The sequence below is a fragment of the Brasilonema sennae CENA114 genome, from assembly GCF_006968745.1.
Lineage (GTDB): Bacteria > Cyanobacteriota > Cyanobacteriia > Cyanobacteriales > Nostocaceae > Brasilonema > Brasilonema sennae.
In genome coordinates this window covers 3480345-3538015 of the sequence record NZ_CP030118.1, presented here as the reverse complement: position 1 = coordinate 3538015, position 57671 = coordinate 3480345, and the positions used below count along the sequence as shown (strand labels likewise).

44 protein-coding genes and 3 pseudogenes (1 of these 47 only partly in view) are annotated in these 57671 nt (G+C 41.9%); 24 read left to right on the top strand and 23 right to left on the bottom strand.

Going from position 1 to position 57671, the window contains the following annotated elements; all coding sequences use genetic code 11:
• Positions 1-132: 132 nt before the first annotated feature.
• Both DP114_RS15060 and DP114_RS15055 read right to left on the bottom strand, forming a co-directional pair.
• Positions 133-1980, bottom strand: a complete 1848-nt coding sequence (locus tag DP114_RS15060) for an FG-GAP-like repeat-containing protein (RefSeq protein ID WP_169262888.1) — start codon at positions 1978-1980, stop codon at positions 133-135.
• Between the two features lie 610 nt (positions 1981-2590).
• Positions 2591-4492 carry an N-acetylmuramoyl-L-alanine amidase gene (locus tag DP114_RS15055; protein ID WP_171976466.1) on the bottom strand — a complete coding sequence of 634 codons (1902 nt, stop codon included), beginning with the start codon at positions 4490-4492 and terminating at the stop codon, positions 2591-2593.
• A gap of 201 nt (positions 4493-4693) precedes the next feature.
• Between DP114_RS15055 and DP114_RS15050 the strand changes: the two genes are divergently transcribed.
• On the top strand, positions 4694-6331 hold the full coding sequence (locus tag DP114_RS15050) for a CTP synthase (protein WP_169262890.1): 1638 nt from the start codon (positions 4694-4696) through the stop codon (positions 6329-6331).
• Between the two features lie 288 nt (positions 6332-6619).
• On the opposite strand, the gene DP114_RS15045 is transcribed toward DP114_RS15050, so the two are convergent.
• Positions 6620-6937 carry a hypothetical protein gene (locus DP114_RS15045; RefSeq protein WP_171976465.1) on the bottom strand — a complete coding sequence of 106 codons (318 nt, stop codon included), beginning with the start codon at positions 6935-6937 and terminating at the stop codon, positions 6620-6622.
• Positions 6938-7060: 123 nt separating this feature from the next.
• Positions 7061-7270 carry a hypothetical protein gene (locus DP114_RS15040; protein ID WP_169262892.1) on the bottom strand — a complete coding sequence of 70 codons (210 nt, stop codon included), beginning with the start codon at positions 7268-7270 and terminating at the stop codon, positions 7061-7063.
• Between the two features lie 467 nt (positions 7271-7737).
• Here DP114_RS15040 and DP114_RS15035 point away from each other — a divergent pair, with 467 nt between their 5' ends.
• From DP114_RS15035 to DP114_RS15025, 3 genes are all read left to right on the top strand, one after another.
• Entirely contained in the window at positions 7738-9045 is a 1308-nt protein-coding gene (locus DP114_RS15035; RefSeq protein ID WP_169262893.1) for an ABC exporter membrane fusion protein, read from the top strand.
• A complete protein-coding gene (gene devC / locus DP114_RS15030; RefSeq protein WP_171976464.1) occupies positions 9042-10217 on the top strand; it encodes an ABC transporter permease DevC in 1176 nt (391 codons plus the stop codon). Before DP114_RS15035 ends, devC begins: the two co-directional genes overlap by 4 nt.
• 256 nt (positions 10218-10473) lie before the next feature.
• On the top strand, positions 10474-10815 hold the full coding sequence (locus tag DP114_RS15025; RefSeq protein WP_171976463.1) for a XisI protein: 342 nt from the start codon (positions 10474-10476) through the stop codon (positions 10813-10815).
• Between the two features lie 235 nt (positions 10816-11050).
• On the opposite strand, the gene DP114_RS15020 is transcribed toward DP114_RS15025, so the two are convergent.
• The 6 genes from DP114_RS15020 to DP114_RS14995 all read right to left on the bottom strand — a co-directional run bounded on the left by DP114_RS15020 (position 11051) and on the right by DP114_RS14995 (position 19900).
• Positions 11051-11545, bottom strand: a complete 495-nt coding sequence (locus DP114_RS15020) for a pentapeptide repeat-containing protein (RefSeq protein WP_171976462.1) — start codon at positions 11543-11545, stop codon at positions 11051-11053.
• An 806-nt stretch (positions 11546-12351) separates the two neighbouring features.
• Positions 12352-15069 (bottom strand): two-partner secretion domain-containing protein, encoded by a 2718-nt coding sequence (locus DP114_RS15015; protein ID WP_171976461.1) that lies wholly within the window; start codon positions 15067-15069, stop codon positions 12352-12354.
• A gap of 430 nt (positions 15070-15499) precedes the next feature.
• On the bottom strand, positions 15500-16291 hold the full coding sequence (locus DP114_RS15010) for a hypothetical protein (RefSeq protein ID WP_169262898.1): 792 nt from the start codon (positions 16289-16291) through the stop codon (positions 15500-15502).
• Between the two features lie 126 nt (positions 16292-16417).
• Entirely contained in the window at positions 16418-17119 is a 702-nt protein-coding gene (locus DP114_RS15005; RefSeq protein ID WP_216670001.1) for a hypothetical protein, read from the bottom strand.
• A 668-nt stretch (positions 17120-17787) separates the two neighbouring features.
• Complete coding sequence (locus DP114_RS15000; RefSeq protein WP_172195217.1) at positions 17788-18564, bottom strand: hypothetical protein; 777 nt, start codon at positions 18562-18564, stop codon at positions 17788-17790.
• Between the two features lie 601 nt (positions 18565-19165).
• Positions 19166-19900 carry a hypothetical protein gene (locus tag DP114_RS14995; RefSeq protein ID WP_172195216.1) on the bottom strand — a complete coding sequence of 245 codons (735 nt, stop codon included), beginning with the start codon at positions 19898-19900 and terminating at the stop codon, positions 19166-19168.
• Positions 19901-20501: 601 nt separating this feature from the next.
• Here DP114_RS14995 and DP114_RS14990 point away from each other — a divergent pair.
• The 4 genes from DP114_RS14990 (at position 20502) to gcvP (ending at position 26516) form a co-directional block, all read left to right on the top strand.
• Entirely contained in the window at positions 20502-21365 is an 864-nt protein-coding gene (locus tag DP114_RS14990; protein ID WP_169262899.1) for an Rpn family recombination-promoting nuclease/putative transposase, read from the top strand.
• A 66-nt stretch (positions 21366-21431) separates the two neighbouring features.
• Positions 21432-22574: a glycine cleavage system aminomethyltransferase GcvT gene (gene gcvT, locus DP114_RS14985; RefSeq protein WP_171976457.1), complete on the top strand. Its 1143-nt coding sequence runs from the start codon at positions 21432-21434 to the stop codon at positions 22572-22574.
• Between the two features lie 416 nt (positions 22575-22990).
• A complete protein-coding gene (gene gcvH / locus DP114_RS14980; protein WP_169262901.1) occupies positions 22991-23377 on the top strand; it encodes a glycine cleavage system protein GcvH in 387 nt (128 codons plus the stop codon).
• 244 nt (positions 23378-23621) lie between these two features.
• Positions 23622-26516, top strand: coding sequence for an aminomethyl-transferring glycine dehydrogenase (gene gcvP / locus DP114_RS14975; RefSeq protein ID WP_171976456.1), 2895 nt, complete (start codon positions 23622-23624; stop codon positions 26514-26516).
• A 90-nt stretch (positions 26517-26606) separates the two neighbouring features.
• Here gcvP and DP114_RS14970 read toward each other — a convergent pair whose 3' ends face one another.
• Positions 26607-26837, bottom strand: coding sequence for a DUF4926 domain-containing protein (locus DP114_RS14970; RefSeq protein ID WP_246163193.1), 231 nt, complete (start codon positions 26835-26837; stop codon positions 26607-26609).
• A 120-nt stretch (positions 26838-26957) separates the two neighbouring features.
• Between DP114_RS14970 and DP114_RS14965 the strand changes: the two are divergent.
• Positions 26958-27125 (top strand): annotated as a pseudogene (locus DP114_RS14965) (IS701 family transposase); the annotation flags it as partial.
• Here the strand turns inward: DP114_RS14965 and DP114_RS34990 are convergent.
• The 5 genes from DP114_RS34990 to DP114_RS14940 form a co-directional block, all read right to left on the bottom strand.
• Positions 27063-27374 carry a DUF433 domain-containing protein gene (locus DP114_RS34990; protein ID WP_246163191.1) on the bottom strand — a complete coding sequence of 104 codons (312 nt, stop codon included), beginning with the start codon at positions 27372-27374 and terminating at the stop codon, positions 27063-27065. The pseudogene DP114_RS14965 and the gene DP114_RS34990 sit on opposite strands and share 63 nt — an antisense overlap.
• 20 nt (positions 27375-27394) lie before the next feature.
• On the bottom strand, positions 27395-27889 hold the full coding sequence (locus tag DP114_RS14955; RefSeq protein WP_171976455.1) for a P-loop nucleotide/nucleoside kinase family protein: 495 nt from the start codon (positions 27887-27889) through the stop codon (positions 27395-27397).
• A 581-nt stretch (positions 27890-28470) separates the two neighbouring features.
• Entirely contained in the window at positions 28471-28821 is a 351-nt protein-coding gene (locus DP114_RS14950; RefSeq protein WP_048868763.1) for a DUF1257 domain-containing protein, read from the bottom strand.
• Positions 28822-28961: 140 nt separating this feature from the next.
• Positions 28962-30473 carry a stress-responsive protein Ycf46 gene (ycf46, locus tag DP114_RS14945; RefSeq protein ID WP_171976454.1) on the bottom strand — a complete coding sequence of 504 codons (1512 nt, stop codon included), beginning with the start codon at positions 30471-30473 and terminating at the stop codon, positions 28962-28964.
• 95 nt (positions 30474-30568) lie between these two features.
• Positions 30569-30916: a slr0373 family blue light stress response protein gene (locus DP114_RS14940; protein ID WP_169262905.1), complete on the bottom strand. Its 348-nt coding sequence runs from the start codon at positions 30914-30916 to the stop codon at positions 30569-30571.
• Between the two features lie 312 nt (positions 30917-31228).
• Here DP114_RS14940 and DP114_RS14935 point away from each other — a divergent pair, with 312 nt between their 5' ends.
• The 3 genes from DP114_RS14935 (at position 31229) to DP114_RS14925 (ending at position 37131) form a co-directional block, all read left to right on the top strand.
• A complete protein-coding gene (locus tag DP114_RS14935) occupies positions 31229-32383 on the top strand; it encodes an NAD-dependent epimerase/dehydratase family protein (RefSeq protein ID WP_171978201.1) in 1155 nt (384 codons plus the stop codon).
• Positions 32384-32734: 351 nt separating this feature from the next.
• Positions 32735-33868, top strand: a complete 1134-nt coding sequence (locus DP114_RS14930) for a glycosyltransferase family 4 protein (protein ID WP_171976453.1) — start codon at positions 32735-32737, stop codon at positions 33866-33868.
• A gap of 689 nt (positions 33869-34557) precedes the next feature.
• A complete protein-coding gene (locus tag DP114_RS14925; RefSeq protein WP_171976452.1) occupies positions 34558-37131 on the top strand; it encodes a GAF domain-containing protein in 2574 nt (857 codons plus the stop codon).
• A gap of 338 nt (positions 37132-37469) precedes the next feature.
• On the opposite strand, the gene DP114_RS14920 is transcribed toward DP114_RS14925, so the two are convergent.
• Positions 37470-37730, bottom strand: coding sequence for a DUF7219 family protein (locus DP114_RS14920; RefSeq protein WP_169262909.1), 261 nt, complete (start codon positions 37728-37730; stop codon positions 37470-37472).
• A gap of 412 nt (positions 37731-38142) precedes the next feature.
• On the opposite strand from DP114_RS14920, the gene purC reads away from it, so the two are divergent.
• The 8 genes from purC to DP114_RS14880 all read left to right on the top strand — a co-directional run bounded on the left by purC (position 38143) and on the right by DP114_RS14880 (position 48381).
• Complete coding sequence (gene purC / locus DP114_RS14915) at positions 38143-38883, top strand: phosphoribosylaminoimidazolesuccinocarboxamide synthase (RefSeq protein WP_171976451.1); 741 nt, start codon at positions 38143-38145, stop codon at positions 38881-38883.
• Positions 38884-39130: 247 nt separating this feature from the next.
• Complete coding sequence (locus DP114_RS14910; RefSeq protein WP_171976450.1) at positions 39131-41884, top strand: BamA/TamA family outer membrane protein; 2754 nt, start codon at positions 39131-39133, stop codon at positions 41882-41884.
• A 76-nt stretch (positions 41885-41960) separates the two neighbouring features.
• On the top strand, positions 41961-42812 hold the full coding sequence (lpxC, locus tag DP114_RS14905; protein WP_171976449.1) for a UDP-3-O-acyl-N-acetylglucosamine deacetylase: 852 nt from the start codon (positions 41961-41963) through the stop codon (positions 42810-42812).
• Between the two features lie 106 nt (positions 42813-42918).
• Positions 42919-43452, top strand: a complete 534-nt coding sequence (fabZ, locus tag DP114_RS14900) for a 3-hydroxyacyl-ACP dehydratase FabZ (RefSeq protein ID WP_169262913.1) — start codon at positions 42919-42921, stop codon at positions 43450-43452.
• Between the two features lie 335 nt (positions 43453-43787).
• Positions 43788-44606: an acyl-ACP--UDP-N-acetylglucosamine O-acyltransferase gene (lpxA, locus tag DP114_RS14895; RefSeq protein ID WP_169262914.1), complete on the top strand. Its 819-nt coding sequence runs from the start codon at positions 43788-43790 to the stop codon at positions 44604-44606.
• 132 nt (positions 44607-44738) lie between these two features.
• The gene (gene lpxB / locus DP114_RS14890) at positions 44739-45908 is read left to right on the top strand and encodes a lipid-A-disaccharide synthase (protein WP_171976448.1); all 1170 of its coding nucleotides are present in this window, start codon (positions 44739-44741) and stop codon (positions 45906-45908) included.
• A gap of 309 nt (positions 45909-46217) precedes the next feature.
• Positions 46218-47507 (top strand): DNA cytosine methyltransferase, encoded by a 1290-nt coding sequence (locus DP114_RS14885; protein ID WP_171976447.1) that lies wholly within the window; start codon positions 46218-46220, stop codon positions 47505-47507.
• Between the two features lie 37 nt (positions 47508-47544).
• The gene (locus tag DP114_RS14880; protein WP_171976446.1) at positions 47545-48381 is read left to right on the top strand and encodes a class I SAM-dependent methyltransferase; all 837 of its coding nucleotides are present in this window, start codon (positions 47545-47547) and stop codon (positions 48379-48381) included.
• Between the two features lie 7 nt (positions 48382-48388).
• On the opposite strand, the gene DP114_RS14875 is transcribed toward DP114_RS14880, so the two are convergent.
• Positions 48389-49354, bottom strand: coding sequence for an aldo/keto reductase (locus tag DP114_RS14875; protein ID WP_171976445.1), 966 nt, complete (start codon positions 49352-49354; stop codon positions 48389-48391).
• A gap of 77 nt (positions 49355-49431) precedes the next feature.
• Positions 49432-50517: a hypothetical protein gene (locus DP114_RS14870; RefSeq protein ID WP_171976444.1), complete on the bottom strand. Its 1086-nt coding sequence runs from the start codon at positions 50515-50517 to the stop codon at positions 49432-49434.
• A 310-nt stretch (positions 50518-50827) separates the two neighbouring features.
• Between DP114_RS14870 and nfi the strand changes: the two genes are divergently transcribed.
• From nfi to DP114_RS14855, 3 genes are all read left to right on the top strand, one after another.
• Entirely contained in the window at positions 50828-51493 is a 666-nt protein-coding gene (gene nfi / locus DP114_RS14865) for a deoxyribonuclease V (RefSeq protein ID WP_171976443.1), read from the top strand.
• Between the two features lie 237 nt (positions 51494-51730).
• Entirely contained in the window at positions 51731-52618 is an 888-nt protein-coding gene (locus DP114_RS14860; RefSeq protein WP_169262920.1) for a CPBP family intramembrane glutamic endopeptidase, read from the top strand.
• Positions 52619-52684: 66 nt separating this feature from the next.
• The gene (locus DP114_RS14855) at positions 52685-53395 is read left to right on the top strand and encodes a GDSL-type esterase/lipase family protein (RefSeq protein ID WP_171976442.1); all 711 of its coding nucleotides are present in this window, start codon (positions 52685-52687) and stop codon (positions 53393-53395) included.
• Between the two features lie 90 nt (positions 53396-53485).
• Here DP114_RS14855 and DP114_RS14850 read toward each other — a convergent pair.
• Both DP114_RS14850 and DP114_RS14845 read right to left on the bottom strand, forming a co-directional pair.
• Positions 53486-54630, bottom strand: a pseudogene (locus DP114_RS14850) (RNA-guided endonuclease InsQ/TnpB family protein).
• A gap of 359 nt (positions 54631-54989) precedes the next feature.
• A complete protein-coding gene (locus DP114_RS14845; RefSeq protein WP_169262921.1) occupies positions 54990-56111 on the bottom strand; it encodes an IS630 family transposase in 1122 nt (373 codons plus the stop codon).
• A gap of 280 nt (positions 56112-56391) precedes the next feature.
• Between DP114_RS14845 and DP114_RS14840 the strand changes: the two are divergent.
• Positions 56392-56782: pseudogene (locus DP114_RS14840) on the top strand (hybrid sensor histidine kinase/response regulator); the annotation flags it as partial.
• A gap of 36 nt (positions 56783-56818) precedes the next feature.
• Here the strand turns inward: DP114_RS14840 and DP114_RS14835 are convergent.
• Both DP114_RS14835 and DP114_RS14830 read right to left on the bottom strand, forming a co-directional pair.
• A complete protein-coding gene (locus DP114_RS14835; RefSeq protein WP_171976441.1) occupies positions 56819-57520 on the bottom strand; it encodes a PspA/IM30 family protein in 702 nt (233 codons plus the stop codon).
• Positions 57521-57593: 73 nt separating this feature from the next.
• Positions 57594-57671, bottom strand: partial view of a hypothetical protein gene (locus tag DP114_RS14830; RefSeq protein ID WP_169262923.1) — the 3' portion only. It continues 72 nt past the right edge of the window; only the last 78 of its 150 coding nucleotides appear in the window; its start codon lies off the right edge, out of view; its stop codon occupies positions 57594-57596.

Below are 57671 nucleotides of genomic sequence, written 5' to 3'. Positions count from 1 at the left end.
CTTCTTTCTTCATAGGGAGCATGGGAGCGGTTAGCCCTCGGAAAGCATTCACGCCAAAGCCCTGCGCGATACGCCACTTGCACTGTCCTTGGGAACCCCGGTAACGAACGCAGTGGCTCAAGTTTATGGCTCTTATCCAACCGTTCCAGCTGGGAAGGAAGTTGGGGAGATGATTTCCCAGGCATTACCACCAGTTTTGGGGAGTGCGCTCGCCTGTGCTAAGTTAGTACCATTCATCTGCCAAATAGCAGTTTCGTCAGTACCAGAGTTGCGCCAGAGAATGTCTACGTTACCATCGTTTGTAAAGTTTGCCAGCCCTGCGACTTGCCAACCAATATCTAGTTTGTTGAGCGCGATCGCTTGTTGTGGATTTGTACCATCCATCGGCAAAATAGCGTTGTCACCTGTGCGGTAGTTACGCCAGAGAATGTCAACCTTACCATCACCTGTAAAGTCTGCCTGACCGGCAATATCCCAAGAAGTATCTCCTGCATATGCACTCAGTGGTGTAGACTGTTTTAGACTAGTACCATCCAACTGCCAGATTGCATTCTCGCCTGTAGTCTTATTGCGCCAGAGAATTTCGTCTTTGCCGTCACCTGTAAAGTCTGCTAGACCTTTGATTTCCCAGGAAATATCTGCTGAAGTCAGCAAGGTAGATTTTTTTAGAGTGGTGCCATCCATTTCCCAGATGCCATTTTCACCTGTTTTTTTATTGCGCCACAAGAGATCTTGTTTACCATCACCAGTAAAGTCTGATACACCTTTAATTTCCCAATTAAGATCAGCAACTGGGGTACTTATGATTGCCTTTTCCAAGGTGCTGCCATTCATTTGCCAGAAACCAGTCTCACCAGTAGCATAGTTGCGCCACACGACGTCTGTTTTGCCATCCCCTGTAAAATCTGCCTGACCTTGGATTTTCCAGTCAGGATTTAGAGTTTTTGGAAGTGAGTACGCCTGTTTTAATGTGGTACCATCAAGTTCCCAAATAGCAGTCTCATCAGTTTTATAGTTCCGCCACAGAATGTCTGGTTTGCCGTCTCCAGTGAAATCAAATTTAGCGGGATTTTTCACATTAGCTGAAGCATTTCCAGTCACATTAACTGTGACGCTACCGGTCAGTTGTACAGTTGGATCGCCTGGTAAGCCACCATACTCTACGATATAACCCTGAGGTATGTACTCTCCAGTTTCCACGTTGTCGGAAAGGTCATTCCATTTACCTATTAGAGTTTGACCAATGGCGGAGTTACCAATAAGGTGGGCGTATTTTTCGCTGCCAAAAAGGTTGTTCGGTTCACCAGGTGCCCAGTTGCTATATTGACCATTAACTGGATTACCAGTTGCATCTCCAATCCAAAACGCTGTTCCAGTCTCTGGTCCTGTCACCCAACGCCAGTCTCCCTCAACGGCACCATCACTGCCTCCTGTCCAGCCGTTTCCTTGAAGTTTGCCTTGAATGAAGTTTTGTTCTTTGTCAGAGGTGATAGTTGCTAGGTAACCTTTGAGTCCCAAGTATTCACGACTAGCAGCTACAGACTGAGCTTCCGTCCAAGTAATTTTGGGAGCAGAGACAAACTCGTAGAAGTGGTTGTTGTCTGCACTTCCTAAGGTTGTTCCCAAACTAAATTCAATGCTACGCGGTGTTGTAGTGGGGGTCTGACTGTTATTACTGTAAGTAACTTGGCGTAGCGCATCCTGGTAAGCTTGGTTGGAAGCTGTACCAGTTATGCTTAGAATCCCTGTTGTTGTGTTGTAGTTCCAGTTCAGACCATTGATAGTGCCATTAGTACCGTTCTGTCCGTTAATCCCAAGCTGGTCTTGATCTTTGTTGAAGTTAGAGTTGATAATGACCGATACACCATTTAAATTGCCATTATCGGCGGGGTCAGAAATAGTTAAATTGGCGGCAACAATTTGGGGAGTAGCGGCAGCCGTATAGTTGGTTGTTCCAGAAACGTTTAAAGTCTGTACCATGGCTCATCCTTTGTTAAGAAAAAAGTATTTTGAGAAAGATGTGAGTGGAATACATAGTGATATAAACTACCTATGTTGTAGATGCTACTGATCTAGCAATTTGATTTGCTAAAATATTGTATAAACTAATACGAATGATAGTCAACTGACTTTACTATAAAATTAAATTACGTATGATCAATTACATCAAAAAAGAAGAAGACAATACCAAGTATAGTGTCACAAATGATTATTTTACCTACATTGTGGCTTCTTAATTCCAAAAATCATTTAAATAATAACTGAAACTTTGGTATAAGAAAACTTTAAGAACTAAGAGCATGCACGTCTACCTTGCATATTTTATGACACAACGTATGATTTGTATAAATTACAAATCACATAATAGCCACACAACATTGTTGTGTGTTCTATCTAATTGAATACTACTCTCAGACTGTCATCAGTATTAAATCATAAATAACCAATAACAACCCTGTTATTGAACGTTCTACATACAGCAATTTGCTAGTAAGTAAAGTACACCCCTGCCTAACCCTCACGCGCGATAGGGCGGATGGGGTATTTTTGTACCTCACGAACTTTAAATCTGCTGTATTTAGCCGAAGCATCACCGGACACTACGAAACCACTCAGTAATTCCATCACTTATGACTTTTGCCAACTTCTTTTGTTCCTGAACATTCGTCACCCACTCAAATTCATTAGGATTACTCATAAAACCCAATTCCAGCAAAACTGAAGGTGCACTTGCTGGACGTGTCAGTGCTAAATTATCCCAAAAGACCCCATAGGATGGTCGTCCTAATTTGCTAACAATATACTTTTGCATAAAGACTGCAAAGCTGTGAGCTTGGGGATGATACCAAAAGACTCCCATTCCCTTAATTTTTTCAGCATCACCTTCATCGGGTAGGGAGTTGTAATGTATAGAAATGGCGATCGCTGGTTCTTCTTTATCGATCATTGCCACACGATCGCTTAGCGATACTTCCTTATCATCTTGCCGTGTCATCACCACTTTCGCCCCTCGCTTCACCAACTCATCGCGCACTAACTTAGAAACCACCAGATTCACATCTTTTTCCAAATAACCTGTTGGTCCCGATGCACCAGATTCTTTTCCTCCATGTCCTGGGTCGAGTAGAATCTTGATTCCAGATAACGGCTTTTGTATGGCGAACATCCCGCGTCTTTCCCTAGTATTAGCAGAGGAGATGAAAGGAGAGTGACGTAAAGATAGCACCAGACTTGTGTTATCGTACCTCAGCTTATACCCCCACTGTTGAGCTTTTTTGAGGTTAAATGTGTACTGTACTCCTGGCTGTCCGCCTGGGACAGTGGGTGGTAATTGTTGCCAATCTAAGCGAGAGATCAAAGGATCATCATCTAAGCGGATTATATCTGTCTGAGCAGTAGTGTTATGAAGAGTGAGAGTAAAAGTTTGGTCATCTTGCTGCACACTCACTGGAACAGGAACTTGCAGTGGGAAAACCATTTCTGTCACACTAGGAAGTCTACGATAGCCAACACTGCGGATGATACTGTGTGGAGGAATTGCTCCTTGTAAAGGACGAGTTTCCTTACCATTGATCCAAGCACCATAGTCCAAACGCAACCACTCACCTTCACGTCCTGTAACTGCTGCTCGTGTGCCTTTGGGTAGAGGTGTTAGTCTAGAATAATCTGTACTCGGACCAGTGCGCGCAACTCCAGAATCTGCTATAATCTCCACCACTTCCAACTGTGCAGGTGAGAGGATGCTGATTTTTCCAGTTCCTAGTTGAGTTATTGTTTTACCATTCAGGGTGAGTTGGAATTCTGGTTTACCCAAATCTATATTTTTGGTCTGGTTCTCGGCAATAGCAGCAGAGACAATGTTGTTGGTATACAGTGAAGGATTAAACTGAGGAACTGTCGCACAACCCTGATACTTGCCCGCGTTAGACTGGGTTGAGGGTTGGTTTTGCCCTGTTAAGGCGGCAGAATTTGCTGGTAGTTGTGCTTGTTGAGGTTGCGGTAAAAGGGAAATAGTTTGATTTCCCAATTTTACAGAAACAGTCGTCGCATTCGGTGCGGCGAGACTCCCAGAGGGAGTCGCCCAAGGGGCGATAGCACTAAAACAAATTTGTTCTCCTGGAAGTTTGGCTATATCCACCGCTGGTGTGAGAGAATTTTTGGCAAAGCCTAACCCCTGTGGGACTTCCGGTTGAGTAGAAACTCTTGTCACCCGAATCTGGATTTGTTGATTTTGGTAGCGGACAGTAAAAAGATTTTCTCCCAACTGTAAGGGGAAACTTGGGGCAAAATGACCAGACTTACTACGAGTTACTGGCTGATCATTGATCAGAACCTCTCCACTTGCTGGTGCTGTCCCAAGAAAGAAAATTTTCTGTGCAGAAGTCTGGTAGTTTGTTTTCGGAAAAACAACCTTCAGGGATTGTTCTTGAGCCAAAGCGATAGAGGGGGTGACTATAGAGCTTAATAAGATTAATCCTAAAAGTGATCTCACGTCAAAATAAAAGAATAATTGATAACAAGAGCGGAGTTAAGCACCTCCCCCTAAAAGTATGGGGGTTGAATTCAAAAATAAATTTAAAATTATAAATTTATAATTTTAAATTTATAATTTTGAATTTTGAATTCTCGAAGGGGGTGACTGTGGCACAATGGCGAGGTGTGTTTCTAGAAGTTGCGCAAAATTAAAGATAGTATGACTAAGTTTGTATTTGTAACTGGTGGTGTTGTTTCTAGTATTGGTAAGGGAATTGTAGCAGCAAGTCTGGGGCGATTGCTCAAGTCAAGAAATTATTCGGTCTCAATTCTCAAACTCGACCCCTATATTAATGTTGATCCAGGAACCATGAGTCCTTTTCAGCATGGGGAAGTATTTGTGACTCAAGATGGTGCTGAGACAGATTTAGATTTGGGACATTACGAACGTTTTACTGATACCTCTATGTCCCGGTTGAATAGTGTGACGACTGGTTCAATTTATCAAGCCGTCATTAATAAGGAGCGTCGTGGTGATTATAATGGCGGCACAGTCCAAGTTATTCCCCACATTACAAATGAAATAAAAGAACGGATTATTAGGGTTGCTAAAGATACAAATCCAGATGTTGTTATTACAGAAATTGGTGGGACAGTAGGAGATATTGAATCACTACCATTTATGGAAGCAATTCGTCAATTCCGAAAAGATGTAGGACGGCAAAATGTCGTGTATATGCATGTCACTTTGATACCGTGGATTGCCTCAGCGGGTGAGATGAAAACTAAGCCAACACAGCACTCGGTGAAAGAACTCAGATCAATTGGTATTCAACCGGATATTTTAATTTGTCGGTGCGATCGCCCACTGCCAACATCGTTAAAAAACAAATTATCTGAATTTTGCGATGTACCAGTAGAATGCGTGATCCCATCTCAAGATGCTAAGAGTATCTATGAAGTTCCCCTGAATTTAGAACGAGAAGGACTAGCACAGCAAACACTAGAATTGCTGAACATGGAACAACACCAACCTCATTTGGTGCAGTGGCAAACATTAGTAGAAAAATTATACAGTCCCAGCCATCGAGTGGAAATTGCGATTGTCGGTAAGTACGTGCAGCTAAGTGATGCCTATCTTTCGGTTGTGGAAGCGCTACGTCACGCAGCAATTGCAATGAGTAGTGAACTGCACCTGCGTTGGGTGAATTCAGAACAATTGGAAACTGAAGCAGCCGAAACCTATCTCGAAGGTGTGGATGGAATAGTAGTCCCAGGAGGTTTTGGCGTCCGGGGGGTAGATGGCAAAATTGCTGCAATTAGATACGCTCGAAGACGCGAAATCCCATTCTTAGGTTTGTGCTTAGGAATGCAATGCTCAATCATAGAATGGGGACGAGACGTAGCCGGATTACAAGATGCTAACAGCGCCGAATTTGACCCACATACACAAAACCCAGTCATTAATTTATTGCCAGAACAACAGGATGTAATGGATTTGGGTGGAACAATGCGCTTAGGTTTATATCCTTGTCGCTTACTTCCTAACTCTTTGGCTTTCAAACTTTACCAAGAAGAAGTTATTTATGAACGCCATCGACATCGCTACGAGTTTAATAACTCTTACCGCAACGTCTTTATAGACTCTGGTTATCTTATTAGTGGGACTTCTCCCGACGGACGCCTAGTAGAAATTATCGAAATTCCTAATCACCCGTTTTTTATAGCTTGCCAATTTCATCCAGAATTTCAATCATCTCCCAGTGCACCTCATCCTTTATTTAAAGGTTTGATCGAAGCGACAATTGCTCGTTATTACCCTTCTTCTGAGGTACATACACCACTGGAAGTTTTTTAAAGAGTCATTATAGCAAGTCTATTTGATTTGCGTGAAAGTGCTTGCGCTTTGTGTATAAGTGGCACATGCTCAGATTCCCGACTTCTTTTAGAACTCGGGAATTTTCTTGTTCACCAATGATTTAGGATTGCTATACCTCGATTGCTAAGTAGGTAGGCGTAATTAAATGTAAAACGATCATTGCGAGTGAAACGTATTCACGATCAAGCCTGATACAAATGATTGGTCTTTTATTCTTTCCCTCTGCTCGCTGCTGTCTATTTGTATCAACCTTAAAGTGAAACGCTATTAGTGGTGCGGTGTCCACTGATTTATAAACAAGAATAAGGCACAAGAAAACCCACCTGTGTAAACTATAACTATCATGAATATAGCGTGGACAGTAGTTCTAAACTCGTGGTATCGAATCGCCTGTGTAATAAGTAATTCAACTTCGGTTTGTGTTATGGCTTTATCGTTGTTAGGCAGCACTAAGTCTGTGACGCTAGCCATACTCTGAGGCATGTCAACTGACTGGGGACTGCCTTTTTTAGAGGTGGATAGTGTTGTAGCTGGTACTGAGAACGGTGACACAAGCATAAGCGGCGAAATCTTGCGATGAAGCATGGAAATTAGACTCTCTAGTAGTTGAGTGCGTGAAGTACCCCATCTTACCTATGCCTGACGGCACGCTGCGCGAACGGTTGAAGATGGGGCTTCCCCCTAAATCCAACTAGCATAAGGACGGTCTTATTCGTCTTTTGGGCTTCCCGCTTCATCCGTCGTCGCCACGTTAGGTATCTGAGGAGTAAGCGGATTGTTGTAGGAGTTAGCGACACGAGCGCTGGGTGATGGAACCGGAAGAGATGGAAGCGGAGGAATCTGAGCATCAGCTGTTTGAACTAATACGGGGATCCCTGACAGAAGTAAACACATCGAGATAATCTGGCGATGAAACATGAAATCCCCCTGTTTGTATGATTTTTTACTTTTTGTATTCTTTATGTTGTTACGCACAAGCTAAGCGTAATTCACACTTCCTCCGTAGGAAGCATGCTCAAATTTACTCAAATTCAAACTTAGAATTTTGAATGTTGAATTACCCCGTTATCGCATAGTGTGAGCGAAGAATATAGGATTTAGGGAGTTGATTGTGCTGAAATTCCGCTATGTTTATACACTAGAAAATTGTCAATGCCAAGTGACGCAGGATAACAGATGCCTCACCTTCCATGAATTGAGCTTTTTGCGGGTTAAATGATGCATAATATTTTTCCAGTATCAGTTGCTGTATGAGAGCAGTAAACAGTCTTTCCTTGTCTTGAAAGTGGCTGTAGATAGTTCTTATTGAAAGTTTGTACTATACAGTTTAGTTTTGAAAAAGAAATTAAACTATTTAGTTTATTTTGTCCCACAGGAAGTACCTTATGGTGCGTCATGCAACAGCTAGCGGTTCCTCATCCTTTAAGCATAGCCGTCGCCCACTCACAATACTCGCAGCTGTCATAACATTTGTTGTTGTAAGTGTGACAACATACAGGTTCTGGCAGTTACAGTCACACAAGTTTAATGAGATCCAAAAGTCTCGCCCCAGCATTCCTAAAATTATAAAAGTCGTTGCTTTGGGAAGGCTAGAACCACAGGGAGAGGTGATTAAAGTTTCTGCACCAACATCTAGTCAACAAAATCGAGTTGAGCAATTGTTAGTGAAGGAGGGGCAGGAAGTTAAAGCAAGTCAGGTGATTGCTATTCTTGACAGCAAAGATCGTCTTCAAGCTGCTGTTATCAAAGCACAGCAACAAGTAAAAGTGAAACAGGCAAACCTTGCTATGGTGCAAGCAGGTGCAAAACGCGGTGAAATTGAAGCACAAAGAGCTACGGTTGACCAATTAAAAGCGCAGTGGCAAGGTGATAAGACAGCACAACAGGAGGCGATCGCCCGACTCAAAGCACAGTCCAAAGGCGATAAGATAGCGCAACAAGCAACTGTTGAGAAATTGCAAGCCCAATTCAACAACGCTCAAGCCGAATATAGCCGTAATCAGCAACTCTACTCGAATGGTGCAATTTCTAAGTCTTCATTTGATAGTAAGCTCCTGAGTGTAGACACTGCAACACTGCAACTCAAAGAAGCTAGAGCAATACTCACCCGTATTGATGGTACGAGTAGCAGCCAAATCAGCGAGGCTCAAGCTGTTCTCACCCGCATTAACACAACGCTTAGTAAACAAATCAGCCAAGCTCAAGCCACACTCCAGAAAATAGCCGAAGTGCGTCCAGTAGATGTGGAAGCAGCAAAAGCAGAAGTTGATGATGCGATCGCACAAGTCAATCAAGCTCAAAAAGATTTGCAACAAGCTTACGTGCGAACACCCCAAGATGGTCAAGTGTTGGATATACACACACGTGCAGGGGAAGTGGTGTCGAGTAATGGTATTGTTGAGATTGGACAAACCAGCCAAATGTATGCTGTTGCGGAAGTCTACCAAAGTGATATCAGCAAAATCCGTATAGGGCAGGATGTGCGGATCATCAGCGATTCTCTACCTGGTGAATTACAAGGAAAAGTGGAGCGGATAGGTTTACAGGTGCGTCGGCAGAGTGTCGTCAATACCGATCCTAGTACCAATATTGACGCCCGAATTGTCCAAGTGCATATCCGACTCGATCACACATCAAGCCAGAAAGCTGCTCAGTTTACCAATTTACAAGTTAAGGTGGTGATTTCACTTTGATTGGATTCATACAACAGTTATACCAGCGAATACCTCTGGGATGGTTGCAACTGAGTCATGAAAAAAGCCGTCTGCTTGTCGCATTATCAGGTATTGCTTTTGCTGATGTGCTCATGTTCATGCAGCTTGGCTTTCAGACTGCACTTTATGACAGTAATACTCGGCTCAACCGAGTTTTGCAAACAGACATTGTTTTACTCAGTCCCAAAGCTCGTAATATGCAAAATCTGTCTACATTTTCCCGGCGGCGACTGTACCAAGCTTCCTCGATATCAGGAGTAAAGTCGGCAGAAGCATTGTATGTGAGTTTCATCACCTGGAAAAATCCCCAAACCCGTCGTGAAGCTTCCATTCAAGTGCTAGGGGTTAATCCTGAGCAACCAGCTTTTGGGCTACCAGAAATAAACCAACAGTCGGATAAGATTAAGTTAGCAGATAATTTCTTATTTGACAAAGGTTCTAGAGGGGAATATCAACAAGTAATTGCTCAAATTGAACAAGGTAAAACTGTTACTACCGAAGCAGAAAATCATACCATTACTATTAATGGCTTATTTCAATTGGGGACTTCCTTTGGGGCTGAGGGTAACCTGATTACCAGTGATCAGAATTTTCTACGCCTGTTTCCCGGACGACAAGCAGCTAGTATTAATCTGGGTTTAGTTTATCTTGAACCGGGCTACGATCCACAGCAAGTTGCAACAGCATTAAGAGCTTACTTACCCAATGATGTCAGGGTTTTGACTCATGAAGAATTTATCCAGTTTGAAGAAAACTACTGGCAGACACAAAGCCCTATTGGCTTTATCTTTGGTCTAGGTGTATCAATGGGGTTTATAGTCGGCATTATTATTGTCTATCAAGTTCTTTCTACCGATGTCAATGCACACCTGAAGGAATACGCAACCTTAAAAGCAATGGGGTATCATAATTTATACTTTTTAGCAATCATTTTTGAAGAAACTCTTATCCTCGCATTTCTGGGCTTTATTCCAGGAACAATAGTTCCTTTGGGACTTTATTATTTAACAAGAACGGCGACAAATTTGCCCATATACATGACTTTAACACGAGCCTTGGTGGTGCTCATGTTGACAATCATTATGTGTGTTATTTCTGGAGCGATCGCCACCCGCAAACTCCAAGCGGCTGATCCTGCTGATATGTTTTAATATGTTATGTGATGTCCGGGCAATCAACCATAATTCTTGCATTACCTCTCCCCAACCCTCCCCTTAGCAAGGTTATCTATCTGCCTTATCCCAACGATAATTATTAAGTAAGTGGGTTTTATTAAATATAAGATGTAGTGCGAGCGTCTCGCTCGCGGGCAAGATGCTCCGAAGTCGCTACAACGCGGGGAACCCGCGCAACGCGCAACTCTTGGCACTACTGCTATCTACGAATTAATTACGCCTACCTACTTAAATGGACAGACTAGAGCAATACCGTCAAATCATCCGCCAACTGTTGACATCTCATGCAAATCTTGAGTCTGCTAACTCAGATAACAATGTTGAGTGCCAGCTTGTCTTTGATACAGAACACGACCACTACCAAATTTTAGATGTTGGCTGGTCGGGACTCAAACGGGTTTATAACTGTTTCATTCATTTAGACATCAAAGATAGTAAAGTTTGGATTCAACGCAATATGACAGAAGCCAATCTTGCTCAAGAATTAGTCGAGATGGGCGTACCTAAAGAAGACATTATCTTGGGACTACATCCACCTTACAAGCGCCCGTATACTGGGTATGGAGTTGCTTAGGGAATCTGCGATTGCACTTGTAGCAACAGACGCATAAAGGCGTATCGCTTTACTAACAAAAAATAGACTGAAAACCCCCTTCACGTCTCGTTACTCAAATCTGCTCAATGCAAGGCAAGATGAAATTTCATCCCAGGTTGAGGGAACATAAATACAGCGATCGCTCACTCGGAAGCGATCGCCAAAAACCTCTACTTACAAAACATCGTGACGGCTAAGCTAATATCCACTATATTTACGGACATTCCAAAGACTCACGCGTAGAAACACCAGTTTTAGAATTTACCCCACTTGCTTTGTCACAAAGTTTTTTCACTTCCAGACGATCTAGAACTGCATTGGTAAAATCAGCACCAGTAATGTCTACATCATCAAAAGTAGAACGCAGCATCATTGCGTCTGTAAAGATCGCATCGCTCAAATCACTGCCCTGAAAAGCAGCCAAGTAGGCTATACCTTCAGTAAAATTTACACCATGCAGATTGACTCCCTCTAACATTGAACTATTGAAAACGCCACCGCGCAAATCAGCATTGCTAAAATTAACGTCCTTAAGCTTGACATTAATATATTCAGATCCAATCAAGCTTTGACCAGAAAAATCCTTACCGTTGAAGGCGTCGTCCGTGGAACGCCTGATACTCGAAGAACCGACTCCCTCTGCTGACAGGGGAAACAAGAAAAGAACTATAGCTAGAACCAACCCAACGACTACTTGCTGATACTTCATAATGCCAACTTAATAAATCTCAACACTGCCACAATTTATTAAAACAGTGAACAGTGAACAGTGAACAGTAAAAAGTTATCAAAATTTCAAATCACTGATAACTCAATACGGTTGGTGATAATACCAAAATCCTTATCACCGATTGCAATGTAGAAGTTTCGGAGCAAATGTAGAGACGTTGCCTTCCGTAGGTATCTGGCGTTGGAAACCCTACCAAGAGGGCGCTTACTCACATGCAACGTCTCTAATCAGATCTTGCACTAGAATTCTCGTCCACCAAGAAATAAATTTCTTGTCTCAAAGTTCAAGTCCGTTAAAACGGACTGGGTAAATCTTTCAGGAGGCACTGCGTTGGGGAGGACAGTGCCGTGGGCGGGTTTCCCGACAGTCGCGCACCTGTCCGTTGAGCCAGTACTGCAAGAGGGTTTCCCTCCGTAGGTATCTGGTGAGACAGCGCTGCAGGAGGGTCTCCCTCCGTAGGCGACTGCGAACCCGAAGGGCGTTCGGGTTTCCCGACTTGTTCGCATGATTGCGTCTCCCCTTGGGAGAAGCATGTGCCGTTCCGTTTTAACGGACTTTGGCTATGTAGCCCTGTAGACGCCGGAGGCGGTGAGGGGGTCGCAGTCTTGGCGGTTCCCGTCGATTGCGAACCCCCGAACCCGGAGGGCTTCCCGCAGGGTACTTCAGTTCAAGGCGTACTAAAGTCGAGGTGCAAGATCTGAGTCTACACATGTGGAATGGTTACCAACAATTTTTAACAGCAACCGTATTGACTGATAACTGATAACTGATAACTGATAACTGATTTAAAAGGCAGGGCAAGCAGGAGGTGTTGGCTGGGAACGTTGTATACCAGTTTGGGTAGGATCGTAACCTACCAGAACCACCTGACCTTTCTCATTGAAGATCCATCCTCGGGCAGGTATTATCTCTTTGACTTTGGGTTTGGCTTTTGCACTGCTGGAGGACTGATTCTGAGTGTCACTACTGGAATTCTTTTGATTGACAACAGGCTGGATCAAATCAACGCGCACATTGTCACTACTAAGGATTTTATTCGGATCAGTTGGCAACCCGCCACGCCCAGTGACGGTGAAAGTACTACCAAAACCTTTTATACAGGGATTTTGGGCAATCTGCTGTGCTGGATCGATGACATTCTCAGACAATTCAAATAATCCACGACTGGGATCAATATCTAGCGTATTAATAATTACAGTTCCTTGAGAGCCAAATTGAGAGCTAGCATCAATGTCATTGGTTGTATTTATGGGAGTTGACTTGCGTTGTTCCAAACCGAAAATATTTGTAGCCTTGATATCGATGTTGCCACCTGTTCCTCGTTCTGCACTTGCAACAATGTCATTGTTTTGTCCAGGAAAAGCAACCACAAAACCGTTGGGAGCGTTGATAGTGATGTTACCACCGTTGGCATCATTAAAAGCTTGAGCAGAAATCAGACTTTGATTTTCCATTCGCAACAGACCTAAGTTTTGGAGGTTGATGTTACCTCCGTCTCCCGCGTTGTTTTGCGCAGTGAGTTTTCCTCGGTTGAGGCGAATGGTGTTTACATTTGCAGTTAAATTACCTGCAGCACCAGTTCCTGTTGCACTGACAGTCACTCGTCCACCATTGCGGACATTTAAATTTGGAGTATTGATAATCAAATTCCCTGCTTTACCAGCACCTGAAGCTTCAGAGAACAAAGTGCTGGGGAGAGTTTTACCTGCAATGGTTCTACTACCGATAACATCCACAGACTCGGTTGCATTGACAATCAAAGTTCCGCCATCACCAGTAGCGAAAGAACCTGATTTGACTTCCCCGCCATTTTGAATCACCAATTGCCTGACATCTAAAGTTGAACTACCTGGTGAACCTGAACCAAAATTATCTGCTGAAATTCTCGCTCCATTCTCAACAGTCAGCACTCCAGTGTTTAAATTTAAGCTACCCACATTCCCAGTAGCGCCTGGTTCCGCAGATACAAAAAGACCACTGCGTCCGGTATCACCCACAGATTCACCTGTAGAAAATGGTGAAGCTCCACTTAAGAGAATTGAATCTGTCGCATTGATAGTCAAATTTCCACCATTGCCGCCAGTTTTACGACCAGCAGTAGATATCTGCGCTCCACCTTGAACAGTTAATCGTTGAGTTTCAATAGTTAGAGTTCCTGCATTGCCTGGATTGTCTATCGCATATTCGGCAACTTGAGCACGAATACCACTCGATATTTTATAATCTGGATTATTGTCCGTGCCTATCACGTCTACGGAATTGGATGCTTTTATCAATATATTCCCTGCGTTTCCAACACCGAAAGTCGAAGTATCAATATTGGCTCCATCTCGAACGAGTAGTTTCCCTGTTTCAATCGTCATATTCCCACCATTACCCGTAGCAGTGCTACATTCTGAAGAGAAACCACATACTTGAGAGAAAAGAAAAGTAGGTAAAGCTGATGCAGTTCCTTCTAACTCTACAGAATCAAAAGCTTTCACCAATACATCTCCAGCTTTACCTTCACCATCAGCAGAAGTTCCAATTACGGAACCTCCACTCAATTTCACAGACTCAGCAGCATTGATGATTAAATTTCCACCTGCTTGTGAAAGAGAACCAGAACGAATCGATGAACTCTCTGTGAGAGTAATATTTTTACCCTGCACTTGGATAACGCCACCACCATTACCAGTGGTATCTACTTGTGCACCGTTAGATAGTCGAATATCTCTAAATTTCTGAACATCTTGATATCCCAGAGCATAGCCTGTATTAATCTCATTCAGACTCACAAAACTATCGCCATCAACGCTACCTAACTCAATCCTTCCGCCAAGTGCAGTTAAATTACCAGCTGATAAGGAAACATTACCGCCTACTAAAGCTAAAGTTTTTCCATTTGGAACTTGTAACCCAGCAGGATATTTTAACCCAGCAGGAGAACTAAATGTATTAGTTGCTCCATCAAGACTTGCTTGAGATTGATTAACAATATTTCCAGGATTATCTCTAAATCGTAAACCTATCGGAACATTGATTGTTAACAACGGTGGTGCTTGGGGATCAGTAGCACTAAACTCAAACCCATTGCCAAATACAAAACTATTCGCAGTACTTCCCAAAAATGAACCACCAATATTCAAACTGGCATTTGGTCCAAAAATAATCCCCGCAGGATTGAGTAAAAATAAGTTAGCTGAGTTGAGTGTCCTAATTAAACCATCAATACTAGAAACAGAACCACCCGTCACCCGACCGATGATGTTTCGCACATCAGCTGCATTATTAAAGTTAGCCGAACCACCTGTGGGAACAGAAAATTCTTTGAAGCTATGAAAAAGGTTTCCTCCCCGAATGGTTCCGTCATTGATGTTGAAAATTTTTCCATCAGGAGTAGTCACTGTGGTAGATACAGTTCCATCAGGAGTCACTTGTTGCGCTCTGAGTGTACCTATAGAAGTAAAACTCGCTATAGTGCATAGGGGTAAGGTTAACAAAATGGGCAATATCTTTTTCATAGTAAATGCGTTTGTTATGAAGAATTTTTTACAAAGGACGTGGTTTGGGTTGAGACAGGGATGTTGTTGGTGAGTGACTGAAAATTTTAATTTGTAGGGTGGGCACTACCTACCTTCCTATGTCATTCGTAGGCAATGGGCAGTGCGCACCTTACGTTGGATTCGTTAGATACTTTATTAAATCTTCTAAGTTACTCTACTACTTCTTGAACTCAGGAAGATTATCTGTAATATAAAAATTAATTTATGCGACTGCCGTGTCGTTTGTAGGGGCACGCTGTGCCCATACTTTGTAGTGTATGTAACTGAGAATCGCTATGGAGTGTGTATTGCTGACTAATATTAATGTATAAATCAGCAATATTCACCAATATTCACCTGATGATAATCCTGTCCAAATACGGAAGTAGCTAATTAGATTGTTACACCTTCACAGAGTTTTTTTAGCATTAGATAGATTTATTTCTGGACGTTTATTACGTTTGCGCAATAATGTTGTACTCACAATTCCAAAAACCAGTAAGCTTATTGTAGCGGCAGGTTCTAGAACCTTTTTTCTATCTGAATCAGGAGTCCAGTCAAAAGTCCTATAATCATCCTCATTGAAAGGATTAGGTTCCAGATTATCATCAAATTTTAAACCCCAAAGATACTTCGGAAAACTAACACTACCAGAACTATCCAAAAATGGAGTTAAATTGGATGCATTGAAAATAGATAGAGAATTTAGATTAGTGAATGGCTCAGTATAGGGAGCATAAAATGCAAAATGAATGAAGTTTTTTGGATTGGAATTATCTTCTAACCTAGCTTCATACTTAACTACAGTACTGCCAAATTTACCTTTGAAGCTACTGCTTCGAACATTGAGTGCTTGCTGCAAGGAGTCTGAAATGGATTCTAAAGAAACTTTCAAATCTCCTTGATTCAATTTATAGTCTTTAGGAGTTTCAGCGTTTAAAACTGCAAGAGAGTCATTATCAGTATAGATTGCGTTTTGAATTGCTCCAGAGAATATCCCTCCAGTGTAAGAAGCAGAGGGGTTAATTTCAAATGAAAATCTGTCGTTTACATTATTTGCTTGACCAGAAAATTTTTGAGCTAGAGCAGATTGTGGAGCTAAAGAAACTGCCATCGTCAATACAGCGGCTGCTGATATAACTTTTGCTAATTTGTTAATCATCATTACACCCATTCGACAAAAATAAATACTTGCTGGCAAGGGATTTCAGCAACTAAGGAGAAAGTTAATGACACAACTTTGAATCTGAGCACGAGGTAATTTGCTCAAATCACGATGCACCCCAGTTAATTAGATTTTTAGAACACCTTTACTCTCGTCTTTGTACTATTTAGATAAACTTGTTTCTGGGCGTTTCTTACGTTTGCGCAATAATACTGTGCTCACAATTCCAAAACCCAGTAAACTTGCTGTAGCCGCCGGTTCTGGAACCTTGGTTACATTATCAGGCTCAAAAGTTACGATAAATCCTCTAGATGAAGCAAGAGAATCGCCATTCAAATTGCTAATCTCTTCTGGGAATTCAACCTGACCTTGAGAATTCAAAAATGGAGTTAAATTTGATGCATTGAAAACAGATAGAGAATTTCGATTGGTAAAGGGAGCAATATCGGGAGCATAAAATGCAAAATTAACGAAGTTTCCTGAATTATCTACTAACCTAGATTCATACTTAAGTGCTGTACTGCCAAATTTCCCATCGAAGCTACTTGGATTACCGTTGTTTTTATTGTTGAGTAGATCCCGCAATGAGTCTGAAAGTTGTTCTAAAGAAACTTTTAGATCTCCTGGCTGAAATTTATATTGAGTGTTTGAAATAGTGTTATCATAATAGACTGCCCTTTGAATTGCATCAGAGAATATTCCTTGGCTGTAAGTAGCAGAGGTGTTAATATCAAATTCCAGTCTATCTGCAGTGTTATTTGCACCACCAGAAAATTTTTGAGCAAGAGCAGATTCTGGGCCTAAAGAAGCTGTCATAGTCAATACAGCGGCTGCTGATATAATTTTTGCTAATTTGTTAATCATTGTTAAAAAACCTCTCAAAATGTTTCAAATCTTTGGAATTTCTGACGAAGTTGTTACATTCTGCACTTGCGTTTCCTAAAATCAATCTTGTGGTATATAAACTTTGGGTTAGTAACATCTATGCAGAAAATTGATGAGTCTTATCAAAGCACAGTCAACAGTGTTTATACTATAGTTTGTATGATATTTTTATCTAAAAAACATATTTAATTCATAATACCTTCACAACTGTGTCTACCTTTCAGAAATTGATAGGGTATTGCTGAATACATCAAGCTATTTATGAGTTTGTATGCTTGTTTTAGAGCTTTTCCTGGTGTTTGTAAGCTCCTGTTTGTATTGATATGGAAACTTATTTTCGGCTGGTAATGTATAGAATTACAGCTGTTTTAAAGTAAATTCACCACGGAGTGGGGGCAGATGATACTGTTGGCGAAATATAACTTAATACTTCCAAACCTTATTTTTTCGTAGGTTGGGTTTTCTTGCGTCAACCCAACATTTGCCAAAACAAAGGGTTTATCGAATCTTGCAATGTTAAGAAATAATTCGCGCGACCGTATCCAGCATTGCCGTTCCCCTAGAAAAATCTGTGGTTCAATTAACTGAAAATCGCTGTAAATAGCCTTGATACGAAAATAGCTAATTAGCTTTTTTGAACACCTTCACTATCGTCTTTTACCATTAGATAGACTTGCTTTCAGGCGTTTATTACGTTTGTGCAATAATGCTGTACTCACAATTCCAAATCCTAGTAAGCTTGCCGTAATAGCAGGCTCTGGAACCTTAGTTACATCATCAGAACCAGGAGTGAAGATAAACCCACGAAATGTTGGTCTAGGAGATAGATCAAGAGGATTATTTCCATAATCAATGTTTTCTGGAAATTCAACTTGACCTTGAGGATTCAAAAATGGAGTTAAGTTTGATGCGTTGAAAACAGAGAGAGAAGTTAGATTAGTGAAGGGTTCAACGTAAGGAGCATAAAATTCAAAACTAAGGAATCTTCTTCCAGATGATAATTGTGGATCATTTTCTAATGTAGCTTCTACTGTAGCTTGATACTTAACTACTGTAGTGCCAAATTTCCCCTGAAAGCTACTTGTTCTATCGTTCAATCCTGTTCCTGAAGTATTCTTCAATTCTGACTCTGAAAGTGTTTCTAAAGAAATTGCCAAATCTCCTGGTTGAAAAAAAACTCTTCTATCTTGAGGTGAAGATGATGTCCCAGTCCCACCATTAATGTCATAAATTGCATTTTGAATTGCTCCAGAGAATACTCCTCCAGTGTAAGGAGCAGAGGTGTTAAGATCAAATGAAAATCTAGCTACACTGTTATTAGTAGCACCAGAAAATTTTTGAGCTAGAGCAGATTGTGGAACTAGAGAAAATACCGTAGTTAATAGAGCGGCTGCTGATATAATTTTTGCTAATTTCTTAATCATTATTAAATAACCTCTCAAATTGCTTTGCCATCTGTGCAATTAATGAGAAAGTTGTTAAAGTCTGCACCCGCATTCTTTAAAACTAACCCTGTGGAATGGAAACTCTGAGTTAATAACATCTTTCGGAAAGAATTTCCTAAACAATATAAAACCACGGTCAACAGTATTTTTGCTAGACTTGATGTAAAATCCTGATGAAAAAAACATATTATCTTCACAGTAACTTCACCACAGTGTCCACTTTTCCTAAATTGGCGAAGGTATTTTTGAAGAAACCAAGCTCTTGATGAGTGTTTATGCTTAGTTTGTCACTTTTGCTGGTGTTTGTAGGCTTCTGTTTGTATCGAGAAAGTAGAGGCGCTAGGCGATCGCCAGTTTCAAATTCACGATCAGCTGTGGCGATAAGCCAGAGGCTTGACGATCCGCGTATCGCAAAGTGCTGCTGCTTTACATTCGCGGTAGAGAAAAGCTGGGATATTTGGCTTTAGACATAGCCCCCGCAAACGTGCTGCCTCTACTTTAGTCTGGAGACAAAGGAGCTTGTCGGCTTCTGTTACTATTTCTTGTCAACTTAAGCTGAAAACCTTGTGATGAGATAACATCATGCCTTCAAGCATTTATTACGTTTGCGCAATAATGCTGTACTCACAATTCCAAAACCCAGTAAACTTGCTGTACCAGCAGGTTCTGGAACCTTGGTTACATCATCAGGAGTCGGAGTCAAGAACAAAAGAGTACTATTAGGTAGAGGATTAAGTTGAGGATCAGACTCATTCAAAGGGCTAATGTATTTTGGAAATATAACTTGCCCTTGAGAATTCAAAAATGGAGTTAAATTTGATGCATTGAAAACAGATAGAGAATTTAGATTAGTGAATGGCTCAGTGTAGGGAGCATAAAATGCAAAGTTAACGAAGTTTTTTGGATTTGAGTTATCTTCTAACCTAGCTTCATATTTGACTACAGTACTGCCATATTTATTCTCGAAGCTACTGCCACTGCTTTGAGTATTGAGTACATTTCGCAATGAGTCTGAAATCTCTGCTAAAGAAACTTTCAAATCTGCTGGATTAAATTTATACTCTCTAGAAGTTTCGGTGGAGTCACCAAGTTGAAAGGGAGGTTTATCAATATACACTGGGTTTTGAATTGCTCCATAGAATATCCCTGATCTGTTAGGAGCAGAGGTTTCAAGATCAAATTCCAGTGTATCTTCAATGTTATTATTTACAGCACCAGAGAATTTTTGAGCCAGAGCAGATTGTGGAGCGAAAGAAACTGTCATAGCTAATACAGTAGCTGCTGATATAAATTTTGCCAATCTATTAATCATCATTCAATAACCTCTCAAATTGCTTTACGATGTGTGCAATGAATGAGAAAGTTGTTAAAGGCTGCACCCGCATTCTTTAAAACTAATCTCGTGGAATGGAAACTGCTAGTTGATAACATCTTTCGGAGAGCATTTCCTAAACAATATAAAACCACGGTCAACAGTATTTCTGCTAGACGTTATGTCAATAATTCATAAAAAAGACATACTAGGTTCACATTAACTTCACCCCAGTGTCCACCTTTCGTAAATTGCCAGGGTGTTGTTGAAGAAATTAAGCTATTTATGAGTGTTTATATTTAGCTTTGAGCTTTTCCTGGTGTTTGTACTGTTTGTATTGAGAAGGTGGAGGCGATCGCCAGATTCAAATTCACGCTCACTTATAGCGATACGCGCTCATCGCGTCTTTTACTTTGTGCGATACGCGTAGCGTCAAGCCTCCGGCTTATCGCCCACCAAGCACCTATGAATGAAATGCGATCTGCCGCTATGCTGTAGCGAAGCGATCGCCTTTGGCAGCTGCTCCGCACCATCGCAAAGCGCGAATTGAGTTGGTATTGAAAAGAGGCGGCATAGAATACAAAGAATACTTATTTAAGTTCAAATGAAAACCGACTCCATTTTTTATCGCCTATTCACAACCTTTCCGAATGCTTTCTTTGAATTAATTAACCTGCAATCTTATGAGGCAAATGCATATAATTTCGCTTCTGTAGAATTAAAACAAACAGCATTTCGTATTGATGGAGTCTTTCTTCCCACTGCTGATGCTAGTACTCGCCCAATTTATTTTGTTGAGGTTCAGTTTCAAAAAGATACCGAATTTTACGCCCGTTTATTTTCAGAAATATTTCTGTATTTGCGACTTTACGCACCAACCAAGGCTTGGAGAGCAGTCGTTATATTTCCTCGCCGTAGCATCGAACCAACAAAAGTCGAACCCTATCAAGTCTTACTCGAAAGTCAACTTGTAACACGATTATATCTGAATGAGCTTGGGGATAGGGCTGAACAATCTTTGGGAGTTGGTATCATTAAATTAATAGTTGAAAATGAAAAACAAACTCCCGCATTAGCCAAAAACTTGATTGCCAGGACACGCACAGAGCTAACCAATGCAGCGCTTGTACAGCAAGTGCTAGATTTAATAGAAACAATTGTACTATACAAATTACCGCGCATCAGTCGTCAGGAGTTGGTGAGGATGTTTGGATTGGGTGATTTTGATATCAAAAAAACCAGATTTTATGAGGAAGTCCGTGAGGAAATCCTTGAGGAAGTCAGACAGGAAAAAGCTCTAGAGTTAATTATGCGTCAGCTTCGACGCCGCATTGGTAACATGGATCAGCAATTGCAAGAGCGTATCAGTCAGCTATCTATCGAACAACTGGAGAATCTTGCCGAAGCACTATTGGATTTTTCAACTCAAGCAGATTTAACGACTTGGTTGCAAGATCAATCAAATTAGGTTTAAGTACACTGTAGATACCAAAAGTGAAATACTACAGACAAACGTATCTAAACAAATAGACCTGTGGCTAATCAAGAAGAAATCATCCTATCCTTAGCGCGATCGCCTTTATTTGAACTTGCACAAGAACTCAAAGCACGACTCACCACTTTTGGTGGTTGGGAAATGCCCGTGCAATTTGTTGGCATAACCAAGGAACACGAGGCTGTGAGAAATGCAGCAGGAATGTTCGATATTTCCCACATGGGTAAATTTACTTTGCAAGGGAAGAACCTTATATCTCAACTCCAGCTTTTAGTTCCTTCAGATTTAAGCCGCTTGCAAGCCGGTCAAGCTCAATACACTGTCTTATTAAATCATAAAGGTGGTATCATTGACGACATCATCTTTTACTACCAAGGCGAAGACGCCACTGGTGAACAACGGGGAGTGATAATTGTCAATGCGGCTACTACTGACAAAGATAAAACATGGCTCTTGCAACATCTTGACCAAAATCAAGTGAAATTCCAAGACCTTTCACTTGAAAAAGTCTTAATTGCCGTGCAAGGACCAAAAGCCGTAAGCATTCTTCAGACCTTGGTGCAAGAAGATTTAACATCTATTAAAGCATTTGGGCACTTGCAGGGAACAGTACTAGGTAAACCAGCATTTCTTGCCCGCACGGGTTACACCGGGGAAGATGGCTTTGAGGTGATGTTAGATTTAGATGTGGGGGTAGAATTGTGGAGAAGTCTAATCAATGCTGGTGTCATTCCTTGCGGACTAGGTGCGAGAGACACCCTCAGGCTAGAAGCAGCAATGCCACTTTACGGCCAGGATATTGACGACACGACGACTCCATTAGAAGCTGGTTTAGGCTGGCTAGTTCATCTTGATACCAAAGGAGACTTTATCGGTCGCTCAGTTTTGGAACAGCAAAAAGCTGCTGGAGTTCAACGCCGACTAGTAGGTTTGCAAATGCAAGGGCGTAACATTGCCCGTCATGGCTATCAAGTGTTATCAACTGGTGTGGTCGTTGGAGAGGTGACTAGTGGTACACTATCACCAGTTCTTGGTTATCCCATAGCCTTAGCCTATGTTCCCAGTCAACTAGCGACTGTGAATCAGCAGCTAGAAGTAGAAATTCGTGGCAAAGCTTACCCAGCGGTTGTGGTAAAACGTCCGTTTTATCGATCAAAAAACCGTGTGAAGAATTTTGAATGAAGCGAATGGGTATAGTGTAATTTAGACCGGCACTTGAGACGACTGGCGTAAAACCCCAGCAACTGCTCTTGGTCGGATTTTAACATAGCAGGTAAGTGGTGAGTAAGCGCGTTATGTAGGAAGGCTTCGGCCGTGAGCTCAGCCGAACGGTTTCCTGCGCCTTCACGACTAGCTCTCCCGTTGGGTGTTCGTAGTCGCTCATCACAATCCCTTCGCTTAATTGGCTCCTTCACTGCGAACCGAATTTCAAAAAAATATTTTTTTGAATTTTTAATTCGTGAATGCGTCAATTTTTGAGCCACTGTGGTAGCTCAACCCTTAACCAAGGGATGAAATAGATAACTGATAACAGTTAAATAGATATAGCGGAAATCGCTATCGGTGTAGTAATTTTTTTATGTGGATGAGGAAGTGGTATGCCCTTTGAATATCCTGAAGATTTGAGATACTTAGATACTCATGAATACGTGCGTCTTGAAGGCGAAATTGCCACCATTGGCATTACCGACTTTGCGGTAGACCAATTAGGTGACATTGTGTTTTTAGATCTCCCAGATATTGGTGACGCTGTCTCCAAGGAAGAAACCTTTGGCACAATTGAATCCGTGAAAGCTGTGGAAGACCTTAATTCCCCAGTTACTGGTACAGTTATAGAACGCAATGAACTTTTGATAGAATCACCAGAACAATTGGCAGAAGATCCTTATGGGGAAGGATGGTTGCTCAAAGTACGCGTTAACAAGTCTGGTGAAATTGATGATGCCTTGACTGCAAGTGAATACAGCATTCAGGTAGAAGGATAGAACGGAGTGAGGGAGTAAGGGAGTGAAGGAGTGTGAGGAAAGAGTGATTGATCATTAACTCTTCCCTGCCTCTGTGTTTCTCTACTTCCCTCACTCTTGTTTGTCCTTGTCCCTACGGTATCCGGAAAAGTTTTATGACTTTTTCTAAAAAAACTTCATTAATTTTGAGAAATTGACAAATTATACCCAACGCGTCAAACAGAATTGTTGCAAAATATGAAGTAGTCGCGTCGGAGAGCAGTTCGTGGTAACTAATGTTCCTCGTCCTAAATCAAACCATCAGCAGATGTCAGGGGAAAGTAGCCAAAAGTTAAGTTCTTTTCAAGAACGGCATATTGGATCATCATCCAGTGATATCAAGCATTTACTTGAGGTGCTGGGTTATAGTACTCTTGATGAACTTATTGACCAAGCAGTGCCGCAGGCAATTCGGTTATCTGATTCATTAGAGTTACCAGAAGCAGAAAATGAGTACGCAGCACTTGCTCAGCTCAAGGAAATCGCTTCCAAAAATCAAGTTTTCCGCTCGTTTATTGGTATGGGGTACTACGACTGTATCACCCCACCTGTGATTGGACGCAATATTCTAGAGAACCCTGGTTGGTATACCGCCTACACTCCCTATCAGCCAGAAATTGCCCAAGGACGACTCGAAGCGCTGCTGAATTTCCAAACCATGATTATTGACTTAACAGGTTTAGAAATTGCTAATGCTTCATTGCTAGATGAAGCCACAGCAGCCGCAGAAGCGATGACTATGAGCTATGGTTTTTGCAAAAATAAAGCAAATACCTATTTTGTCTCTCGTGAGTGTCATCCCCAAACTATAGATGTGTTGCAAACACGCGCTCAACCTTTGGGAATTGATATTATTGTCGGAGATCATCAAACCTTTGATTTTTCTGAACCCATTTTTGGGGCAATTCTCCAGTACCCCGCCAGCGATGGCACAATCTATGACTACCGCGCTTTTATAGAAAAAGCCCATGCTATGGGAGCATTGGTAACGGTAGCAGCAGACCCCTTAAGTCTGACTTTGCTAACACCCCCAGGTGAATTTGGTGCTGATATTGCTGTAGGAAGCACTCAGCGCTTTGGTATTCCCTTGGGCTACGGGGGACCTCACGCAGCTTACTTTGCCACCAAAGAAGAGTATAAGCGTCAAGTTCCAGGGCGAATTGTTGGTGTATCAAAAGATGCTCAGGGTAAACCTGCGTTGCGCCTTGCTTTGCAAACCCGTGAACAGCACATTCGCCGCGAAAAAGCAACTAGTAATATCTGTACAGCACAAGTGTTGCTGGCAGTCATGGCAAGTATGTATGCTGTATACCACGGTCCTGATGGACTCAAAAGAATTGCTGAGAACATCCACCAAAAGACTGTGATGCTGTCAGAAGGATTAAAACGTTTGGGTTACAGCATTGGTTCTGAATATTTCTTTGATACCCTGCAAGTCGATTTAGGAGAACGGAGTTTAGATGAGATTTTACAAGCTTGTAAAGCAGATAACATTAACATACGCATTTTAAACACAACTACTGTAGGTATATCCTTAGACGAAACGACTACAGAAAAAGACTTAATCGACCTCTTGGAAATTTTCGCTTTTGGCGACGATCTACTCTTCCCCCCGGCTTCCGGACATTCCTCTGCTCTTTTTCTCCCCCGTACCACTAGCTACCTCACTCACCCCGTTTTCAACCGCTATCACTCAGAAACTGAGTTGTTGCGTTACCTGCACAAGCTGGAAGCTAAGGATTTGTCGCTGACAACATCGATGATTCCTTTAGGATCATGTACGATGAAGCTTAATGCCACATCTGAGATGATACCAGTCACATGGGCTGAGTTTGGCAAAATACATCCTTTTGCACCACTCTCACAAACACGGGGTTATCAAATCCTGTTCCAGCAGCTAGAGGAATGGTTAGGACAAATCACAGGATTTGCGGGAGTTTCGCTGCAACCAAATGCTGGTTCTCAAGGTGAATATACAGGGTTGCTCGTCATTAGGAAGTATCATGAAAGTCGAGGGGAAGGACACCGGAATGTTTGTTTGATTCCCCAGTCTGCACATGGGACAAACCCTGCAAGTGCTGTGATGTGTGGGATGAAAGTGGTTGCTGTTGCTTGTGATGCTGAAGGTAATGTTGATTTAGATGACCTTAAGGCAAAAGCTCAAAAGCATAGTAAAGAACTTGCGGCGTTAATGGTAACATATCCCTCAACTCATGGTGTGTTTGAGGAGCAAATTCAGGAAATCTGTATTGTTGTTCACACTCACGGTGGACAAGTTTACATGGATGGGGCGAATATGAATGCTCAAGTGGGGCTTTGTCGTCCGAGAGATATCGGCGCGGATGTTTGTCACTTGAACTTGCATAAAACCTTCTGTATCCCACACGGTGGCGGTGGTCCTGGTATGGGACCTATTGGCGTTGCTTCCCATCTGGTACCATTTCTTCCTGGGCACGCTGTTGTTGAAATGGACGGTGAACAAAAAATGGGTGCAGTTTCCGCTGCACCTTGGGGAAGCGCGAGTATTCTCGTGATATCTTGGATGTATATTGCTATGATGGGTGCAGATGGTTTGACGGAAGCAACCAAAGTCGCAATTTTGAATGCAAACTATATCGCCAACAGACTTGAATCTTACTATCCCGTTTTGTATAAAGGGAAAAATGGTTTAGTTGCTCATGAGTGTATTTTGGATTTGCGATCGCTCAAAAAATCTGCAAATATCGAAATCGATGATATTGCCAAGCGCCTAATGGATTATGGCTTCCATGCACCAACGGTTTCCTGGCCTGTGGCAGGTACAATCATGGTGGAACCCACAGAAAGTGAATCCAAAGAAGAGTTAGACCGTTTCTGTGATGCAATGATTGCTATTCGCCAAGAAATCGCGGAAATTGAATCAGGTAAAATGGATGCCCAAGATAATGTCTTGAAGAATGCACCCCACACAGCAGAAAGTCTGATTGTCGGAGAATGGAATCATCCCTACTCACGGGAACAAGCTGCTTACCCAGCACCTTGGACTCGTGAACACAAATTCTGGCCCAGTGTTGGTCGTATTGACGCCGCATATGGAGATAGAAATTTTGTTTGCTCTTGTCTGCCAATGGATGCGTATTAAATAGAATGAGGAGTGAGGAGTTTTTATTCCTCGCTCAATACTTTTCAGAGAAAGAGTTACTCATCCTAATATGAATTTCCTTCACCAATGCTACATAGCAATCCTATTTTCTGCCAATCGCTGATGATACAAAATCATCAACTTGTCAGCTTCTAATGTTTCCATCACATAAGTGTGACCATCAGTATCGCTAAACTCTACTTCAAATACTCCAGGCTCATACTCTTCAACAATTGTTCCAACCTGTCCCCTATACAAATCGAACTCTGGTATATCTTTCAGCAATGCAACTACATCAAGTAACTTAATTTGTGAATTCATACTCAGCCCTTATCTAAAAGAATATAACAACTTACTAAACGAGGAAATTTTTCTGTATCTCGTACAATCCACGCACTCCTCACAACTGCACTTCAACAGCAAGATTTGATTCAAGGACTAATGACAGGGGGCTTAAGACGAAGGTGGGCAAACAAACCTTTGAACACCTTTACTGAAGCTTTGGAAGCCTTTAGAACAGCTATGTCTTATCAATTTTTTGATTGGTTAACCCATAATCGTGACGTATTCTCCGCTTATAAAGTCAGTTTGGGCTACATTTGGGCTTAATTTTTGTTTAAGTCCCAGTATTTGCTCTGGGGTTTCACCAGCAGCAAGTTTTTCAAGAATTATTTCAACTGTGATGCGAGTTCCTGCAATCACTGGTTTTCCCGGATACGATAGGTTGTTTGTGCGTTGGCATGGTCGGATACCTTTTCTTTTATTACCATGCCAGCAGACTAAAGCAGAGCGATCGCGGTTACACGGCAAAATGCAGCGGCGGCAGTTAACCTTTGCAACCTCACCAACGGCTTTCACCTGTCCGCCGCCATGAAGTGTTAGCCGCGCTGATGACGAATGACGTTAAAGTTCTCATCGTCTGATGGTGCCTGAAAGTACTTTGTAATGGCATCAAATTCGGCATCGCTCGTAAAAGCTGAGCCTTCAGTAAGCTCCCTACTCCGCTCCCGCAGCTGACGCTTGCACAACTCGTCAGTTACATCGACGTAGTGCAACTCATGATCGGCGTTCGCACGTTCAAATAGCTCCCGAAACCAGGCACGCTGCGTTCTCGTGTTGCCAGGAAAGTCGAGCACAACAGATATGCCCTTTAAGAGCAGTGAGCATATGTGCGCCGCAAGAGCATCTCTCAGCATTGATGAATACTTGACGAAGCTAGGGATGTCCACGACTTCGCCCGGAAACAACTTGATCAGCAACTGGTCTTGCACTACCAAAACCGCGTCCTCTCGCCGCGCTATTTCCCTTGCAAGGCTCGATTTTCGCGCCGCCATCTTTCCGCAAAAGAAGAAGAGCTTTCCTCGCTGCTTCATGTCCTATGTCCCTCAGCCTAACTATTTATTATGCAGAAACTTTCCGTATATCACATGCTCGCGATTTAAATAGAGAAAGGGTTACAGGCATTTAATCATAAATATCAAGAAATTTTATGTATATCGTCCATATCTAACTATGATACAGCTATTCCCGTATAACTACTCAATTTGGGGTGGATATCAAGAAATTTTCTGTATATTATCCTTTTTCAGATGTTAGGTGAAAAATTCCGTATATTCACCTGATTTTGTACGTAAGAAAGAGTTGTTCAGTATATTCATCGCTGTTATTCAGAAATTTTCTGTATAACATCCAATATGAACTTGCCCTGTTTTCTTGATTCGTGCAACAGGTCTATTCGGCACGCTACGCGTATGCGTAGCGTCTCCGCAGGGGATACGCTCGTCGCTGCGGACGAAAATACGTTACCTTTGCGTAAGTCCTGGTTTCTTTCCTCGTAGGTTCCAAGGCATAAAAAAATTAACGGACTAGGAATTATCCTAGTCCGTAAAAAAAGCGGGCTAACCGCTATTAACCTGGTTAACCCGTGCAGCTTTGGGAACGCGCAGAGATATGACTATTGCAATACCAACTTAACGTTGGCGTTTTGCAGACCGCGTTGCTTCACTTCTGCCAGGGTTTTGTTAACGGCATACTTTTGGTTGATGGAGTTGATCAACTCGGTTTGGTTGTGCTTCTTAGCAACACCCCATAGGTCTGCGATCAGATCGAAGGAACCATCGCTGTTGCGAGACCAACCGAGATCATACTCGCCTTCCAAAACTGCAACGATGTCGGAACGAACACGCTGACCGTTGTAACCACGAACATCAGCTTCAGTCTTAACAGAGATGCCTAGATCGCGCAGGGAAGACTTAAGAATTTCTGCATCGGTGATTTTGGTACGCAGAGTGCTAAAGTGAGACATTTGGGTTTCCTCCAATGAGAAAGTAGAGAAAAAGACAACAGTTTGTTTTAAGCGAAGCCGCGTTTACCAAGACGCGGTTTTTTCATAACTGCTAGCTTTTTGGCGCTAGCCTTTCCCCCTGTGGTAGCAGGAGAAAGCTTTTAGAACTCCATTCGCTGATACTCAGCAACGGAGGATGCGGCTGGTCTTGCTCGTTGTCTAGCCCAGTCTCTGAGAGCTGTGACTTGTTCTTGCATCGTACGCGACAACGGCAGTGTTGCTTTAATAGCCGCAATAATATCTAATTGTGTGAACTCCCGATCTTGGGCAAAAGCTTCGTACATTGCCGCAACAATCGCTTGTTCAATTTCTGCTCCAGAAAATCCGTCAGACATCTTAGAAAGTTGTTCTAGGTCAAATCGCGAGATGTCTTCTCGGCGCTTAGACAAGTGTATCGTGAATATGTCTTGGCGCTCTTCTGGGGTGGGCAGATCTACAAAGAAAATTTCATCAAAGCGACCTTTCCTCAAAAATTCACCAGGTAGACGTTCAACTCGGTTGGCTGTTGCCATGACAAATACTGGTGATTTCTTTTCTTGCATCCAGGTGAGGAAAGAGCCGAATATCCGGCTGGAAGTTCCACCATCAGAATCTCCAGAACCTCCACTTCCAGCAAATGATTTATCTAACTCGTCTATAAATAAAATTGCGGGTGAAATAGATTCTGCTGTTTTTAAGGCGTTACGTAAATTTGCTTCTGAACGTCCTACCATTGAGCCATCATAGACTCGCCCCATATCTAATCGCAGTAGTGGCAAACCCCACAGTCGAGAAGTTGTTTTGGCAATTAAGGATTTACCACAACCTGGGACTCCTAAGATTAGCATACCTTTTGGTTGAGGTAAACCGTACTCACGCGCCCTCTCTGTAAAAGCGTTAGAGCGCTGCTTCAGCCACCTTTTCAACTCTTCCAAGCCACCAACAGCATCAATAGTTGCGTCTTCTTCTATGTATTCTAATATACCATTGCGCCGAATTAGCTGCTTTTTCTCAGATAAAACTATGTCTACTTCATCTTCCGTCAGACGCCCTGTAGTGACCTGTGCCTTACGGTAGACTTTTTCCGCTTCATCTTTAGTTAATCCTAGAGCCGCCCTTAAGAGTTTTTCACGCGCTTCTGTTGCTAACCGCCGTCCACGGTTTTGATCCAAATGAGTAGATAAAACTTTATTTAAATCTCCCATGTCTGGAAGCGGAAAATCAAGAACGACAACTTCCTTTTCCAGTTCAATTGGGACTTGCTGCATCGGTGACATCAAGATAACATTCTTGTGCAACCCCTTAAAGCTGGCGATCGCATCACGCAATGACCTTGTTGTCGCTGGCGCATCTATAAATGGATGTAAATCTTTAAGAATAAATATACCTGGTTCTTTCTGCCGGATAATCCATTCAACTGCCGCTTCCGGAGAAACGGTGTTATGTTGAGTGACGTTCCGGGGTTGACCATACTCCACGATGCCGTGAGTTACTGTCCAAACATACACTTTTCGCTGTGGCTTTGACGATTGAGCGATTGTAGAAATTGCCTGCTCAGCCCGCTCTTCCTCGGAGGTCACAAGGTAGATTAAAGGGTATTGAGCTTGAATGAGGATACTGAGCTCTTCTTTCATACATCGACCTACTTGAGACCTTTACAGACAGTACAGACTTCGCTTTGCTATGTTACGAACAGGGAAACTATGAATTTGATATTCATGATTCCTATTTAGCAAGGAACTAGCTCTTCCTTACCCTTTTGATTTTGGTTCCGATCCATTTCATCAATCGCAAGACGCTCTTGCTGATGACCAATCATTCCGGGTTGGTGACCCAGACTGACCAATTCTGCATCTCGCAGCACAACTGAAGTTTCGCAAGTTGGACAAGAATAAACTCTGTGCGTCCTTCCATATGATGCTTGTGCTTCCTCTACTAATTCCGAATTTGCCAGGTAGAAGTCTAAGGCACGTTCCGCTAGTTCTGACATCGGTTCCGAGTCAATTGCCGAGCGAATCTTTAACTTCCTGTGCAGTTCTGGCGACAGATACAATGTAATCTTTTGCTTAGCTTGCATATTACTTTTTAGCGGTCTTACCCGGGTATGTATATCACGATATCGGAACCTCAATTCCTTGTCAAGACGTCAAAGCGTTTTGACGCTTTTTTTGTTACATATCTTAATAATATAACAGAAGTACTATTGCCAGGGACAATGTAATAGTCGAAAATTCGACAACTCGTTTGAACAAAGGCAGAAGTACGTAAGCACTTCGCGACTAGCTTGAACGGGGCAACCTTCACTTCTTCACTTCCTGCTCCATCTTTGATGATTAGAGGGGACACAAACCTGGTAGATTTAGCTATCAGCGAGTAAAAACTGGTGAAAATGAAAGTCCTGGTTATTGGTGGCGATGGGTATTGCGGTTGGGCAACTGCACTTTACCTTTCAAATCGCGGTCATGAAGTTGGTATCTTAGATAATTTAGTGCGACGGCACTGGGATAACGAACTGGGGGTGCAAACTCTGACCCCAATCGCGCCAATTCAGCAACGTATACAGCGCTGGCACGATTTAACTGGTAAATCTATCGACCTTTTCATTGGCGATATTACTAATTACGAATTTCTGAGTAAGGCCCTGCACGCATTCTCGCCAGAAGCAATTGTGCATTTTGGTGAACAGCGTTCAGCACCTTTTTCAATGATTGACCGCGAACACGCGGTTATGACTCAAGTGAACAACGTAGTTGGTACGTTGAACTTGCTGTATGCAATGCGGGAAGACTTTCCTAACTGTCACATGGTGAAGCTAGGGACAATGGGTGAATACGGCACACCCAACATCGATATCGAAGAAGGATACATTACTATAGAACACAATGGGCGTAAAGATACTCTTCCTTATCCCAAGCAGCCCGGTTCAATGTATCACTTGAGCAAAGTTCATGACAGCCACAATATCCACTTTGCTTGTCGGATTTGGGGATTAAGAGCAACAGATTTGAATCAGGGCGTTGTCTACGGTGTTTTAACCGAAGAGACAGGGATGGACGAACTGTTGATTAATCGCCTTGATTACGATGGCGTGTTCGGAACTGCACTAAACCGTTTCTGCATTCAAGCAGCTATTGGTCATCCGCTGACTGTTTATGGTAAAGGTGGGCAAACTCGGGGATTTTTAGATATTCGAGATACAGTACGATGTATTGAGATTGCAATTGCTAACCCAGCTGAATCTGGAGAATTCCGCGTGTTTAACCAATTTACCGAACAATTCAGTGTTGGTGATTTGGCCATGATGGTCAAGAAAGCCGGTAATGCAATGGGATTGAATGTTGAAATCAATCATTTAGATAATCCCAGAGTCGAGAGAGAAGAACATTACTTCAACGCCAAAAATACCAAATTATTGGATCTTGGCTTGCAGCCTCACTATCTTTCTGATTCCCTACTCGATTCTCTGTTGAACTTTGCTACTAAATATCAGGATCATGTTGATCAAAATCAAATTCTACCCAAAGTCTCTTGGCGGAGGAATTAAGTAAATCTTGAAGACCGCTGTTGACAAACAACGAGGTCATAACTCACCTACTCAGAATTTAATATTAGTCGCTTACCACCCAATGAGGAGTTGAGGTTCCAAGTCCCTAAAAATCTCACAACAGTTCCCTCAATGCTGAATACTCCAGTAGATGCTGTAACGTTATTCTGAGTTCTTTTTGAAGGAACGTTGACTATCTACAATATAGTCGTCATATTGTTATTCAGTATGACGACTAGTCATTTTAGAAAGATCAAGGATGAAATAAACATTCTTGACTACATGCTTTAGACTTCAAACCTTTGCCTTCATTTCATAGTTCATACAAGGCTAGTACTGAATACAAGTTTTATGCGAATTGCCCTGTTTACCGAAACCTTTCTACCCAAAGTTGATGGAATTGTAACACGCCTGCGTCATACCATTGACCATCTTCAGCGTAATGGTAACCAAGTCTTAGTCATTGCTCCTGATAGTGGCATTTTTGAGTATAAAGGAGCTAAAGTATATGGTGTCTCCGGTTTTCCCCTACCACTGTATCCAGAGTTAAAAATGGCATTACCTCGTCCAGCAATCGGTGAAGCTTTGGAGGGATTTAAACCAGATATCATTCATGTAGTTAACCCAGCAATTCTGGGATTAGCTGGTATATTTTATAGTAAATATCTAAATGTTCCCTTGGTCGCATCTTACCATACTCATCTGCCTCAATACCTTCAGCATTACGGTTTAGCAATGCTGGAAGGATTATTGTGGGAACTACTAAAAGCGGCTCACAATCAGGCAGCTTTAAATCTTTGTACCTCCACAGCAATGATGCAAGAACTCATAGCACACGGTATTGAAAGAGTAGATCTGTGGCAAAGGGGAGTGGATACCGAATCATTTCATCCTGACAATGCTTGTCAGCAAATGCGATCGCGCCTGTCGCAAAATAACCCACAAAGCCCATTGTTACTTTACGTAGGGCGTCTTTCCGCTGAAAAAGAAATTGAACGTATCAAACCAATCTTAGAAGCTATCCCCAAGGCACGGCTAGCATTAGTTGGAGATGGTCCCCATCGTCAAACATTGGAAAAATACTTTGCTGGAACAAATACTTATTTTGTTGGGTATTTGGTGGGTACAGAATTAGCTTCTGCCTTTGCTAGTGCTGATGCGTTTATTTTTCCTTCTCGAACAGAGACACTGGGATTAGTTCTTTTAGAAGCAATGGCAGGTGGATGTCCAGTCGTTGCTGCACGTTCTGGTGGTATTCCTGATATTGTGACAGATGGAGTGAATGGATATCTTTTTGAGCCAGAACAAGACGTTCAAAGTGCCATTGATGCAACAGTTCGTCTTCTACAACAGCAACAGGAACGAGAAACTATCCGTCAAAATGCGCGTCAGGAGGCAGAACGTTGGGGATGGGGTGCTGCTACACGCCAGCTAGAAAGCTACTATCAACAGGTGATTTATTCTGAACTACCAAAAGTGGCATAAAGATTATTCAGTAGGTGAGTACAAATAAACAGAACTATGTTACCAACGGTAAAAATGGCTTTAGATCCGGGCGTTCTGCGCACGACGCTCAAAAACAACTATTCCTAAGTCTTAGTTATAGTTCCACAGGGATAGAAAAACGAGTAATAGAACTCGATATAGAAAAGTATTTCAACAGGACAAGCCAGACAACAACAGAACCTTCGTAAAGTTCAACAAGGAAAAATTGAATGACCAACACACAAGCAAAAAGCTATTTGAAGACGAATTAATCCGCCTTTTTTACAAAGTCTTGCGGGGGAAGCTTCCCCCCCAGAGGTTTGCGCCAAAGTTGCCCAGTGTTAGATACTTTTGATCAAAAGCTTTTTTCTTTATAAAAAGTTACATATTTTATTTTGATTGTGCGAACCTGACTTGAAAGTAAGGATAGAGGGAGGAGTGAGTGAAGCGCGTTGCAAGAGCGCCAAAATCTGCCGGGGGAAGTATCCTCCCGGCGAGCTTTGCCCCTAAGGGGCTAATGAGCTGTAGGCTGGGAGAAATCTTTTCATGTGTTTTAATGTACACAGTTCATCACGGCTACTTAGTTATTAGTTATCGGTTATTAGTAACTAAGTATTGGTTGTTCCTCGATCAACTAACTACTACCCACGACCTACTATCTACGATTTACCATATAATCTAAAATCCCCATGACACTCCTAAATCCTGGTAGCGTCCTGGCTACATTAACTGAATTGACTCAAGTGAATCGCACTCACTCCTTACTGTCTCGCGTCAAAAATCTTTCGGTTAACGAATTTGTTTGCTTACTTGACTTTATTACAGCCGAGTTTCAGCAGTTTCTTAGAGCAATCGAATTAATCAATAATGAAGCTTTAGAAACAATGCTAGAGAAAGTATTGGAGGCGATTACACTTAAAATTGGTCAAATTTTGCAGGCAGAACACACGACAATTTTTTTAGTTGACTACGATAAAGGTCAGTTATGGTCAAAAGTTCCTCAAGGGAACACCCAAAAGGCTATAGAAATTCGGACTTCTATGACTGCTGGTATTCCCGGTCATGTTGCGAATACAGCTCAATGTTTAAACATATCTGATACCTCTACTCATCCCCTTTTTAGTCCGGAATTAGAAAAACAATTGGGCTACAAGTTCCGCAATATATTATGTATGCCAGTTTTGAGCAGCAAAAACCAAGTTGTAGCTGTGGTGCAACTGGCAAATAAAACTCTGGGTACTCCATTTGATTATGAAGATGAAGTGCACTTTCGCGACTTTGCTTCTTCTATCGGTATTATCTTGGAAAGTTGCCAATCTTTCTATGTTGCAGCTCGCAATCAACGAGGTGCAACTGCTCTTTTACGCGCAACTCAAACTTTAGGACAAAGTTTGGATCTTGAAGCAACTTTGCAAATAGTCATGGAGCAAGCCCGGATTCTGATGCAAGCAGATCGCAGCACTTTATTTTTATATCGTAAAGAAATGGCAGAACTTTGGACTAAGGTAGCATCTGCAGATGGTACAACCACAATGGAAATTCGTATGCCTGATAACAAAGGTATTGCAGGCTACGTAGCATCTACGGGTGAAGCACTGAATATTCCCGATGCTTATAAAGATCCACGTTTTGACCCCACGACAGATCAAAAGACAGGGTATGCGACCCGCAATATTCTGTGTTTGCCTGTTTTTAACTCAGCAAATGAATTAATTGGCGTAACGCAGTTAATTAATAAGCATCAAGGTAATTTTTTTACCGCGTCAGATGAAGAATTTATGCGGGCTTTTAATATTCAAGCAGGGATTGCTTTAGAAAATGCCCGCTTATTTGAGAATGTTTTATTAGAAAAGCAGTATCAAAAAGATATTCTACAAAGTCTTTCGGATGCAGTTATTTCTACGGATATGGAAGGTAAAATAGTCACAATTAATGATGCCGCTTTACAGTTATTAGGCTGTCCTTTAAAAGAACCAAACGCAAAAAACAACAAGTATCTTTGGGAACAAAACTTGATTGGTCGCTTAGTCTGGGAGATTGTGCCTATTGATAATTTACAACTGCGACTACAAGATAGTTTAAAAACTGGAGCAAGACATTATGTACCAGAACAAAGTTTAACAGTAGGACTGTATGTAGAGACATTGTATGTAAAGTCTGTGCAGGATGCATCTGTTTGCATTCTGGCAGTACGCGATCGCACCAACCCAGACATTTTCATTCCTTGGAATCAACCTCCTAAAGCTAGATTGGCGTTGCTTGATGCAGACAATGTTCAGAAAATTGAACGTAGCATCAATCTAACCGTTAACCCCTTAACAAATCCAGAAGGTGGAGTAAAGGGTGGTTTAGTGGTTTTGGAAGACATCAGTCAGGAAAAACGCATGAAAACCACTATGTATCGCTACCTGACTCCCCGAGTCGCAGAACAAGTTATGGCACTAGGGGAAGATGCTTTGATGGTGGGCGAACGCAAAGAAGTTACCATCCTGTTTTCTGATATCAGAGGTTACACCACCTTAACAGAAAATCTCGGCGCTGCGGAAGTAGTATCTTTGCTGAATCAGTATTTTGAAACGATGGTCGAAGCAGTTTTTAACCATGAAGGCACCCTAGATAAGTTTATTGGTGATGCCTTGATGGCAGTGTTTGGTGCACCACTACCGTTAACGGAGAATCACGCTTGGAGGGCGATCCAGTCCGCTTTGGAAATGCGCCAACGATTAACAGAATTTAATCAGTGGCGAGTTGTCCTCAAACAGCCACAAATCCATGTTGGAATTGGAATTAGTTCTGGAGAAGTAGTTTCTGGCAATATTGGTTCTCGAAGACGGATGGACTATACCGTCATCGGAGATGGTGTGAATTTGAGTTCGCGCCTAGAAGGCGTTACCAAGGAATACGGCTGTGACATTATCTTAAGTGAATTTACGTACAAATTATGCAGGGAACTAATTTGGGTGCGTGAGTTAGACAAAATAAGGGTGAAAGGAAAATATCAAGCAGTCAATATCTATGAGTTGATAGGCGATCGCCACACTCCTTTAGATACCAACACTCAGGAGTTTTTGTTTCATTATCAAAATGGACGTAACGCTTATTTGTCACGCAATTTTCGATACGCTATTGCCTGCTTTCAATCTGCCAAAAAAATCCGACCCAAAGACCAAGCGGTTGATATTCACTTACAAAGATCTTGTAATTATCTTAATTTACCACCCAGTGATTCCTGGGATGGTGTTTACTGTATGCTGACGAAGTAGTCAAGGAATTATAGTCACTTCCTGCGTTTGGCGCAGGCATGTTTGTAAGGACAAATCAGACTCGGAACTACGTCCTAAAGGTTGGGTTAAGCTTGCTCAAAATTGACGAGTCATTAAAAACTCCCTTTTATTTACAGCAGTCGCCAGGTAGATTAGAACACGAACTAATGACAAAACACTGTCACCAAGAGACTTGAAAGTCTGTTAAGCGTTAAGCGTTTCCTGCTATATCAAGAAGAATTACCACAACAATGGGCTGCCACTCCTTCCATAACAATTTATTAGTAAAACCCATAAATTATTTATTGAGTCATTTTTGTAAACAGGTCGGTGACAACTTATTCACTGCTTCCTTGCTCTGTATCAAAAGGATGTTCGCCGATCCCCAGTTGTTTTTTGGAGTTTCTTAGATTTTTCCAAAGCTCCTTGATTTGATCGTACGCATCTTCTGGTGGTACTTTTCCGGCTGTTTCTAAATTACAAATGTAACTTACTTTTTGCGCGAATTCCTGTAAGTTCGCATTAAAAACCAGGTTTTCTGGCTTTACCTGACCATAGTAGCGACCACGAGGATAGAGAAAATCATTTTTATCTACCATTTTTCTCTCCATTTACGAAATCGGCCCCTGTTTTCGACTCTGAAGTCAATAACTACTAACCTCGGTTAAGTTTCCTTTGGTTACTCATTAACTTCTTTTGCCTTCAAATAATAATTGTATTCAATTGAACTGAAAATTTTCACCGGATCTTGTAATATTTTTTACTCTTTAAGGATTCATCATTAATAATTTATCCAGTTAAAATTTCTGACAAGTTAATGTAAACAGCTATACTCTTATTTAAAAGTTTTTTGTTAGCTAGACACTAAAGCCTTAACCCAAAGTGAGCATTGATCCGGCTGTGTACATCATTTCTCTGTTATTTATGACTAATAACTAATGACTAAAGATAAAATGGTTAAGCCTAAAAGCATAAAAGCTGCCCATAGCTCAATAAACTTTACCTTTAGCCATGTCTGTTAAAACAAGAGTATACGAAGGCAAAGCTAAAATCCTCTACACGACGGATGATCCTGAAATCTTATTAGCTGAGTTTAAAGACGATGCAACTGCCTTTAATGCCCAAAAGCGGGGTAGTATAGAAAAAAAAGGGGTTATAAATTGTAGCATTTCCAGTCAAATTTTTCAGCAACTGGAAGCACATGGTATCAGGACTCACTATATAGACACCCCTGCTCCTGATCAAATGCGGGTCAAGGCATTGAAGATTTTGCCCCTAGAAGTCGTTGTTAGGAATATAGCTGCTGGAAGTTTGTGCCAACAAACAGGATTAGCGCTTGGGACTGTTCTAAAAAAGCCATTGGTCGAGTTTTATTATAAAAACGACCAGCTTGGAGATCCATTATTGACAAGCGATCGCCTATTCCTGTTGGAACTAGCAACTCCGGAACAAGTGGATACTATTGCTCATCTAGCATTACAAATCAACAAGTCTCTTTGTGACTTTTTCGGGCGGTGCAATATTACCTTAGTAGACTTCAAACTGGAGTTTGGCTTAGACGCGCAACAGCAGTTGCTATTAGCCGATGAAATTAGTCCAGATACAAGTCGATTGTGGGACAACTCCAAACAAAGTGATCCAAATCTCCGGGTACTAGACAAAGACCGTTTCCGTCGAGATTTGGGGAATGTAGAAAATGCCTACCAGGAGGTTTTACAACGAGTACTCAAAGCGATAGAAAGCAGCAATTGAAGTGACAGAGGATATTGGAGACTCTTTACTGGAAACTAGGTTATCCCCAACCCTTCATCGGTGATCCCCAATTCCTCATACTTCTGGTAAAAAGGACAAGTAAATGAGTTTTATCGAGTTTATGCCTTTTGCTATTTGCCTTATGAGGGTACATTGCAAAAGTAGAAATCTAATTTTACATAACCTTTGCTCGAAAGGATGATTGCTTCCGTGATGGTGTGTGGATGTGAAGAGGAATCTAAATAAAATGCGCTTATCTCCCGTTATAGTCACAGTTGTGGCGATTTCATCGCCTTTTGGTAGTTTAGTGAGTGCAAATGCACAAACTCTCAATAGTTCAAATTCAAACCAGACAGCAGAGGTTGTTAAACCGACAGCTGATCCGCAGCATAAAGTTGTCGGGGTTTTGCCAGCAACAGCCGCTGTGGCGAAACCGGAAGTTGTAGTGCCAAATTCCACAGAAAAGTCAACAACGACACAACCCCTCAACAGTTTTGCGCAGACAGCAGAGGCTTTAAAACCTTTAACTAGCCAAACGACACAATCCCTCAACAGTTTTGCGCAGACAGCAGAGGCTTTAAAACCTTTAACTAGCCAAACGACACAACCTGTCAAAAATTTTTCGCACACAGCAGAGGCTTTAAAACCTTTAAACACTCAACAGTACAAAGTTTCTCAGAAACTTCCAACTTCAGCGGCTCTAATAAAAAGGCTGATAGTGGCAAAAAGAAGTTCCACCTCGTTAAAAACTGCACAAAATCTTGAGCAAACGCCTACTCCCAACACTCAACAAGATCAAATATCCCCCCAAACTCCTACTACCACTCCCGCACCAGGAAATAATAATCAGCTTCCAACCATTCAACAACAAACACCTGCTCCTAACAATCAACAGCAGCAGACACCTCCCCTAACTCCTGGTACTCCCACCACGCCAAACCAAATTAATCAACCAGGAACTCAACCTGGACAAAATTCTCCACAAACACCCCTTCCTAACAATCAACAGCAGCAGACATTTCCCCAAACTCCCGGTACTCCTACCACGCCAGACGGAACCAATCAACCAGGGACTCAACCTACATCCCCACAAACTCCAGAAAGTCCCCAACCACAGCAATCCCCAGAAGCATCAGAACCCCGCGTACTGGTTTCTGAAGTGTTCATTAGATCTGAAACGAACCAACAACTCCCACAAGAACTCGAAGATCAAATTTTTCGAGTCATTCGCACCCAGCCAGGACGAACAACAACCCGTTCCCAATTACAAGAAGATATCAACTCCATCTTCGCCACTGGTTTCTTTTCCAACGTGCAAGCAGTACCCGAAGATAGCCCCTTGGGAGTGCGGGTAAGCTTTATTGTACGACCCAACCCCGTCCTGACTAAAGTCCAGGTACAGGCAAATTCTGGCACAAACGTTTCCTCCGTACTACCAGCTAATGCTACGGATGAAATATTCAAAAGCCAGTATGGAAAAATACTCAATTTACGTGACTTGCAAGAAGGCATCAAGCAATTAACCAAGCGCTATCAAGACCAAGGTTATGCATTGGCAAACGTGATCGGAGCACCGCAAGTCTCTGACAACGGCGTTGTCACCTTACAAGTAGCAGAAGGGGTCGTAGGAAATATCCGAGTACAGTTCCGCAATAAAGAAGGTCAGGTAACAAATGATAAGGGAGAACCAATCCGGGGACGCACACAACCTTATATCGTGACAAGAGAACTGGAATTGAAGCCAGGGAAAATCTTTAACAAAAACACAGTCCAAAAAGACTTACAAAGGGTCTTTGGACTAGGGCTTTTTGAAGATGTAAATGTTTCCCTTGATCCCAGCAAAGACCCCATTACGGGCGCAGCAGATCCCAATAGGGTAGATGTGGTTGTCAACGTGGTTGAGCGCAACAGCGGTTCGATTGGAGCTGGTGCTGGTATTAGTTCTGCTAGTGGTTTGTTTGGTTCGGTCAGCTATCAGCAGCAAAACCTCAATGGCAGAAATCAAAAATTAGGGGCAGAGGTACAAATCGGAACACGAGATGAATTTTTGTTTGACCTGCGCTACACAGATCCCTGGATCGGAGGTGATCCATATCGAACTTCTTACACAGCAAATCTCTTCCGTCGTCGGTCGATTTCCTTGATTTTTGAAGGTCAGGATCAAAACATTGAGACTTTTAATCCCAGCAAACCTGATGACGGTGGCGATCGCCCCCGCATCACGCGTTTAGGAGGCGGTGTTAACTTTACCCGTCCCTTGTCCAAAAATCCCTTCGAGAGGTCGCAATGGACCGCTTCAGCTGGTTTGCAGTATCAACGAGTTGCTATCAAAGATGCTGATGGCGATATTAGAAAGCAGGGACGTCTCGAAAAGGATACAAGCACCAATAATCTTATTGAGTTGAGCCAATCTGGACAAGGTGAAGATGATTTGTTGTTATTACAACTGGGTGTTGCACGTGATCTGAGAAATAATCCCTTGCAACCTACCAAGGGTTCTTACTTCCGCGTTGGTCTTGATCAGTCGGTACCCATAGGACTGGGGAGTATTTTCTTAACTAGGTTGCGGGGTAGTTACAGTCAATACTTCCCTGTCAGCTTTATTAACTTTAGCAAAGGACCCCAAACCATTGCTTTCAATCTTCAAGCGGGAACAATCCTGGGTGACTTACCTCCTTACGAAGCCTTCTCTCTTGGTGGTAGTAACTCCGTCCGAGGATATGACGAAGGAGGTTTAAGCAGCGGACGGAGTTTCGTACAAGCTTCGCTTGAGTATCGCTTCCCGGTATTCTCAGTAGTGAGTGGTGCAGTCTTTTTTGATTTTGGTACCGATTTGGGAAGCGGTACCAGACCAGCTGAGATACTCAACAAAAACGGGACTGGCTACGGCTATGGTCTTGGAGTACGCGTACAGTCTCCTTTAGGACCAATTCGTATTGACTACGGTATCAGCGATGATGGAGATAGCCGTATCAACTTTGGTATTGGGGAAAGGTTCTAAGTAATCATTAGTCATTAGTCATTAGTCATTAGTCATTTTTTGACAACTGATTAGAGACGAAAGACAAAAATACAATATGCAACAACACACATTAGCAGATGAAATCATTCAAACAGGGGTAGGACTGCATAGCGGAGTGACTACCCAAGTTCGGATAGGACCAGACGTAGCCGGAAGTGGACGCTACTTTGTACGTGTGGATTTGCCTGATACTCCAATCATTCCAGCCCAAGTCGCAGCGGTTAGTCAAACTATGCTTTCGACTCAGTTGGGTAAAGGTGAGGCATACGTCCGTACAGTTGAGCATTTGCTGGCGTCCCTTGCTGCAATGGGAGTAGATAACGCCCGAATTGAAATTGACGGTCCAGAAGTGCCGCTTTTAGATGGTTCGGCAAAGGTGTGGACAGATGCGATCGCTCAAGTTGGCTTAATGTCACAAAACTTAACTGAGGACAAAGCTCCTCTTGTCATTGACCAGCCAATTTGGGTGCGTCAAGGTGATGCTTTTGCCTGTGCGCTTCCAGCCCCAGAAACTCGCTTTACCTACGGCATTGATTTCGATTTGGCAGCAATAGGTAATCAATGGCACAGTTGGTCTGCTCATGCGACAAGTGAAAATCCTTATGAGAGCTTTGTTACAGAAATTGCTCCGGCTCGAACCTTTGGTTTATTGCATCAAATCGAACATTTACAGCAGACAGGGTTAATTAAAGGTGGAAGCTTAGATAATGCACTTGTTTGTGGACCAGAAGGTTGGCTAAATCCACCATTAAGATTTCCAAATGAGCCAGTACGTCATAAAATCTTGGATTTAGTAGGAGATTTAAGTTTACTTGGAATTTTCCCCTGCGCTCATTTCTTGGCGTACAAAGCCAGCCACAATTTACACGTTCAACTGGCACAAAGGATTTTAGATTTTGGATTTTAGATTTTAGATTGGTTCTCAAATCCAAAATCCCAAATTCAGAATCAAAAGGGGAGGTTCAAATAAGCACCTACGAAAAAACCAAAATACAAATCACATAACAGTGTCAATGTCAACTGTCACCGAACAAACCAATACTATTGATGCTCCCACACCAGCATCTACCAATAATCAGCCAGATGGTACAAGCATAAACAAAGCGGACAATCAGATAATTTACTCTATAGAAGATATCCAAAAACTACTACCCCATCGCTACCCCTTTGCGCTCGTAGACCGGATTATTGAATATGTACCCGAAAAACGAGCTGTTGGCATTAAAAACGTCACGATCAATGAACCCCATTTTCAAGGTCATTTTCCAGGACGTCCAATTATGCCAGGAGTGCTGATTGTAGAAGCAATGGCACAAGTCGGCGGTATTGTTTTGACTCAACTTCCAGGGTTGGAAGGTGGGTTGTTTGTCTTTGCTGGTATCGATAAAACTCGCTTCCGCCGTCAAGTTGTACCAGGAGATCAACTGGTGATGACTGTGGAACTGTTGTGGGTAAAACAACGTCGTTTCGGTAAGATGCAAGCTCGCGCCGAAGTTGATGGTCAACTCGCTACTGAAGGCGAACTGATGTTTTCCCTCGTATCTTAAAAATTTGCTTTTGTGGTAAAGGCGTGGTAAAGGCATCACCGTGACGTGCCTTTATCAAATTCTGATTCAAACAGTGAACAGTGAAGCAGTCAGGAGTCAGAATTCTTTATTTCTTCCTTCTGAATACTGAATTCACAATTGCTGAATTCTGAATTCAAATTGATAACTGATAACTGGTAACTGATAAGGATATCAGTAAAAGACACAACCCACAATAGCATTATTATTTGAGTTCTATATTTTTCGACACCCTCACACTTGAGTAGCTTCGTTCACACTTTCGGCTACTAGCTAACTAAACTCTCAGCACTCAAGTCTGTTCTGGAGATGCACCCTTGAAAACCCTCATTCATTCTACTGCTGTTATTCATCCTAGTGCCCAATTGCACCCGACAGTCGAAGTCGGTCCTTATGCTGTTATTGGAGGGCATGTTAAAGTAGGTCCTGAAACCACCATCGGCGCTCATGCTGTACTAGAAGGACCTTTGGAAATTGGGGCACGAAATCACATTTTTCCGGGCGCGGTTATTGGCATGGAACCCCAAGACCGGAAATATGATGGCGAATTGAGCTGGGTAAAAATCGGAGATGATAATCGCATTCGCGAATACGTCACGATTAACCGCGCAACTGGTGCGGGTAAAGAAACTAGCATCGGAAACGCTAACTTATTGATGGCTTATGTCCATGTCGGTCATAATTCTGTGATAGAAGACAATGTGACGATTTCTAATTCTGTAGCGATCGCCGGTCACGTCCACATAGAATCACGATCAGTTATTAGTGGAGTTCTTGGAATCCATCAATTTGTCCATATTGGTAGCTTCGCAATGGTAGGAGGCATGAGCCGCATTGAGCGAGATGTCCCTCCATATATGCTCGTAGAAGGGAATCCATCCCGAATTCGTTCACTAAACCTTGTTGGACTCAAACGTGGTGGTTTTAGTACTGACGAGTTTCAAATTCTTAAAAAAGCCTTCCGCATTCTTTATCGTTCTGAGTTGCTCTTTAAAGACTCCTTAGAACAGCTAGAACTCCTAGGAGATACTCAACAATTACAGCATCTGCGTCGCTTTTTGCTACTTTCTCAAATGCCAGGAAGACGTGGCTTAATTCCTGGTAAGGGGAAAGTCGCCGCAAGTGACGAATCTTAAGTCAGAAAACAATGGGATAAGAAAAAATATAAGGGGAGATGAGGGAAAAGCGGACGAAATGAGAAAAGGAAATTATCCCTCTCTCCCTTCCTCTTTCCCTCCCTCCCTCTCTCCCGATTCCTACATTTATAAATGCGTATATTTATCAGTACTGGCGAAGTGTCTGGCGACCTGCAAGGATCGCTACTTATTACTGCACTCAAGCGCCAAGCTGCGGCGGCTGGCTTGGATTTAGAGATTGTGGCGCTGGGTGGCGAAAAAATGGCTAGTGTTGGAGCCACCCTTATAGGTAATACTAGTGAGATTGGCTCGGTGGGTATTTGGGAATCACTGCCTTATGTGTTACCAACACTCCAAATGCAGCGACGGGCGATCGCCTATCTCAAACAAAATTCACCTGACTTGGTGATATTGATTGACTACATGGGACCCAATTTGGCAATTGGTAATTATATTCGCCGCAATTTGTCACACCTTCGTGTTGTGTATTATATTGCACCACAGGAATGGGTTTGGTCGCTTAATTCACGCAACACCAATATGGTTGTTGGTATAACAGACAAGCTGCTAGCAATCTTTCCAGAGGAAGCGCGTTACTTCCAACAAAGGGGAGCAAAAGTGACCTGGGTAGGGCATCCTTTAGTAGATAGAGTCCAAAACTTTCCCAGTCGAGAAGATGCTCGTGCCAAGTTAGGAATTGCGGAAGATGTGATCAGTGTTGCTCTTCTGCCCGCTTCTCGTCGTCAAGAACTGAAACTTCTTCTGCCTGTGATGTTTCAGGCGGCTCAGGTGATTCAAGCAAAATTACCTAATGTACACTTTTGGATACCTCTCTCTCTTGAAATCTATCGAAAACCTATAGAGAAAGCAATACAGCAGTATAATTTACGAGCTTCCGTGGTATCCGACAAAACTCAGGAAGTGATCGCCGCCGCTGATTTAGCAATCACTAAATCTGGTACAGTTAACTTGGAATTGGCACTATTGAAAGTACCTCAAGTTGTCCTCTACCGACTTCATCCAATCACGGCTTGGATTGCACGGAGTGTGCTCAAAGGTTCTATACCTTTTGCATCACCACCTAATTTAGTTGTGATGAAGCCAATTGTGCCAGAGTTTTTACAAGAAAAAGCGACTCCAGAGAATATCACTGAAGCAGCGTTGGAAATACTGGTTAATCAGGAATGTAGAAACCAAATCTTGGCAGATTATGAAGAAATGCGGCAGTGTTTGGGAGAAGTGGGAGTGTGCGATCGCGCTGCAAAAGAAATTTTGCAAATGCTACCAAATTTTGAGCATTAGATTTTCAATTACCTAATATCTTGCACCATGACTTTGTAAACTACTAATGCTTCTATTAAATAGTGTTTAAATTTATTCAAAAATAATATCCCGTTCCAGTTCGTTTTAATGGACTTCGTATATGAGCCTGGGACTTATAGTCCTAGGCGGACGAGAAGGGAGTCAAATAATATGTAATAACTTTGACATTTTTTTTACTAAGTGCAATGTAGGTTACGCTAAAAGTCAATCAGCCAAGCTAGCGGCGCTGCTAACAGCGCCCTTATTCGTTATCCTAAAATTTGCTTGTGAGTAGCTTAAATATCCAATATGATTCACAGTAATCAGAAACAAAGACCTATAGCTGTTGATTTATTTGCTGGTGCTGGTGGCATGACTCTTGGTTTTGAGCAAGCAGGATTTGACGTGCTTGCTTCTGTTGAAATTGATCCAATTCATTGTGCAACACATGAATTTAATTTTCCTTTTTGGACTATTTTTTCTAAAAGCGTTGTTGATCTTACAGAAGTAGAAATTAGAAGGAACTCTTCTATTGGTGATCGAGAAATAGATGTCGTGTTTGGCGGATCACCATGTCAAGGTTTTTCATTAATAGGTAAACGTATTTTTGATGATCCTCGTAATTCTTTAGTTAAAAACTTTATACATTTAGTTCTCGAATTGCAGCCAAAGTTTTTTGTTTTAGAAAATGTTAAAGGAATAACTCTAGGAAAGCACAGAGAGTTTCTTTCAGTCATTATTAATGAATTTGAACAAAGTGGTTACAAAGTGAGCAAAGATTATAAAGTCTTAAATGCTGCTGAATACGGAGTGCCACAGAATCGTGAAAGACTATTTTTGCTAGGTTGTCGTCAGGATTTAGAATTACCAAACTATCCTGCAGCCCTGACTAGACCTGCAAAATTAAATAAAACAGCTTTTCAAAACCAACTACCATTAAGTCCAACAGTTTTTGATGCAATTGGCGATCTACCTGAAGTAGAAGATTATATAGAACTCTTTGAAAAAGATTCGGTGATTGCAGAATTTGGTAAACCAAGCGATTACAGTAGACAACTTCGTGGGCTTTGCTATACAGATAATGATTATTCATATGAGCGTAAATATGATTCTAGAATGCTCACCTCAAGTTTAAGAACAAAGCATACTTTTCAATCTATCAAGAGATTTGAAGCTACTCTTCCTGGAAAAACAGAACCTATTAGCCGCTTTTATAAACTTGCTCCTGAAGGAATATGCAACACACTAAGAGCAGGAACACCAAGGAATAGAGGAGCTTTTACTTCCGCTAGACCAATTCACCCATTCACTTCAAGATGTATTACTGTGCGTGAAGCTGCTCGTTTACATTCTTATCCAGATTGGTTTAGATTTCATGTCACAAAATTGCATGGATTTCGACAAATAGGAAATTCTGTTCCACCATTATTAGCTAAGGCAGTAGCATCAGAAATTATAAAAGTTCTTGGTGTTTGCCCATATAAACCTGGAGTTATACAAGAACTAGGAAACGAAAATTTACTAATGTATGATATGTCTAAGGCTGCTGAACATTACGGTGTTGATTCACGGATTATAGAATTAAGAAAAAGAAATTAGAAAATATTTATAACATTGTAATTGTTAAAATTCCAAGATGACTAACCCACTTGAATTAAATGACTACAAAAAAGAAATAGCGGATTTGTACAGCCGCAGAAGCCAAACTTACGATAATTCAGATTGGCATATTCAGATTGCTCATCGCCTGATTGAGTACGCACAAATCAAACCTGGACAACACGTTTTAGACATTGCAACTGGCACAGGTATGGTCGCGATTGAAGTGGCTCAAATTGTAGGATCTCAAGGACGCGTCGTCGGCGTGGATATTTCAACTGGAATGCTTGAGGTAGCAAAACAAAAAATTGAAACATTAGGTTTTGCGCATGTTGAATTTCAACTTGCGGATGCGGAAGCACTGAACTTTTGCGCCGATAGTTTTGACACAATTTTGTGTTCCTCTGCCCTGATTTGGATGGCTGATATTCCAGCTGCCTTGCGTCAATGGACGCGATTTCTCAAACCAGGTGGACTTATTGGCTTTCATGCATTTGCAGACACTGCTTTTGTTGGAGGCGTTGTTGTGCAGAAAGTTGTCGAAAAGTATGGCGTTTCATTAGCGTTGAGTAAACCAACAGGAACAATTGAAAAGTGCCATGACTTGCTCCAACAAGCAGGATTTGAGGCGATTGAAATCAAGACTGAGCAATATGGTAGCTACATCAGCTTAGAGCAAGCAAAACAAATGTGGACAGGAGGTTCCCATCCAGCACCAGGACAATTTCCAAATCCTTTATCGCAACTTTCATCACAGCAGTTAGCACAAATCAAGGCTGAGTTTGAAGCAGAACTAGAAGCATTAAAAACTGAGCAAGGGGTTTGGAACGATATCACTATCTTTTTTACATTTGGTCGTAAGCCAGTAGAATAGCGAAATATCATGCCCAAGCTCGGAAAAACGTGCCATCTTTCCAAACTGCAGCACTACGCTGCTCAATTGCAGCTAATTCCTTGTCACCAAGAGGTTGGAAAGCTTGAGCAACATTGACGTTATCTTCCAATTGCTTGATAGTTTCAGCCGCAATAACGCAACAGTGAACACCCGCTTGGGACAAACTATATCCCATAGCTTGCTGCATGCCACTTAATCCGCCGGGTTTGAACAACCGACCATAAGCTGGTACTTTCATCGCAATCACGCCAACATTCTTTTGTTGTGCGATCGGAAGAACAACTGGAAGAAATGGACGCGGGTGGTGTTTGTCAGCAGCGTTAACGGGGATAAGCGTTGTGTGGAACGGATAGCGACGCAATCCTTCAGCAATCACTTCTGGATCGTGGTGTCCGGTTATGCCAACAAAGCGGACGAGTTTCTGCTGCATCGCCTCTTCTAAAGCTTTGACTGCACCAGATGAACTAAAGATGGTGTTGAGTTCTTCGCGCGAAGAGACGTGATGCAATTGCCACAAGTCAAGATGATCTGTGTTTAAACGTTTAAGACTTCTTTCTAACTCTCGCCACGCACCATCACGATCTCTTTTATCTGTCTTGCTTGCCAGAAAAATTTTTGACCGATAAGATGGTAGTACTTTCCCTAAATAATCTTCACTTGGTCCGTAGTCAGCTGCAGTATCAAAGTAACGAATGCCAAGTAAGAGTGCTTTCCTGATAATTGCGACAGCATCACGTTCTTTCCCTTCCGAAGACAGAGGCGTTTGACCTGCTCCTCCTAAGCCAAAAATGGGAACTTTCACGCCTGTGCGTCCCAGCACTCGTTCTGGCATAGTCGCTGGTGGTTTAGCAGTGTCAGCAACTTGTTGTTGCAAGGTAGATGCTCTTACAATACTGCCTGTGACAGCAACACCAGTGATAAGGAAGTTACGCCGCGTCGTGTTTCCTGACATAGTTTGCTTACTGGGATAAATCTGCTTTTCTTTCTGTATATTAGCCCAGAGTCACTGTGGGCAGTGGATTGTAAAAACTAATTCAATACGGCATTTTGCCTAGCAAACTCTCGATGAATTTGATATTGGATAATTTTTTGCTGTGCCATTGAGTAATCCTGACTAGAAGCTGGCACGTTTTCTAAAAGTCTAATTGCTTGTTCCCACCGATTAAGAACAATTTGCCACTCATCTCTACTTTGTGCTGACTTTGTTAGCTGTGCTGCGACTTTACCTTTGCTAATAGCGCGATCAAAAGTGTTATCTTTAGTTTTAGCACCAGGTTCAGGAGTAAGTCCTAGTGGTCTTTCTAAAGAGATACTTGCAGATGAGAAAGTTTGTTTCACTTCTGGTAAGTTAGCAAACAGATATACCCATAAAACAACTATAGAAATTAAACCAAATCTGAAAAATCTCTTGGGCAACTTTCGATTTTTCACAATAAAATCAACGATGGTTGGCTTTTTCGTTGGTACTTGAGCAGTTTTTTGTATTTCTGTAGCATCAGTTTTCTTTAACTGGGTGTCATCAGTCTTAACATCGGTTGGCGCATCATTTCTTGTCTTTGCGCTTTCCGATTGAGCATCATCAATATCAGCAAACATCAAATGGAACTTAAATGAATACTCAATTTGGTAAAAAATAGCAGCGCTGATGATCCAGAAAATAGCAAAAATTGCTTGTATGTTTTTGTGAGGTTGAGTGTGGCTGTTAATGATTGTTTCGTAGTTGAGTTTAAATAAAGGTAAAAAAGGACTAGAAAGCAAGATTGCAATTAAAGTAGAAAGGACAAACACAAGCCAACTATATAAACTTTCCCACCAACTTATCAATCCAGGAACAAATCCTTTGATATTGATTATCCCTTCTCCTGGAATAGCGCTGATGAAGCGACTAATAAAAAAGTGATGAAAAAAGGCGATCGCAGGTATCGGTAATATAGCGACTAATATTACCGATATGGTAAGTAGTTCTGGGTTGTCTGACCATTTAGCGAAATTAAAGTCCAAAGCATTGCTACGCCTTATCAAAGCGACCAATCCAGTCATAAACATTGATAATATCAAGGCGTTTAACCAAGAACTGGGGTAAGGAAACCATCTGGGTAATTTAAGCTTTTTCATCTCACACCTACTTTGCTTGACTTAAATGGACAAATGTCTACATTTCCAAAAGACAGGGTAGTTGCGCAGCTGGTTGTTGCTCGACCTGATTATTGCAACATTAGACTGTAACATATCGACAGCAAACTTTTGTTGGATTAAACAATACTGGTGTGCTAATAAGCAGCCTATGGAATCTCACATTAAAATGTATTTTATTGCATCTATCCAAAGTATGAATTAAAATTTCTTAAGAAAAAAGAGTAAAGTTATACACTTCCAGATTCAGAACAATTTCCCAAACTCCAAAATTTCAACTCAAGCTATAAATATGAAGATTTCCCAACGTCATGCTTGGTCTTTAACAGTGGATGAAGCTAGAAAAATTCAAGAAACGCTTAGATATGAGGTCATTACCGAAGATAAACTCAAACAACCCATACAGTATGTAGCTGGGGTAGATATGGGTTTTGAAGCGGATGGGACAATTAGCCGTGCAGCTGTCGCAGTGCTAAGTTTTCCTGATTTACAGCTACAAGAAACAAGCCTAGCACGCCGTCCGACAACATTTCCCTACATCCCTGGCTTCCTCTCATTTCGTGAAATACCTGCTGTACTAGATGCACTGGAAAAGATTCAAACAATACCAGATCTTATTTTGTGTGATGGACAGGGAATAGCCCATCCTCGAAGATTTGGTATAGCTTGCCATTTGGGTTTAATTGTAGATATACCGACAATTGGTGTCGCTAAATCGTTGCTTATTGGTAAGTATGAAGACTTGCCAGAAACACGCGGTAGTTGCGTACCACTCATAGATAAAGAAGAAACAATTGGAGTTGTTTTACGGACGCGTACAAAAGTAAAACCACTTTATATATCTAGCGGTCATAGAATTAGTTTACCTACGGCAATTGATTATGTATTGCGTTGTACCACAAAATATCGACTGCCAGAAACAACACGCATTGCTGATAAACTTGCCTCTTCAAAATAAGCCAGAGAAATTCTATCTCGTCTGTTGCAAGATACCTATTATCGCGATTCAAGATCTCAATGAAATGACAGGTAGCTTGCGAGAACAAGTATCCAGAATTGAAGTCAGTTGTTCTAGACTAGAAAACTCCAAGCTTTTTGCGAACTGGGACTTTTGGCAGGAGCAACAGACCTTGATGGGTAAGACCAACAGAACTAGCAACTGCTGCATACCCTTACGCAAAGTATCCTATAAATTATGACTCCTGAAACAATCAATAATCCATTTCTCCGTCTTAAAGTTCGCTCTTTGCTGCTGCGACTTTTCCTCATATCTTTTGTCCTTGGTTTGGCGCTGGGGCTAATTCAAGTGACCAAACCGTTGAATTTCAATCCTCAAGTCTTGAATCTCGTCCTTTACATTTTCGTGTTTGGCTCACTTTGCCTCTGGATACTGGCAGACTTCAAGCGCTTAGGAATTCACCTTAACTACGTTGTTGGTCGATTGCCAAATAACCATAAGTGGTTGCCCAAGGTAGGCTTAGTTATTCTGTTGATTTTATTTTCTATCGGTTCCTACTTAGTCTTGTTGTACCTACTGTCATTAATGGCTCCATCACTTGTAGATAGAATCCTATATGACGTTGCCAAAACCCCAATACCTCAAAGGACTGCACCAGTGTTGTTCAATTTGCTGCAAGCGATCGTGTTAGTGGTTGTCGCCCCAATTACGGAAGAATTCCTGTTTAGGGGGATTATTTTGCAGCGCTGGGCAAGTAAGTGGGGCATTCAAGCAGGATTGTTGGGTTCATCGCTATTGTTCGGCATTGGGCACGCGAATTTTCTGGGATTGTCTATGGTAGGAATGGTTTTAGGGCTGTTGTACATCCGGACACGCTCACTGATCGTACCCATTGCCTGTCATGCAATGAATAATTCTTTTGTAGTGGTCATGAGCCTGTTAAATACTGTTTCAATACCTACCCCAACCATGAACAACTTAGAACAATTACGTCATAGCTTGTGGTTAGGTATCCTGTTTATAGTTCTCTCGTTACCTCTTTTAGTACGCTTTGTTTCCCAAAACTGGCCACGCAAAGATGCTGCTATGCCTTACTTCATCAATTCTTCGCAAAAAGAGTCATAAAAAAATTACACAATAGATATAGAAATGTATAGAATCTTATAAAAATATAAAAAACACATTTTAAAGATGCAGACATTTGAAGCAAGTTCCTTAATGCATCTGTCAGCTGTACCAAAACGTTGCCAGCCTCTAAAAATTGTGGCGTTAGGAGATAGTTTAGTATATGGATTTGGCGATCCAGAAGGAGGCGGCTGGGTCGAACGACTACGACGATGTTGGATGTTAGCAGATAGCCCAGGTCATGTTCTTTACAATTTGGGGGTGCGGGGCGATCGCATTCAGCAAGTATCACAAAGGCTAGGAGTTGAATTTCGCCACCGTGGTGAACTGCGAAACCAGGTTCCCGACTTGATTATTCTTTCAGTAGGAGTCAATGATTCTGCACGGCTAGGTCGTCTCAACGGACGAAACTATACAGATTTTGCCGTTTTTGAATCACACATTGCATTTTTACTTGACCAGGCACAGCAATTATGTCCGGTTTTATTCGTAGGCATGGTACCAGTTGATCAAGCCAAAATGCCATTTATGAATTGCTTTTACTATAATCATGCCGACCAGCACCGTTACAAAGAAGCGATCCGAGTTGCTTGTACCGCAAGAAAAATTCCCTATCTCGATATTTTCCAAAAATGGATGGAGCGCACTGAAGCTTGGAGACTCAAACGTTTGAGCAAAGACGGTCTTCATCCAAATACACTTGGGTATCAAACTCTCTTGGAAGATGTTATCAGTTGGGAAGCGTTTGCTTCTTACAATTTTAGTTCGTGTGAGTGAAAACTAACTGCTATAGAAACCCTAGACAAGTCTAGACATTTGCTTCTTTCTTCATAGGGAGCATGGGAGCGGTTATCCCTCAGAAAGCATTCACGTCTTAGCCAGACGCGATACGCCACATGCTAACTCCTGCCCAGACGCTGTGCGTATGCCTACGGCACGCCTTACGTCTAACGCCCTTGGCGTGCGCTTTGCGCTTACAAGCCGGAAAACCCTAGTGGAGCAATGGCTCAGGTTGATTGCGGCATTTAAATCCCTATCAATTACGTGTCCACAATGCTCACAATTGTAGACACGTTCACTTAATAGCAAGGATTCTTTTTTACAGCCACATCTACTACAAGTTTTGGATGATGGGTACCATCTATCCGCTAAAACTAACTTGCTTCCAAACTTCTTGCATTTGTATTCAAGCTGTCTTTTGAATTCATAAAACCCAGAGTCAGCTATGGATTGCCCAAGTTTATGGTTTTGCATCATGCCATTTACTGCAAGTCTTCGATTACTACAAGCGCGTGGTTTTTGCATAAGTAATTCGTGACTTTATGAAGCGAGTCTTTGCGAATGCTTGAAACGCGGTTATGATGCTTAGCTAGTTTGATTTTTGCCTTATGACGATTGCTACTACCTTTGGTTTTTCGCGCCAAAGCTTTAGACAATCGCTTCAGCTTTTGAATGTTTTTCTTATAGGCTTCTGGATGAGGGAATGTAACGCCAGTGCTAAGCGTAGCTAGTTCCTTAATGCCTAAATCCACTCCTACAACATCTACAGACTTAGAGCTTGGCTCAGTTTCGACACAGTGTGCAAACGCAATGTACCAGTCATCTGCTATCCGAGATATTGATAACTTAGTCGTCGTAGTATGGGGCAAACCTTCGCAAGTCTTAACCCAGCCAATGGTCGGTAACTTAACACGTACGCCGCCTATAGGAATGGGTTTTCCAGCTGCGTCAATAGTAAAAGAATCATTCTGACCTTTCTTTTTAAACCTAGGATATCCTCCCAGGCCCTTAAAGAATCGGTCATAGGCAGCACCTAGTTGGTCAAAAGCATATTGAGTTATTTTTTGACAAATACCTTTGTGTTTGATCCATTCCAACTGAGTTTTCACTGAGTTGTTAAAGAACTTTTTGAGCAGGAATTTATTCGGCTTGAATCCATCTTGATATAAGTTCTGCCAAGTCGCCAAACCCCAGTTATAAGTAAACCGCGCTATGCCTGCGTGTTTGCTCATTATTGTTTTTTGCTCTGCTGTTAGCTTCAACTTAGTCTTGATGGATAAAAGCATTGAGCGACCTCAAGGTTTGCCACATAAATATTAGTATACTAATATTTAAAAGTTTTAAAGGACTTTTAAAAGAAAAAACAAACTTGGTGCGCTTCCTTTCAATGAAGAGCCGTTTGACAAGTCTCCTGTCTGTCTTAAAGTGCGCGAAGGCGTTAAAGAAAAGTTAAAAGCCATTCCTGACTGGCAAGAACAGCTAAGAGGTCTCATTGATGAATTGATTAAAAATACGGGAGATATTTGTAAATGAATGACTATGTTTGTCTAGGTTATTTGCTACTTAGGACAAGCTCTAAGCTAATCCGCATTCAAGCTGCAATATAGACGTTATTTCCCTTATGTTTTATTTTGCGATGCCAGTTAATAACTAACTCACCTTGATTTAATAACTTATTTAGTAAAGATTTCAATTCATCTAATGACTTAAACAAACGATGAGCGATGTATTCTTTACATGAATGCCAGACTAATTCAATCATGTTATAATCAGGACTGTAAGTCGGTAAAAATTCTAAAATAAAATTAGGGAACTCTTGAGATATTTTAGCGAGAATCTCCTTACGTTTATGAAAACTAGCATTATCTAAGATTAAAATAATCTTAGATCCAAGCTTTGAAAAATCTTCCGAGCGGTTTCCTTTGTTTACCCACTCTTGTTTGATCAACTCATTTAAGTGTTGTAATTGCTCATAAAAAATATCTGCATTACCTTTTTTAATAAAAAAACATACCCGCTTACGATCTGCTTCTCTTATTGCTCCCATCACATTAAGACGACCATGCCGCCGTTGACCGGGAAGATTTTTACGTTTTCCTTTCTTACCCCAATTCTGACGTCGAATCACACGTAAACTAAAACCACTTTCATCCCAAAACCATACCTGTAAACGCTCTGGTTGTTCTCGTGCTATTGATAAATATTGAACAAGTTTTTCTTTAAACTTTGCTCTCTCTACTGGATTTTGTTTATCTTCTAAGTCATATTTAGCCCAAATATAACTATACTTTTTTTGCTTTAATATCCTCCTCACTTGCGAGCTACTTAATTCAATCCCAGTTTGCTCACTTAAATATGTGGCTAATCTTTCTGCTGTCCATCTTCCAAATTCGTAACCCAAATCTGATGGTTCTTTATCAACTGTTTTTAATAATAGTTCAATGTATTCAGGAGTCGCTTTCCAGTAATGCTCGTACTCTCTTTTATTATGTAATGTTTCTAGATTATCTGGGTCTCCGTGCATACACCAATATGCTACTGTTCTAAGCGAACAACCTAAAAAATTAGCAATTTCTTGTTGTGTTCTCCCATCATTTTGGAGCAGAATAATTAAAATTCTTTCTCTAACGTGCGGTAATTCACTCTCTTTTAGAGCTTGTTGTAGCTGAGTAACTTGTTCCGGCGTTAAAAAGTTCCTTGCTGGTGGTGGCATAGTTACTTTTAGGTTACTTTACCTTTTTATTATGCAACTTAAATGCCGATTAGCTTACAATCTCATCCACTGGCTTAAACTCCTGTACCTTTGGGTAGATGTAAGAAGGACTGTTACATATGGTAGATTTAATCCCTACTATCCCACGTAGTATCGTTCGAGCGCTATTCAAAATCAAAAGTATCTGCACCCCTTGTTGACGTGAAGGCAACTGTTCCGCAAGACATATTTATCGGCGACAGCGAGATTGCAATGCTGATGCGATCGCACTCCTGGTCAGCTTTCAAACGCAGTCAAGTTCACCGATGTCGGCGGACCAGTAGACATCCGATTGCAGCGCGTTGGATCTTGTGCCCAAATCACCGTCAGCGATACGGGTAAAGGCATTCACCCGGACTTTCTCCCCCATGTGTTTGAATACTTCCGCCAAGCAGATGCTGCTCAGCGACATTGGCATGCCAGAGATGGATGGCTACACACTCATGCGTCAAGTGAGAACTCTGCCACCAGAGCAAGGTGGGCAAATTCCGGCAATCGCCCTCACGGCATATGCCGGGGAAATTGATTATCAGCAGGCAATTTCAGCAGGTTTTCAACAACATATTTCAAAACCAGTAGATCCAGCAATATTAGTTGAGGTCACTTCCAACTTAGTTGGACGCAGCGATTAACTTAAGCAAAAGAAGCGATTGTCAGAAAACGCACTTCTATGGGGCGATCTGCGCTTCGCACAGCAGCCAAGCGATCGCTCGTTCGATCACCATCAAATCATTATTCAGACTGTTAATAACTCTGAGGAGCTGATCAATCTGATTTTTCAGACTTAAGCCAGTTTCTTGATAAATGTACTTCCGATTCAAAGCCTCACGAGCCAAATCCAAACGTTCTTTTTTCAAAGCTACCACAGCGACTTGATGCCATGCTTGGATTTCATCTTCAGCTTGCTTGTACTGTAATTCCAATTGCTTAAGGTTTGCTGTAGCGCTGTCAATGCTTTGCTGTATGCTGGGTCTTATTTTGTAAAGAGTGTCGGATTTGTCCAGAACTTTCGATAAACCGTAAACCCCAAGTCCAACCACTGCGCCTGTAGTCACGACATGAGCCATGCCTATACTAAAACCCGCTGCAACCACAACTAATCCCATATTTCCGATTGTTGCATAAATACCCGCACCGCCAGCTGAGCGAAGTGCTGCTGCACCTACAGCCAAAGGGTCTTGATTTTCCACTCCTTTTTTGAGTCCATAAGCAGTAGCTCCAGCAACCGTCCCCGCAGTTATCAAATGAGGGGCATAAATTCCCACGGCTGTGCCTATACCAGCTAGACCCATGTTCCCAACCATAGCAGAAATTCCCGCACCCGCTACACTCACATCTTGCACCAATAAAAAATGATGTTGTTTTGACACACAGTAACAACCCTAAAATCCTTATTTAACCTATAAAAGCCAAGAAAAAGACTGTAGCTTTATTGCACTGCTTTTAACTAAACCCAGGGTTATACGGAAAGGTGCAAGATCTGAGTACACCTCCTCCAGCAATAAACATTTCTCCTTCTAT

Bases quoted from the DNA above. Each gene is read 5' to 3' on its own strand.
- DP114_RS14855 (WP_171976442.1), top strand. From the start codon at position 52,685: ATGCAGACATTTGAAGCAAGTTCCTTAATGCATCTGTCAGCTGTACCA.
- DP114_RS14880 (WP_171976446.1), top strand. From the start codon at position 47,545: ATGACTAACCCACTTGAATTAAATGACTACAAAAAAGAAATAGCGGAT.
- DP114_RS15050 (WP_169262890.1), top strand. From the start codon at position 4,694: ATGACTAAGTTTGTATTTGTAACTGGTGGTGTTGTTTCTAGTATTGGT.
- purC (WP_171976451.1), top strand. From the start codon at position 38,143: ATGTCTGTTAAAACAAGAGTATACGAAGGCAAAGCTAAAATCCTCTAC.
- DP114_RS14860 (WP_169262920.1), top strand. From the start codon at position 51,731: ATGACTCCTGAAACAATCAATAATCCATTTCTCCGTCTTAAAGTTCGC.
- DP114_RS15040 (WP_169262892.1), bottom strand. From the start codon at position 7,270: ATGTTTCATCGCCAGATTATCTCGATGTGTTTACTTCTGTCAGGGATC.
- DP114_RS14925 (WP_171976452.1), top strand. From the start codon at position 34,558: ATGACACTCCTAAATCCTGGTAGCGTCCTGGCTACATTAACTGAATTG.
- DP114_RS14950 (WP_048868763.1), bottom strand. From the start codon at position 28,821: ATGTCTCACTTTAGCACTCTGCGTACCAAAATCACCGATGCAGAAATT.
- DP114_RS15000 (WP_172195217.1), bottom strand. From the start codon at position 18,564: ATGATTAAGAAATTAGCAAAAATTATATCAGCAGCCGCTCTATTAACT.
- DP114_RS15035 (WP_169262893.1), top strand. From the start codon at position 7,738: ATGGTGCGTCATGCAACAGCTAGCGGTTCCTCATCCTTTAAGCATAGC.
- DP114_RS14970 (WP_246163193.1), bottom strand. From the start codon at position 26,837: ATGAATTCACAAATTAAGTTACTTGATGTAGTTGCATTGCTGAAAGAT.
- DP114_RS14875 (WP_171976445.1), bottom strand. From the start codon at position 49,354: ATGTCAGGAAACACGACGCGGCGTAACTTCCTTATCACTGGTGTTGCT.
- DP114_RS14885 (WP_171976447.1), top strand. From the start codon at position 46,218: ATGATTCACAGTAATCAGAAACAAAGACCTATAGCTGTTGATTTATTT.
- lpxC (WP_171976449.1), top strand. From the start codon at position 41,961: ATGCAACAACACACATTAGCAGATGAAATCATTCAAACAGGGGTAGGA.
- fabZ (WP_169262913.1), top strand. From the start codon at position 42,919: ATGTCAACTGTCACCGAACAAACCAATACTATTGATGCTCCCACACCA.
- DP114_RS14995 (WP_172195216.1), bottom strand. From the start codon at position 19,900: ATGATGATTAATAGATTGGCAAAATTTATATCAGCAGCTACTGTATTA.
- DP114_RS14940 (WP_169262905.1), bottom strand. From the start codon at position 30,916: ATGCAAGCTAAGCAAAAGATTACATTGTATCTGTCGCCAGAACTGCAC.
- DP114_RS14845 (WP_169262921.1), bottom strand. From the start codon at position 56,111: ATGCCACCACCAGCAAGGAACTTTTTAACGCCGGAACAAGTTACTCAG.
- DP114_RS14920 (WP_169262909.1), bottom strand. From the start codon at position 37,730: ATGGTAGATAAAAATGATTTTCTCTATCCTCGTGGTCGCTACTATGGT.
- DP114_RS14910 (WP_171976450.1), top strand. From the start codon at position 39,131: ATGCGCTTATCTCCCGTTATAGTCACAGTTGTGGCGATTTCATCGCCT.
- DP114_RS15045 (WP_171976465.1), bottom strand. From the start codon at position 6,937: ATGCTTCATCGCAAGATTTCGCCGCTTATGCTTGTGTCACCGTTCTCA.
- DP114_RS14870 (WP_171976444.1), bottom strand. From the start codon at position 50,517: ATGAAAAAGCTTAAATTACCCAGATGGTTTCCTTACCCCAGTTCTTGG.
- ycf46 (WP_171976454.1), bottom strand. From the start codon at position 30,473: ATGAAAGAAGAGCTCAGTATCCTCATTCAAGCTCAATACCCTTTAATC.
- DP114_RS14990 (WP_169262899.1), top strand. From the start codon at position 20,502: ATGAAAACCGACTCCATTTTTTATCGCCTATTCACAACCTTTCCGAAT.
- DP114_RS15025 (WP_171976463.1), top strand. From the start codon at position 10,474: ATGGACAGACTAGAGCAATACCGTCAAATCATCCGCCAACTGTTGACA.
- gcvH (WP_169262901.1), top strand. From the start codon at position 22,991: ATGCCCTTTGAATATCCTGAAGATTTGAGATACTTAGATACTCATGAA.
- DP114_RS15015 (WP_171976461.1), bottom strand. From the start codon at position 15,069: ATGAAAAAGATATTGCCCATTTTGTTAACCTTACCCCTATGCACTATA.
- DP114_RS14935 (WP_171978201.1), top strand. From the start codon at position 31,229: ATGAAAGTCCTGGTTATTGGTGGCGATGGGTATTGCGGTTGGGCAACT.
- nfi (WP_171976443.1), top strand. From the start codon at position 50,828: ATGAAGATTTCCCAACGTCATGCTTGGTCTTTAACAGTGGATGAAGCT.
- DP114_RS15005 (WP_216670001.1), bottom strand. From the start codon at position 17,119: ATGATTAACAAATTAGCAAAAATTATATCAGCAGCCGCTGTATTGACT.
- lpxB (WP_171976448.1), top strand. From the start codon at position 44,739: ATGCGTATATTTATCAGTACTGGCGAAGTGTCTGGCGACCTGCAAGGA.
- DP114_RS14955 (WP_171976455.1), bottom strand. From the start codon at position 27,889: ATGAAGCAGCGAGGAAAGCTCTTCTTCTTTTGCGGAAAGATGGCGGCG.
- DP114_RS15020 (WP_171976462.1), bottom strand. From the start codon at position 11,545: ATGAAGTATCAGCAAGTAGTCGTTGGGTTGGTTCTAGCTATAGTTCTT.
- DP114_RS15060 (WP_169262888.1), bottom strand. From the start codon at position 1,980: ATGGTACAGACTTTAAACGTTTCTGGAACAACCAACTATACGGCTGCC.
- DP114_RS14930 (WP_171976453.1), top strand. From the start codon at position 32,735: ATGCGAATTGCCCTGTTTACCGAAACCTTTCTACCCAAAGTTGATGGA.